Here is a 57,671-nt window from a genome sequence, read left to right as displayed (position 1 = left end):
CTGTAGGGTTCAAATAAACAATTTCCCCAATATTATTAATAACTAATATACAGTCAGCTAAGTTGCAAAATAAATTAAAAAATAGTTCATCATTATTATAATTAGTTATCAATTTCATTTGCGCCTCTTTCTTTTCCTCTATAACAATAAAACCTTAGAAGTAACAAATATTCACTTTTTATTTTCTACGAAAACCACCCTTTTGCATAGTACTAAAATAATAGGAATAATTCCCTATTAAAGGAGTTAATTACTAGTAGCTTTAATAAACAAAACGATTAAATTTTAATGGAGATGAATGTCGATAGGGGATTGATCATAGGGGTCTCAAATCTTTCTAAAACCAGAGTTTTTAATAGTTTTATTTGCTGCGCTTTTTTCATAACTATTAATAGGGTTATTAAAACGAATGGAGGGCAGCTGTGAAAAGAAAAGTAAATAGTAAAACGGAGTTAATGTTTTATACTGCATGTCTAATCATTGCATTTAGTTTCATTCTAATCTCTACCATACTATCATCTCCTATCCTTCAAAACTTAGATTTGAATAGGCCTTTAATTGAGCTTTTGTTTCATAGTGAAGCGGAATTTAGTTATGGATGGAGTTTGATTCTTCCAATGCTTTTACTTCTCACTGGGGTTTCTATATTAATTTTTTTGTTAGGGAAGATTGTACAATCTATTATTTATCAAAGTGACTCTAAATCGAACAAAATAATCATGTCTCTCCTAGCAGGTGTACTCGTTACGATTTTAGTAAAAGCCTTTCAGAGTAGCTGGGAATTAATAATTTTGAATTTAAAATACATTATCATCGCTATCTTTCTCATCGTTACCTTCTTTACGATTATTAACCAATTTGCACGTCAGAGGAATTATGAATAATTTTACCTCGGTTGAATGTAACTGAGTACTCTCCTATTTGGAATTATTGCTATTATAAATTTTTTAAAATGGCCCTCATGTATGTTATTCTTCGTAATTGATATATTAAAGAATATCTACATGCAATAGGAGGAGTAGTATTGAACGACTTTTGCGCATCATTATGGCCTGAGGAATCAACACCTGATAGCCTAAAAAACTGCAGCAATTGCGGTCTTTTTCAACACGGATCTCGAATGGTCTGGGGTGAAGGAAATCCAAAAGCGCCAATACTTATATTATTAGATAATCCTGGCTCTCGAGAAGACTCGAAAAACAAACCATTTATTTGTGGGACAAGGCAAACACTACAACAAGCTGCCTTTCACGTTGGATTAACACCTGATGATTTATATGTAACCTATGTTTTAAAAAGAAAACCAACAAGGGCTTATGATAAAGAACAAACTCGAAAGATCTGCATGAATCATTTAGAAGCTCAATTACAAACAAAACGTCCCCAGATGATTGTTTGTCTTGGAAACGTAGCCGTTCAATCTTTCTTTCAAAATCAAGAATTAGATGTTAAATCCTTAAGAGGTCAATTTCATCATGTAAACGGATATAAAGCTGCTGTAGCCTATCATCCGTTAGCAGTTAGGAGACGCCCTAATTTATGGTCTGCATTTCTTGAAGACTGGCAACTCATCGCAGCTCAATATTTTAAAGAAAATCAAGTTCAATAATTAATCCTATTACCCCTCTCTAATGGTTAATAGGATTTTTTATTTATGTATAATATTTCTATCACCTTTAATGGACACTTTTGTTATGTTCATTATTCTTGCCAGCCCCTCCTTACCTATAAAATTTCTTTTAACTTGGAATTTTAAAGTTACTATCTATAACAATTACCCACTTTATGGTATATTTCTAATAGATTGAAAGTTCAAAAAAAGGGGATTTGAATATGCATACATATAAAATAGCAGTAATTCCAGGTGACGGTATTGGGAAAGAGGTTGTTCCTGCAGCCATTGAGGTGTTGGATAAAATTGCGGAACTAGATGGAGGTTTTCAATTTGAATGGACATACTTCCCATGGGGCTGTGATTATTATTTAGAACATGGTGAAATGATGCCTGAAGATGGCATTGAAATTTTAAAGCAATATGATCAGATCTTTTTAGGTGCAGTTGGGATGCCTGACTTAGTCCCTGATCACATTTCACTTTGGGGATTACTGATTAAAATACGACGTGGAATGAAGCAATCCATTAACGTTCGCCCTGCAAAACTTCTTGCCGGACTAGAATCACCACTAAAAAATCCCCAAAACTTTGATATTACGGTTGTACGTGAGAATTCTGAAGGCGAATACTCGGATAGTGGTGGTCGAATTCATCAAGGAGTCGATGAAATTGCCATTCAGAATGCGGTTTTCACACGAAAAGGCACTGAGCGAGCAATGCGTTATGCCTTCGAACTAGCTAAAAACTCACGTAATCATGTGACAAGTGCTACGAAATCAAACGGCCTGACGTACTCCATGCCATTTTGGGATGAAGTATTTGAAAATGTGAAAAAGGATTTTCCTGAAATAAATACAGCAGTTAATCATATTGATGCACTAGCAGCCTTTTTTGTTATGAAGCCTCAAGCTTTTGACGTAATTGTTGCCTCAAATTTATTTGGTGATATCTTAACTGATTTAGGCGGTGCTATTATGGGAAGTATCGGAATAGCTCCTGCTGCAAACTTAAATATCGAGCGTGAATACCCATCGATGTTTGAGCCTGTACACGGCTCAGCACCTGATATCGCAGGTCAAGGCATTGCTAATCCAATCGGTCAAATTTGGACTGGTAAGATGATGCTAGACTTCTTAGGACATCACGAAGCAGGTGCTCGTGTGTTAAAAGCAATCGAAGAAACTTTATCCTCAGGAATCAAAACTGGCGATTTAGGTGGCACTTCCACTCTTTTAGATGTTAAAAATGCAATCTTAAGCCATTTATAAAAAGTAAGCGTTTCATACTTTTTATAGAAAAATAAGTCATTCTTTTTGTCCATCATTGCAAACTATGATGGACATCTTTATTTTTCCCCTTTTTATCCACCATAACTTTCCATATACTAAACATTCTGACACAACCTCCTCTTCCCTCTTTTTAAGAACTGATTTCCTATAACGAATGGCAAATAAATATTATATATGAAAAATTTCTTACATTTCTAACTTTCTTAGTAATTAGCTTGAGCTCCGTTAAAACAACAGTTAAAATGAAAAAGCTGAATTATAAAATATTTTAGAATATATGGAGGTCTTTCCATGAAATTAAATGCAATGGAAATGGAAATAGTTGAAATACTAGAAAAAGACGCGCGGATTGCGATAGAAGATCTTGCTAAGATGATTGGGATCAGCGTGGAAGAAACAGTACAGTCCATTAAAAAACTTGAAGAAAATAAAGTAATTGTTGAATATATTTCAATTGTTGACTGGACAAAAGTTGAAGAACATCCTGGAGTAACTGCTATGATTGATGTAAAAGTAACACCTAAACGAGGTGTAGGTTTTAATGAGATTGCAGAAAGAATTTATCGTTTTGACGAAGTTAGTTCAGTTTATTTAATGTCAGGAACTTATGACTTATCAGTAATCGTTGAAGGAAAGTCTATGAACGAAGTTGCACACTTTGTATCACAAAAGCTTTCTACTTTAGAGTCTGTCCTTTCAACAACAACACATTTTATTTTGAAAAAATATAAGCATGACGGTATCATTTTTGAAACAGAAAATAAAGACAAAAGAATAGTGGTGTCACCTTAATGGAATCAACAAAAAGTCCATATGTATCAAAATTAGCGAACGATTTAAAACCATCAGGCATTCGCCGTTTTTTTGATTTGGCAGCAGGAATGGAAGGCGTTATTTCTCTTGGTGTGGGCGAACCTGATTTTGTTACGCCTTGGCATGTAAGAGAAGCTGCCATTAGTTCCCTTGAACAAGGTTATACTTCTTATACGCCTAACGCAGGTTTATTAGAGTTACGTGAGGAAATCGCAAATTATATGCGAGATCGGTTTAATGTTGAATATTCACCAGCAACAGATATCATTGTAACTGTTGGGGCAAGTTCTGCAATTGATCTTGCCATGCGAACAATACTAGACCCAGGTGATGAAGTCATTATTGTAGAACCATGTTTTGTTTCTTATGTTCCTACTGTTGAATTAGCCGGTGGAGTAGCTATACAAGTACAAGCATTAAAAGAAAATGAATTTAAAATACTACCAAGTCAATTAGAAAAAGTTATTACGAAAAAAACAAAGGCCATTATGCTATGTTCCCCTAATAATCCGACTGGTACAATGTTAAGTAAAAGCGAATTAGAAGGAATAGCTGATTTAGCGAAAAAGAATGATTTATTAATTATTGCCGATGAAATCTATGCTGAGCTTTCGTACGATGAAGAGTATACAAGTATGGCTGCCATTGAAGGCATGCATGAAAGAACAATTTTAGTTAATGGTTTCTCAAAAGGTTTTGCTATGACAGGTTGGAGACTTGGCTTTGTTTGTGCGCCTCCTGAGATTTCAAGTGCCATGTTAAAAATCCATCAATATGCTTTGATGTGTGCCTCTACAATGTCTCAATATGCTGCCATTGAAGCGCTAAAAAATGGTCGTCCAGATGTAGATGAGATGGTTAAGAGCTATCGTCGACGTCGAAATTATATTGTTCAATCCTTTAATGAGATTGGTTTGGAATGTCATGTCCCTGGTGGTGCATTTTATGCCTTTCCTTCCATTACATCAACAGGATTAACTTCGCAACAGTTTGCTGAACAATTGTTGATGAAAGAAGGGGTAGCTGTTGTCCCTGGAGACGTATTTGGTGAAAGTGGTGAAGGCCATATCCGCTGTTCTTATGCTTCTTCATTAGAACAATTGTCAGAAGCCGTTAAAAGAATTAAACGTTTTATTGATCATTTAAACGAGGAACGTTAATTCATCTTAAGAGAATCTTTAGACTGCCTTTGGATACATCATAGGCGGTCTTTTTATTACTTAAAAACCTTATTGGATTATGATAGATGCAAAAGAACGGACCTCCTTAATAGAGATCCGTTCTTAATATGTTAACTAATTCAAGCAGCGCAATTTCTATTTCACTTTATTTAGCGATTTTCTTCTTCGTCTCCCCAGCACTCAACTTCCCCAATATTCGGAACGTTTTTCTTGTAGAACACAGGGTCCTTCCCCTTTTTACGTTGGTCTAAGTAATCATTGATCACTGGTTTTGCCACTTTCCAAAGCATTAATATAGCAAGTAAATTAATAATTGCCATAATTGCCATAAATAAGTCAGCTAAATCCCAGACAATCTGTACTTTTGCCACTGACCCAAACATTACGAAAGCTACTACTAAAATTCGGAATACTAGTAAGATAGATTTTGATTCTTTAATAAACTCAATATTCGTTTCGCCGTAGTAGTAGTTACCAATAACAGTACTATATGCAAATAAGAAGACTGCAATTGCTAAAAAGATACCTGCCCATTCACCTAAGTTACTTACTAATGATGCTTGAGTTAAATTAACTGAAGCGGCATCTGATTGAAGATATGCATCACTTAGTAATACGATAGCTGCAGTTGAAGTACAAACAAGTAAAGTATCAATAAATACACCTAATGTTTGAATTAACCCTTGTTTTACCGGATGAGATACCGCTGCAGTGGCTGCTGCATTCGGTGCTGAACCAATACCCGCTTCATTCGAGAATAGTCCACGTTTAATTCCATTCATAATGGCTGCACCTAACATACCAGCGAACGCTTCTTCAAATCCAAAGGCTGATTTTATAATTAAAATTAAAATATTAGGTATTTCGGAAATATTTAAGATTACTACCATTAATGCAATTGCAATATAGGCAATCGCCATAACCGGTACAATAATTTGAGTAACACTAACAATTCGTTTTAATCCACCAAATACTATAATTCCTGTTAATATCGATAAGATAATTCCAACAACAACTCGATCTGTACCAAAGCTTTCTTTAAAAGCAATTGTAATAGTGTTGGCTTGTACAGCGTTAAAAACGAAACCGTAAGTTAACGTAATTACAACCGCAAAAAGAATACCCATCCATCTTTTCTTTAATCCCTTTTCCATATAATAGGCCGGGCCACCACGATACAAACTACCATCTTTTACTTTATAAACTTGGGCCAGAGTACTTTCAATTAATGCTGATGCCCCTCCAATTAATGCAACCATCCACATCCAAAATACAGCACCTGGACCTCCTAGGGCAATAGCCGTTGCAACACCAGCAATGTTTCCTGTTCCGATACGAGAAGCAGCTGAAATCGTAAAGGCTTGGAAAGACGATACTCCTTTTTTTCCTGATTGATTGTTTGAGGATTTTTCCGTTAGAAGTTTAAACATATCCGGAATTAATCTAAATTGTATAAACTTTGTTTTAAACGTAAAGAACACACCTACTACAACTAATAAAACAATTAATAAATATGAGTACATAAAAGTATTTACACTTTGTAATGAACTTTCGAACCAATTCATCAAATTCCCCCTCATGATGTTCTGTATTTCTCTGCTAAGTATGGTATATATAAATTGATCATTATTTTATATATAATTTTTGAAGTTCAAAAAAAGTTACAACTCGAAAGTTTTAGAATTATCGTACAATTTCGAGAAATTAATTGCATTTTGGACAACAACATGAATTATATCAGCTTAACATTTGACAAGTAAACAACTTTTGTTACAAAAATTCGAATAGAATTTTCCACACAAAAAAAATACGGATTCCACAGCAGAATCCGTTCATAATTACAACTATCAAGTTATTAACACCTCAGGCACAATCAGTTTAGTAAAAACTAATAAACTACTGTTCTTATTTTTTTACTCACGGTATTTCAGTGTTAGTCCTTTTAAGAAGTTTCTCGTAAAGTTGTCACCACATTCTTTATAATTTCGATGGTCTGCTTTACGTAAAATAGCGCCTAATTCCCCTTTTGTAACAATTAAACCAGCGTCGTAGAAAATATCAATCATATCTTCAGAAGTTAAGCTTAATGCTACTTTCACTCTCTTTAAAAATAAATTATTAGGCGTATCTTTCTTTGTAGGTGTTTGTACTGGAGCTTGTCCTGGTTTAGGATCTTGCTTACCTCGTTTAAAAGTAACAAAACCATTTAAAAATGCCTCAAGCATTTCGTAATCACATGGAGTAAATTGATCAGTCGGTGTTAAATCGATTTCTCCATCTTCATTTTCTTTTGGTTTTGAAAGAACTTTCCGCACCTCTTCTTTTGCTAAATTCATACCGCCTAAGCGAAAAATCTCTACCATATCTGTATCTTTAATATCAAGCGCATATCTTAGTCGAATTAATAAATCATTATTTATCACAATATCTCTCCTTCTAAATCACTAGATCTCACACCATTTTCTAACATAAACCCATTTGATAGTATCACAAGTTGTAGTTAAATGTTTTCTTACATATCTCAAGTATTTCCCCTAAATTCTTTCTATACTACACTAAAAAGCTAAGTCCTTAATTTTATCCACATCTTAAAAACCCATTTTTATGCTCTATATATTTTAATAATGGCATCAAATTTGCCAATAGTAGTTTTGTTATAGGACTTATCTCAAATTAAGTGTAGGTTTGTAATTAAACAGACTGCTTATTGCACTAATCTATGATTAAGTAGTATCCCCAATTTCGATAAATCATATTTTATCTATTTTTCATTAATCAATTTAGATTAATCCAATTTCATCTATAACACAATAGCTACTCAAAATCCCCTTTTTGCTAAAAAAACTTTTCATTTCTGGACTCACAAAACTGCCCTAGAAAAATTGTATTCCTTTTACAACCGGTAACTTTGGTAGTCCCTATTTGTGGAAAATTAATTAAGTTCCAATAGACTTAAACTAATGATATTATATTTTATTTATAGTTTATTAAATTTTATTAAAAATCCATAAACTTTGTCGATAAATTGATAGTGAACAGGAATTGGACTTTATATTTAAAGGAGTATCATCAAAAATATGCAAAAGGAAAAACGATTATCCAGACAAATTCTTTCCATCATTGTTGCCTTACTCATTCTATTATTAGTAACGTTTGTTTTTTCAATGTTCTATAATTCAAGAGAATCTGTAAAACAAGCTATTGGTGAGAGAACGGTAGATATAGCAGAAAATATGTTAAATTATATAGACGTTGAACAATATAAAAAATTAGCGAAAAATCCAGTCGAAGATGATTTATATTGGGAACTGAGGAAACAATTAAATGAACTCCGTGAAATAAACGGTGTTTTGTATGCGTATACATATTTTGTTCCCGAAGAGGGTGAAGACGTGACATTTTTAGTGGATGGTATGCCAACAGATGATAAAGAAAATGCAGCAGCATTAGGTGAGACATCTGGTTCCACTACTTATGAGCATTTACAAAATGCTATTGAGCACGGTTCCTATTATTCTGATTTGTTAAGTAGTGACTTTGGTGAATATGTATCTGGTACCATCCCAATGAAGGATGCAGATGGTAATGTGGTTGCTTTTCTTGGGGTAGATATCGATGCTTCGTACACAGATGAGGTTAGCTCGAATGTGGCACAGGATATTGTACCAAAGATTGGAATTATTTTTTTAATCCTCGTCCTAATTGGCTTATTTATTACTTACCGTTATGTAAATAGCGCATTAAAACCATTAATTGTATTAAAAAATGCTTCCGTACAGTTGGCAAATGGCGATTTAAAAAATGTCGATGAAACCCTTTCTTCACTAAAATTAAGAAATAATAATGAGATTACTATTTTCGCAAGCACATTCTCTCAAGCACTTAGCAGCTTGTCCGAATCTTTATTGAACTTACTAACAAAATCGCAAAATTTAGAGCAAGTTGTAAATGATTTAGATCATACTGCTTCACTTGTTAGTGATTCGAATAATATTATTACCGCAAGTGTTGTTCAAATTGCTGCTAGCAGTGAACAGCAGGAGGCAAGTAATAGTGAAGTAAACTTAGCTATGAACGAAATGACGATTGGTATTCAACGTGTTGCAGACACAACTTTAGAAATGTCTGAATCATCGAATGACATGAAGCTTTTAGTAGAGACAAGCGTAGATTATACAAAACAAGTTGTATCACAAATACAAAATATGGAGGCATCTGTACTTCATACAGAAGTATACGTTCGTGAGATGGGTGAAAAGTTTAAATCCATTAAAGAAATGGTTTCTGTAATCACTAGTATTGCAGACCAAACTAATCTATTAGCTTTAAATGCAGCAATTGAAGCTGCTCGCGCCGGTGAAGCAGGCAAAGGCTTTGCGGTTGTTGCAGATGAAGTTCGTAAGTTAGCAGAGCTGTCTAAAAATTCAGCAGACGAAATTCAAACTCACCTAGAAAACTTCCTTCAAATTAGTAATAAGGCATTAGTGGAAATGGGACATAGCACCCATCAAGTTAAAGCAGGCAACGAAGCAGTTGAGCAAATTGGTGATAAGTTATATCAAATCTTAGATGTTGTCACTGAAGTGAATTCGAGGGTTCAAGATGACTCCGCTGTTATCGAACAAATGTCTGCAAGCTCTGAGGAAATATTAGCTTCCACAGAAGAAATTCAAAAGCTTGTTGCAAATACATCTAAACAAACAAGCGAAGTCGCAAGTTCGTCAAATATTCAAGTAGAAATCGTAGAGAAACTCGCCGAAGTTGTAAAACTACTTGATACAACCTCAAAAGAAATGATGCAAGAAATAAATAAATTTAAATTTTAATTAACCTAGTAGAGCTGTCCAGAAATCTATTTCTGAACAGCTTCTTTTAATTAATTCTACTCATCTTGTATTAGAAATCACTACTCTTGTAGCATTTATTTAGACCCTTATTGAGCCACGGAAACCTCTAGCAGCATAATAAGAATCTGCTCCATTATGGTACATAAAGACAGTGTTATAGCGTTTATCGCAAAAGATGGCCCCTCCTAGTTTCCGAATATCCTCAGGAGTTTTCACCCAGCTCGATGTTTTCAAATCAAAATTCCCAAGTTTCTGCAACTCTCGGTATTGTTCTTCCGTTAAAATCTCTATTCCCATTTCATTAGCCATATCCATAGCACTGTTTTCTGGTTTATTTTTCTTTCTAGATTCTAGGGCTTCACGGTCATAGCAAACACTTCTGCGGCCTTTAGGACTTTCCATTGAACAATCACAAAAAATATATTCGTCCAATTCTTGATCATATCCGATCACATCTGGTTCACCTTCAGATTTTTCCATTTGGTATAGCGACCATAGTTTTTCAGTATTTGTTACTAACTTTTCTTGCACTTTAGCCCACTCTAATCCTTCATGACGATTCATGTATTTCTCAAAACGCGCTTTTAATGTACTAAGTATTTCTTCACTTTGTTCTTGTGACAACTCTCTTTTTACATTACTCAATTAATTTTCCTCCCTAGTGTTAAAAGGTTCTATTTCCATTACTTCATCATTACTACTTTTAATCGCTTATCCTTTGTTTTACTCGATGGTTTCTTATAAGTATTTAAATAAGGAGTCTTATATCAACATATATATAGTATTACGATGCCAATTCCCAAGCAATTCTTATCCTCGGAGAAGCAAGATCAACATCACAACTTTCTACTCGTTAGCCTATATTCGCCCCCTAATCTTAGGGCAAACACAATGTTGGTTAAGGGAGCTTGACATGTCCCATTTACTAACTACTATACGCCCATCATAATTTTTCATTAGTCCCATCTCTTAACCATTTCCCTGTCAATGTGTTAGCCTTTAACAATTCTACTGGTGTGCCTTCAAATATAATATGTCCGCCTAGTTTTCCCCCTCCCGGACCTAATTCGATTATCCAATCGCTCGCTACAATAAAGTCTAGATTGTGTTCAATCATGATCACGGTGTTCCCTCTGTTTATAATATTTTGAAAAACTTTTAAAAGTGTTTCATTATCTTTTTTGTGTAGTCCTAAGGATGGCTCATCTAATAGATAGATTTCCCCTTCATTTTGTAAATGACTTGCTAGTTTTAACCGTTGAATTTCTCCTCCACTTAATGAACTTGTCGTTTGTCCTAAGGTTAAATACCCTAATCCCACGTCTTTTAGTGTGCTAACTCTTTTTATGATCTTTGATATATTAAAAAAATCTATAGCCTCGTCTATAGTTAAATCTAATATCTCTACTATATTTTTACCTTGATAGCTATACTTTAGCGCTTCATCTGAATATCTATTACCGCCACATGCTTCACAGGGAATAGTCACTGGATCAGCAAATGCGACCTCTGGTATGATTTCGCCTTTACCTTTGCAGATTCGACACGCTCCCAAGGAATTAAAGCTGAATAAGCCAACTGGTTGTTTTGTTTCTTTTGAAAATATTGAGCGAATATCATCCATTATTCCCATATATGTTGCTAAAGTAGAACGGTTGGAGACTCCTATGCTGCCATGCCCTACCACTATGGTTTCTGGATACAGTTCTGTAAAGGCTTCTAACATAAGAGTACTCTTACCCGATCCAGATACACCACATATAGAAACTAATACATTTCCAGGTATATTTACACTTATATTCTTTAAGTTATTATGACTTGCCCCTTTTATTGTGAAATAATTTTTTATTTCTCTTGGATTTTTATTTATTTTCAACTTATGGTTGATTGCTATTGCAGTTGGTGTGTTTTTCAATCCTTCCAGTTTTCCTTGATAAACAACCTCTCCCCCGTTTATACCTGCCCCCGGTCCCATCTCAATTATTTCATCTGCTACCTTAATTACTGATAGATCATGTTCAATTACAACGACAGTATTATATTGGTCTTTTATTGCTTTTAGCATCTGAATTAAAAGATCTACTTCTTCCGGATGTAGTCCTGCGCTTGGTTCATCAAAAATGTATGTAATGTTGTTTAGACTGCTCCCCAAATGTCGCGCGATTTTTACCCTTTGAGCTTCTCCACCAGACAGGGTACCCATATTTCTTGATAAACTTAAATATCCTAGACTCATGTCAATTAATTGTGTGATATGTGGGATAGCTTGTTGTGCTATTGATCTTCCTATAGGATTATTGATGTTCTTTAATTCTTCTAGTAAATCTGAAAGCTCTAAATGATTGTATTCTGCTATATTTAATCCATTTATTTTACATTCTAAAACTTGTGGATTTAGACCAGAACCTTGGCAGATTGGGCATAAAATTCGAGTTGATACTGCAAAAATGTCTTCTTGTGATACTTCTCTTAGCTTTGAGATATCTCGATTGATATATAGACGTGTAAATCTAGGCAATAATCCATCCCACTCGTGAGGTTGAGGTCCATTTTTTGTATGAAATGGTGCATAGACTTTTTCACCTTCTGGGGGGCCATATATCAACAGCTGAAGTTCTTCTTCTGAGTAGTCCTTAATGGATTTATCGGGATCAAATAATCCTCCAGTCATCATCCATCTACCTTGCCAACCTGAAGGCGATAAGGGTTTGAATTTTACTGCGTACTCTCGGAGCGATTTATTGTAATCAATCAACTTATTTAAATCTGGCGCTACTACCTCCCCAAATCCACTACATTTCGGACATCTACCAAAAGAACTTTGACTTGAAAAATCATTGGCCGAACCTATGGAGGGACTGCCTATTCTCGAGAATAATAGTCTTATTAATGGATTAATATCCATATAGGTTCCTACCGTTGAGCGGGAGTTGCCTTCTATGGATCTTTGTTCTATCACTACAACCGGGCTTAAGTTTTTCATAAGTTCGGCGTTGGGTCGTTCATATCTCGGCATTTGATTTCTTACATAGAGAGGATAATTCAACGTCATTTGCCGTCTACTTTCTGTTGCCAATGTATCAAAAACAACTGAGCTCTTTCCAGAACCTGAAAGACCAGTAAAAACAATAATTTTTCCTTTTGGAATGTTTAAATCTATATTTTTTAAATTATTTTCCTTAAGCCCTCTTAAAATAATCTCATCTTTAATCTTTGGCATCGAATCATCCTTTCTCATTCTATCAACTAAGAACTTGCCTCTAAACTTTAGACAACACTAATTGGTTATAGATTGCAATCTTTATTCTCAATATTTATAAAATTGAGCAAATTATATACAATCATATTTTATTGTTTTATCATTACTTGTAATGCGCGCTATTCCAATAATCGCTAAAATTTTAAAGGAGATTTGATTTGACATGAAGCATATTTATACAGGAAAAACAAAGGATGTTTATGAATTAGAGGATGGCAACTACCTCCTTCAGTTTAAAGATGATGTTACCGGAGTTGACGGTGTATTTGATCCAGGCGCAAATTCAGTTGGTTTGACAATCGAAGGTGCTGGACGTGCTGGACTAAAGCTAACAAAATACTTTTTTGAAGTATTAAAAGAAAAAGGAATCCCAACTCATTATGTTGATGCCGATATCGAAAATGCAACAATGACTGTAAAACCAGCTGAAGTTTTTGGAAGTGGGCTTGAAGTAATTTGCCGTTATCGAGCAGTAGGAAGCTTTTTACGTAGATACGGATTATACGCTGAAGAAGGGCAACCACTAGATGCTTTTGTCGAAGTGACAATTAAGGACGATGAGCGAGAAGATCCACCAATTAGTGAAGATGCATTAGATATGCTTGGTATCTTATCTAAAGATGAATATAAAGTATTAAAAGAATTGACTCAACAAATCGGAAACGTTGTTAAGGAAGAACTAGCGAAAAAAGATATTGAGTTATACGATATTAAATTTGAATTTGGTCGTACAGGAGAAGCTAAACAAATTGTTCTAATAGATGAAATCTCTGGTGGTAACATGCGTGCTTATAAAGACGGAGAATATATCGAACCATTAAAATTAGAAAAATTATTCTTATAATAAACAAAAAGAGGCCTCCATTTTTATGAGGCCATTGAAAACTTATAAATTATAAAAAGTCATAATAACATTCTCTTGTGTTATGTTTGAAGTGGAATTCACTTCAAAAGATCGATAAATCAAGTCATTACTATACTTTTTTATTGAAATCGACTTTTTCAGTGGCTTCATTTTTAATGAGGAGGCTTTTCCTTTTACTTACTATATAATTGGCTACGTCTAATTACGCATTAATGCGCCATTTGGCTTTGGTAATTCTTGAGGTACTATTTGATTCATTTTACAAAAGTGTTCAAAAAATTGTTGTGCCAGCTCTCTTTCTTTTGGGTCGCTTTTCAACGATATGATATCAAGTAAGATTTGAGCCATCCATATATTATCAAAATAACGATATTTGCCTGTATTCCATGTCATTTTTTGAGGCGACTTTTCATTTATATAGTATTTCCAGAAAAGCATCTGATCTGATTCCTGTTCTGTAAGTTGCAGTCTAAACTTTGAATGCGCAGGAACATTTCCATCATCACAAAGCTTACCAATAAACTCTTCATTCACCATATAGACGCCTAAGATTCGTCTGTCTTTTTCAGGCATGTCGGAATCAACTGCTGTTAACAAAACAGCGCTATTTTGGTGCAAGCGGATGGGCTTGTTTGGCTTCCCTTTGTTATTACCGCTTTTAATTTCACCTGAGAAAACACTCCACTCTGAAAAAACACTATTCTTTTCTTCTGTATCACACCAAAAAACCATTTGTGATTCAGGATGAAGCTTATGATTTTGCATAAGTTTTTCATGTTCCATTCGAAGTTCCTGTTTTTTTCGTTGTAGTTTTCTTTCCTCTTCCTTCTTCGATTCTTCTTCTTTTCGTGCCATTTCCTTTTCCTGTATAATCTTTTCCAGTGAATCAGCAACACTTGGATCATGTATTTTTAAGTGCTTCTCAAATACATCAGGGAAAACAAACTTTTTCTTTTCAGTTTCAAAATGTATTTCAATACTAGTTTCATTATGCTTAACTATGTTACCCATGCCAAAACGTTTGTGTGTAACTTTCTTATCAATTAAATTCATTAATATTAGTCCTCCGTGTGTTTAATTTTTCTTCGGTAAAAAAATTATTAAAAAAACGTATTCACAATTCTATCTGCAAAAAAACAGTTGAATTCAGAATACGATTGGAAAAACAATTGTAAGACTATTATAACATTTTTTCGATGAAATAACAAATTTCTTATTGACACAACATTTAAACGTGAGGTAAAATAAAAATTTTATAATTTCCATTTTATAGACTATACTATAAAATAAAGGCTTCCCAAAAGTCACGGAACTTTTGAAAAGCCCTATAAATAAGCATTTAGCTACCGTTGATCGGTGTATCATTGCTCGAGTCAAATACAGAGTCAACTGGAGTTATCTTAACTATCGTTTTACAAGGGAGATCCCTATTTTTTTGAGGGTTTACCTTAATCTACTGTCCCTGTCTCATCTACGCTCTTTTCAAATCGATCAAGTAATGCCCGCACCTCATCTGTTGATTTCGTACTCATTAATTGATTTCTTAGTTCACCTGCTCCACGGAAACCTTTAACATAAATTTTGAAAAAGCGATGAAGCCCCGTAATTGAACGTGGAAGAACTTCAGCATATTGATCTTGAAGATCAAGTTGCAGTCTTAAAAGATCAAGGTATTCCTTACTGCTGTGCTCTTTTGGCTCTTTTTCAAAAGCAAAAGGATTTTTAAAGATACCTCGCCCGATCATAACACCATCAATACCATACTTTTCAGCAAGTTGCTGACCAGTTTGACGATCAGGAATGTCTCCGTTGATGGTTAATAACGTATCTGGTGCAACACGATCACGTAATTTCTTAATTTCCGGAATGAGCTCCCAATGCGCATCTTCTTGGCTCATTTCCTTTCTTGTACGTAAATGAATCGAAAGGTTTGCAATATCCTGTTTTAAAATATGCGTTAGCCAATCCTGCCACTCTTCAATTTCTGTGAAACCAAGCCTTGTCTTCACACTGACAGGCAGTCCACCTGCTTTTGCTGCTTGAATAAGTTCTGCTGCAACGTCTGGACGCAGAATAAGTCCACTCCCTTTTCCTCTTGATGCCACATTCGGTACAGGGCAGCCCATATTAATATCGATTCCCTTAAATCCTAGCTCGGCCATACCTATGCTCATTTGGCGGAAATATTCAGGTTTATCCCCCCAAATATGTGCTACCATAGGCTGTTCATCTTCTGTAAAAATCAAGCGACCGCGCACACTTTTCATGCCCTCTGGATGACAATAGCTATCCGAGTTCGTAAACTCTGTGAAAAATACATCCGGTCGAGCGGCTGCACTTACTACGTGACGAAAAACAACATCTGTTACATCTTCCATAGGTGCAAGTACAAAAAATGGCCGGGGTAAATCTTGCCAAAAATTATCTATCATTTCAAATTCAAATCCTCTCATCATACATACAGCTTCAAAAGGGACGAGGGGACAGGCACCTCGTCCCAAAATTATAAACTTAAATGTTCTTACTTCTTTAACACTTATATCATGCTTTATCACTTATTATCAAACACAAATTCACTAGAGTAGCCTATATAATGCTAAAACAAGTTAAATTTACTCTTTCATTAAATACAATAAATTAAGAAGTTACTTCATGTAACAGCTCCATAGATACCTTGTTTACTACATTTCATTCTTCTAACAAAGCACAAATTTTAGATGAAGTTCGACTATTAGCATTTGTATTTTTCAAAGGAATATTAGTCTTTTATCAATTTACACAGAATCAACCTAGGGATATTATTCCAAATAAAACCACAAATCGAAGAGATTGAAGATACTCCCCTCACCTGTTAATTTGTTTTCAAGTTAGAGAGTGCTATACTCGAATAAATATACGTTAGAGGTGATGCCCAATGAAGCTTATCGTATTTGGTGCAACGGGCGGTGTTGGAAAATTATTTGTACAGCAGGCAGTTCAGAAAGGATATGAGGTAACTGCTTTTGTTCGTACACCTGAAAAAATGGACATTCAAGGAGTTCAAATTATTCAAGGGGATGCATTTGATCCTGCAAAAGTAGCAGAGGCAATTGTGGGTCATGATGTTGTAGTTTCTTGTATCGGTTCCACAAAAGGTCCTAATAAAGATACGTCTATTCAACGAATGGGTCACAATATCGCAGATGGGATGGAGGCTGCTAATGTTAAACGTATTATCTATTGTGCATCGGCTGGGGTATTTAATGAAATTCCAGGAATTTCAGGAAAAATGATGATGAAATTATTGGAAAAGCCATTAAAAGATCATCGTGCAGCGTTAGAGGCAATCATGTCAAAAGATGTCGTTTATACAATTGTTCGTCCAATGGGCTTGAAGGATACGGCACTAGAACTCGATTATATCGAAACATTCGAAGGCGTACCTACTACATCTCGCTCTATTCCACGTGCAAGCGTTGCCCATTTTATGGTAAAGGCAATTGAGGACAGAAAATATGAGAATACTTCAGTTGGCTTAGCAAGTGCTCGTTAAAAGTAAAATTAAATAGATCTAAGCGACAGTAGTATGGCCACATATGAAAAAACGTATAACAAAACTAATGCAAAGTCCGGCGATATTTATTTTTTTAGATTGTCTTAAATGTATTTTTATAAACAGAATAGCAGCTAATATAGATGCCCTCTATTTTAGCTGCTATTCTATTATACCTCTCCGACCATGCGACTGCTTCACGATGGATAAAATAAAAACGTCCTTTAATGCTGGCATTTAGGGCAAAAGTAAGTTTTCCGCGAAGAGATTTCTTTTATTATAATGGTAGTATTACAACGGGAACATTCTTTACCTTCTCTGTCATGCACATAAAATTGGTAGCCTCCTGTATTGTCATCTCCCTTAAATAACGGATTTTCCATATAACCGCCTTGTTTGATTCCTTTATTAAGGATGAATTGAATCGAATGATAAACCCTCGTTAATTGTTGATCGTCTAGTTCATTGATTTTTTTATCAGGGCTAATTTCTGCATGCCAAAGAATCTCATCAGAATATCCATTCCCTATTCCCGCTAACACTTCTTGATTGATTAATGTTGTTTTTATTGCGCCCTTTCTTTTTTGCATGATCTGGTGGAAGGCATCTAATGTAAAATCTGGATCAAGCACTTCAGGTCCCAAGTCTTCAAACTCTTTCTTAACTTCTTCAGGCGATAAAAAATGCAGGTAGCCTAATCGTAGTCCAATGAAAAATAAATGTTGTTCTCCAAAGGATAGTTTTACTTGAATTGTCCTGTTTGGTCTATCTTCCTCTTTGCCAAAGAACATCCACCCTCCAAGCATTAGATGTAACAGTAAACATGACCCATCCTGTAGTTGAAAAACCAAATATTTGGCTCTTCTAGTAATAGTTTTTATTGTTTGATTTGCAACATTCATAGTAAACTTGTCGACTGGTACGTTAATAGACTTTTCGCGCCCTATCTCAACAGCCGAGATTTTTTGCCCACCTATCAAAGACCCAAGTAGTGTTTTATATGTTTCCATCTCTGGCAATTCAGGCATAATCAATCTGTCCCCCATTATATAAACTGTCTATACAGTATTTCCTACTGGTGGGTTATTATGAATGGCTGGAATTGAAAAACAAACTCAATAACAACCATCACCTCTTGAGCTGCTAAAATTACCAGACTTACCATCGTAAACAACTCAAAATATCCAGAAAGTTTAGAAGGTCGTATTAAATACTTTTCACTTTTAATCTTTCTATAAAAAAATCCAAGAATCCTTTTTGGGACTCTCGGATGCAAATATTCTTTAGATATTTCTATACTTTGTATGTGCCTTATACAAGTTCCAACCATGCAACAGCGGATTAATCCTCTATTCCTTTTTGCGTGTCTTCAATCAATTGTTTCATTAATAATTCTGCTGTTTCGAAATCTTTATTGACAAGTGCTGTTTCAATCTTTTTAAAATGTCGCAACTGTGCTCGTAAAATAACTTTTAAAGAAGATTTCATGTTCTTCCAAAATGCTCTCCCTTTCTCTCATCTATTACAGATAAAAAGGACTCTATTAACTTTTATAATAACTCCAACCATGCAACCGCTTCACAGTGGCTCGAGAGGACAGAATGAATGTCATTTGAGCGTATCCGTTCTCGGAAACATATCCACTACGTTTTTGGCACTATCGGTAGGCGGGAACATATCGACCTTCAACTATCACACCATTAAATGTGTTTAGTTAATAATATCGCCTTTGTTTTTAGCTAAATTTTCATGCCATTCTCGTCGCTTAGTAGCTGTCGGTTTCGTCCACTCTGTTTCTTCACCAATAATTTTTAAAGGTTCTTGTGAGCGATAAGAACGCGTTAAGTTACCAGGGAACTTTTTGTCAGTAACATTTGGGTCGTTTTCAAATTCACCTGTAGGTTCTACTATATAAACGCGTTCTCTTCCTTTTCCTTTTGCTAATGCTGCTGCAAGACCTGCCCCATTGACATTAGCAGTGAAATAAATATGGTTCATTTTAAGCCCAGGTTTGTAATTTGAATTTCCACCCGCTATCAGAAAATCACCAACTTTCAAATCTGCCTTTGTCCCATGGTAAAATGGGCCTTTATCTGTTAGTGCACCATTATATGATTTGGCCAATTCATAATTTCTAGTTGCCTGTTCAGAATCACCCAACTCCTCATAACAGTTGGCAATGTTTATATACAACGTGGAGTAAGCACTCTTAACGTTATCATCATCTATATTTTGTGCACACTGTAAGGATGTTTCCATCCATTTTAATTTATCTGTAATATTTTCTTGTATACGAGCTAAATGATAAGCTGCGATAAATCTTTCATAGTCATCCGTTGCTTCGTGCCATGCTTTATGAAACATCGCAATCGCACCCTCACTGTTTCCACAGTCCTCCAATCCCATCCCACTCATGCAGATTTTAATAATAACGTTATTTGGATCAAATTTTTTATTCATCTAATCTTACCTCCAAATTAATTGAATGTTATGATGAGTATATCCAGAACTTCAACTGCTCAAGATCTTCTCCATTGGCTTGCCTTTTGCCAATTCGTCGATTAATGAAGCAGAGCAAAATAATCACTATCCCAAATCCCCCAACAAATCTCACTAATATACTATCGAAGTATAGCAGTTGAAATTCAGAACGAACAGTCTATATTTGCAATTTTGTATATGTTATAATTAAAGTGAGGAAGAGTATATTATCAGTGAAGTTAAGCTTTTATTGTTTCGGGGGTGCCTAGCACAACCCGAAATTAGCTACGCCAAACATTCACCAATCGTACCGTTTACGAAAAGGGCACTCTTAATAGGAGCGCCCTTTTCGTAAACATTGATGTAATTAATAGTCTTTTTTCTTTACTGGAATCCAAATTTCGCTTCTATACTTAGGATTCCCAGTGTCTGGACTCTCACTCCATAAAATTTCAGGACCTTCAACCGCCTCGTATCCTGATGATGGAAACCACTCTGAATATATCCTACCCCACACATTTTGAAGTGTTTCCGGGAATGGTCCAATCGATTCAAATACAGCCCAAGTACTAGCATCAATTTTTAATACATCAAATTCTGCTGTTTCATCACTTGAAGTTGCTACACCGATGTAATGATCTAGTTCTCCTCTTTCTTCCATTCTTCCTTCCGAGAAATTAGTGGAAGCACTAATAATACCTGTTGGTTCTACATTTGAAATTGCTTTTAATTGTTTAATAACATCCGTGGTTAAAAGTTCAGTCATTTTTGCAATCTCTGGATTGACACCTTTAAAAATAATTGGAACTCTCTTCTTAAATCCTACTAACTTAAAAGGTCCTTTCTCAACAATACGATAGTTCATTTCGCATCCTCCTTTAATTGATAATTGAAAGGTCATTCGAGGATAAGCTTTTAATTGTGTATTCTCACTCCTTGCCTCAGAAGGGAGAATGCCATGCAGGGAATGAAAAGCACGGGAAAATGAATCAGCCGAATTATAGCCATATTTGACGGCTACATCAATTATTCTCAAATCCCTATCTTTCAGATCAAGTGCAGCCAACGTCAGTCTTCTTCTCCGAATATATTCTGATAAACTTATGCCTGCTAAAAAAGAAAACATCCGCTTGAAATGATACTCTGAACAATAAGCGATTTTAGATACTTCACTATAATCAATTTCCTCTGTTAAGTGCTCTTCAATATATGCCAATGCATTATTCATACTTCTTAAAGAATCCATCAAACAACCTCCTTTCATCATCAATATTATCAGAGGATGCATTTACCCATCCGACAATCTGTGCACAATGTAGTCGACTCACCTTATTCGGGAAACCCTTTAGTTTACATTTGTTTATTCATTAATTGCTCTAACCCTGCTTCGGATGTTAACATTTCAAGATTATTAAATATTTCCTCTTCGCTCCAATTCCACCATTGAAGCTTTAGCAAGAATTCAATCTTTTCGTCACTAAAGCGTTTTTTGATAAACTTAGCTGGATTCCCACCATATATTGAATAGGGTTCAACACTTTTTACTACTGTTGAGTTAGCAGCAATAATCGCACCATCTCCAATTTTAACACCTGGCATTATGGTTACATTTTGACCTATCCACACATCATTGCCAATCACTGTGTCACCCTTAAAAGGAAGTTGTTCTATTGTAGGAGTCACTTTTTCCCATCCACAGCCAAAGATATTAAAGGGATAGGTTGTAATTCCATCCATTCTATGATTTGCACCATTCATGATAAACTTAACACCCGCTGCAATTGCACAGAACTTGCCTATAATGAGTTTATCTCCAAGAAATTCGTAGTGGTGCTCTATATTATCATAAAATTTCTCAGGAGATTTATTATTGTCGCTGTAATAAGTGTATTCACCAATCTCAACATTTGGTCTTTTAGGTAGATTACTTATATAGCAAACCGTCTTTATATTTTCATTCGGATAAAGCTTTTTCTTATCTGGCCCCGTCATTGAATATGGGCTCCTTTCAGGTATTCAACCTCATTTACTAGTCTTTGAAGAATCTCTATTCCTTTTCTTGTACAATCTACATTAGTTGATATTAAGGAAATAACCTTATCGACCCTTTCCTTGTAATCGCTTGGCTTGATCTTAAAATCCTCGATCATCTTAACAGCCTTTTTTTCATTTATACAGTATTCTTTATTTACTGCAAATAAGACTTGATTAAGGGAAGATATGCTTCGAAAGCAATGCCCGCAAACATAGGATACATCGTCTTTATCTATATTGTTCTCAGCAAACATTAAAGAGAAACCTGCCTCAAACATAAAAAATTCAGTTAATCCTTTCTGCAAAGCGGTTGGATAACGTTCTGCTTGCTTTTTAAACTCATAAAAGTTTTCATCATTAGCATATAGTATTTTGCTAATCGCTAATTCTCCTCGATACATAGCACTTATATATCCATGGGGATGCCCCGTCTGATAATTAGCAGTAGCAATTCCTTGCTCCGTATCTTTGATTATTTGTACCACCCGTTTAATATCACGTAAAATTAAGTCCACATGATATCCGTTTATGACTAACCATCCGCCGCCATTAATCCAATCACCCCATGCTCCGGGAGGTACAATAAGGTTGCTTCTATTCTCATCATCCAACTCTGTAGCAAGTTGATTAATTACTGTAATGTCAAATAACTCTGAATTGTAATAGATTCCGAAATCTATATCAGAATCCTCTGTATGGGTGCCTCTTGCACGAGAACCCCCTAATACGATGCCTTCTATATAAGGCAAAGAGGATAATTTTTCTGTCACTGATTGAATAATATTATCTATCATACTGAATCACTCCTTTCAATATCAAAAGCTATATCTCATGTTGAGAAACACCTTTTTTGCCATATGTTCCTTAAGCTTTACGTATATTTATATGGAAAGGGGGGCCTTCAGAATTCATCTTGAAGGCCTTATTTTCCCTGATTAGTGATCTAAACTACTTAGCGCTTAGATAAAATCCATAATCTTTTTCACTGCCCTACTTACGATCTGTCAAATAAGAAAAGTAAAATAATTATCGGACTAAGTTTAATTTCTTATCTTTGATTTCATAAATCACATTAGCCACATTATCAAGTAGCCGATTGTCATGGGTGATAAATACTATAGTTCCGGCATACTCCTTCATTAGTATTTCCAAAGCCTCTAAGCTTGGTATGTCAAGGAAGTTGCTCGGTTCATCCATTAGTAAGATGTTATATCTACCCATAAGCATTTTAGCTAGCAATAATTTAATAATTTCTCCGCCGCTTAAAACAGATAAGCTTTTTCCAATATCATTCTGTTTCACCCCCATGGATGCTAGCACTGAACGAATTTCCGATACATTGTAATCACAATCCTCCTGCATAAACTCTAGGACATTCTGATTACTGTTGTACTTGTAACCATTTTGTGCAAAGTAACCTATTTTTGCCTTAGGTGAAATAGAAATTCCATCTTCATGGTTTAAGATCATTTGGATTAAAGTTGTTTTTCCGGTTCCATTACTACCAGTTAATGCCACTTTTGCTCCAAGCGGAATTTGAAAAGATACATTTTCAAACAATACCTTATCTCCAAATATTTTATTAATTTCCGTACCAGCAATAGGATATGGATTGTGGAGCTCCAATGCTTTACTTTGCCTGAAACGAATCCTACGAATGTCTTCTGGGGCTTCTACTTTTCCTAAGGCCGCAATCCTATGTTCTAGGGACTTAGCGGCATTATGCATCTTTTTTTCCTTACTTCCCATTGATTTTTGATGAGCTAAACGCCCTCCGCCTTCAGTACTTTTTTTCTTTGAAGCACCTTTTGCCTTTTTTTCTATTTTACGGGCCTGCTTTCGCTTTTCCTCCGCAGCCCTTTCCAATCGGGCACGTTCCGCAATAAATTGTTCGTATTCTGCAGACTGGCTCTTGCGTTCTTCCTCTTTTTGGCGAAGATAATCAGAATAGTTTCCCCAATACTCAGTGATTTTGCCATCTTTCAGTTCCCATATTTTATCTACTACCTCATCAAGAAAATAGCGGTCATGGCTAATAACTAACAGTGCACCTATAAAATATTTTAGCTGTCCGATTAGAAAATCAATTCCTTCACGGTCTAAATGACTGGTAGGTTCATCCGCTAAAATACCATGAACCTGTGCCGATAAAGCTTGTGCTATTTTAAGCCTTGTTTCTTCACCGCCGCTCATGGTCTGAATATCTAATTGATTAACACCAAGCTTGCCTACAAGTCCAAAATCTTTTTCCTCTTGCAAGGTTACCTTGTCCAACTGAGGGATATAGGCAAGTTCACCTAGACGATTCATTTTACATCCTGGAGGAGTTAATTCTCCTAAAATCACCTTAAATAAAGTGCTTTTTCCTGCACCATTTGCTCCTACTAAACCAATACGGTCATAATCATATACTTCTAAATCGTCTATATCTAAAACATCGCGTCCTTTAAATTCCACACGAATGTCTTTTGCTTTTAATATCAATTCCATAACATTTTCCTCCTGTCTATAATCGCATGTTTTCATTTGCTTGTACGCAGGGAAAACCCTACGATTTAAGCAGGAAGAATTACATGAAAATTAAATACATAAATATGTCCCTCCTATGAATTTTGTTTTAAATCTAATTTTCTAATCTCGGTCATCATCGGGCAAACGATAGCAACGCCAATAATTAAAATACCTGATAGTAAAAACCAATGATTTACACCGATTCTATCAGCAAAAAACCCAGAAAGGATTAAGCCAAGCGGCATAGCGAATGACATAATACTTCCGGTCAAAGAAAATATACGTCCTAAATATTCAGGCTTAATTTTCTCCTGAAAAAGAGCTGTTTGCACACCGCTATAAAATGGCACCGAAAGCCCCATTATTGCACAGCAGACTACAAACATTACAAATCCATTTGAAGGAAGTAATCCTGCAATGGCTAAACTAGCTCCCATCATAAAAAATGAACCCGTTATTAATAGTACACGCTTTTCGTAACTTCCCAATCTTCCTAATATCAAGCCTCCTGCCAGCATACCAGAGGCAAACGCAATTTCGGTGATAGAAATATGCATCGGTGTCCCATTAAAATATTCCATACTGAATAAAGGGTATAGTGCATTAATTGGCATATAAACAAATGTATATAGTGTGCCTAAAAGTAATAAGGCAAATAATCCTTTGTTTTGTTTCAGTACGACAATTCCATCTTTCATTTCTTTTATGAAATTTGGTTTTAAACTTTGCACTTGATCGCCAAGCTTAGGAATACGTACAATTGCTACCGTAATAGACGCAATCACAGCACCCAATACATCGATGGCAATAATAGCATTTAATTCCCAAACAGAATATAACAATGCTGCAACCGCCGGACTAACAATATAGCTTATAGACTGCAAAGACTGACTATAGCCTGCACATTTCGTAAGCTGTTCTTCTGGTACTAAAAGTGGAGTAACCGCATTGAGAGCCGGGGTATGAAAAGCTGTTCCAATGCTACGGATAAACAATACTACCATAACCATCCAGATAGGTAACTCCATATACAATGCAACAATAGCTAGCACGGCCCCAGCTGCTGCGATAATTAAATCAGCACCAATCATTATCTTCTTCCTATCATGACGATCCACTAATACACCAATGGCTGGTCCAAAGACCGCATAGGGTAAAAAACCTACAAGTGAAGCCATAGACAAGACCATCGCAGATCCTGTTTTTTCTGTAAGGTAAAAAATAATCGCCATTTGCAGGATGGCACTAGTGATTAATGATACTGCCTGCCCTGCCCATATTGTATAAAACTTAAGTTTCCAATTGTTGTATTTTTCCATTTATATTATCTCCTGCATATTATTTTGCTTGAATTTCTATTTTGAATAGCATTCTAGGCAATAAAAAATGCAGGCCTAAATCCACAATGTGGCTTTTGGTCTGCATACATACAATATGGAAACATTCATAATAAAGACATAGTTAAATAAAGGTATAGTTAAATGACCTATATCCTCACCGTAACTAATGAATGCTCAATATCGTATAAATAAGCACAACAAAAAAGCCTATCATCGGGGATAGATTCTGCTTTTTTTATTGCCAGCTTATCTTAAACGCATTGAGGCTGTCATAGTTTCGGTTCCTCCTAAATTCTTATTTGTATCAGCGTATATTTTAACACAACAAGTCGTTTTAAGCAACTTTAAAATTAAAAAAATCCAATATTAACCGCCAAAGGGTGCTAGCCCCTAATTGGCGGTTAATATTCTATATCTCTTCGTCAATCTCAATCCCAGACTTGAATTCAACGGTGAGCTTATCTTCATATATCGTTACTTTCTCAATAAGTCGCCTTACTAACTGTTAATCATATTCCTCCAACTCACAGGATTGTTCATTCAAGAAATCAGTCATTTCAGCGATTCGTTGCCTTTTTCCTTCTCGCTCTGCATTTTCAACTAGTGCATTTTGCTTCAATTCACGAAGCCGATAAATTTCATCAGCCACATCTTCATAGTCATTCTTGGACTTTGCTTGGATTAGAAGCTGTTGTTGCAATTCTTCCAATTTGCCATCAATATCAACGGTGGCATTATCATTTTCTTCATTAAGTACGGTGGCTATATTTTTCTGTAACGTTGAGAGGAAGGGTTCTTTGTTAGCCAAAAGTTCGTTAATAGCCTTGACCACTGCTGTCTGTAATATTTCCTCGTTTATGGTAGAGGCCGTACATTCAGACCCTTTTTCCTCCAAACGGCTGACGCATCTCCAAACAATAGACTTGTAACCTCGGTTATTCCAGTGTACTCGTCGGTAAATATCGCCGCAATGACCGCAGTAAACAATACTCGATAAAGCATACTTGCTGCTATAGACTCTCTTTTTACCGCCTTTGCCGCCCCGAAGATTTGCTCTTCGAACCATCTCTTCTTGAACCTGCATAAAAAGGTCGCGTGGAATGATAGGCTCATGGCTGTTTTCTACATAATACTGGGGAACGATGCCGTTATTCTTGACTCGCTTTTTAGAAAGGAAATCAACCGTATATGTTTTTTGTAGAAGGGCATCACCGATGTACTTTTCATTTTGTAGTATTTTTTTCAGCGTTTCTGGCCTCCATTTTGATTTACCTGCCGCTGTTAGAATATCGTCTGCTTCTAGTCCTCTTGCTATCTGTAAAAGGCTCGCCCCCTCAAGGTACTCCCTATAAATCCGTTTAACCACCTCAGCTCCCTCTGGATCAATCACTAGCTGCTTGTTTTCATCCTTGGTGTATCCAAGGAAACGCTTGTGGTTGACCTGAACTTCACCTTGTTGATATCGATACTGAATACCTAGCTTTACGTTTTGGCTTAAGGATTGGCTTTCCTGTTGGGCAAGGGATGCCATAATGGTCAACAAGACTTCACCCTTGGAATCCATGGTGTTGATATTCTCTTTCTCGAAGAACACAGCAATGTTTTTATCCTTTAACTGACGGATGTATTTAAGGCAGTCTAACGTATTTCTGGCAAATCGGCTGATAGATTTTGTGATGATCATATCGATATTGCCTGCCATACACTCTTCAATCATGCGGTTGAATTCATCTCGCTTTTTGGTATTTGTACCTGTGATGCCATCATCCGCAAAAATCCCTGCCAATTCCCATTTCTTGTTTTTCTTAATATAATTTGTATAATGTTCAATCTGAATGTCATAACTTGAAGCTTGCTCCTCACTATCCGTTGAAACACGGCAGTAAGCAGCCACTCGTATTTTGGGTTTGCTTTCACCATTTTTATTATTTCCGATTCGTTGAATTGCCGGAATGACTGTTACATTCCTACTCACTGCCACTTTTTACACCTCGCTTTCTATCAAACTGTAGGCATATTCCGCCTGCTTGTATGGGTCGTCATATTTTTGCACTAGAGGTTTTGCTTTGAACTTTATAGGATAATCCGTTTCCGGTTCATCTTTAGGTTCCCATATCCTTCCTAGCTTTTCTGCTCGTTTTCGTTTTTCTACTCTTGCTTTTTCAAATGTCTCCTCATCAATAATTGGAGGGTAGAATTCATCGCCAAGGTAGTGCTTGTTTTGCAACATCTTACTTGCTGTGGCGTGGTAGCAGTCTATCCCAGCTTTTTTAGCAACATCCTTCAAAGAAAGTCCTGCCAAGTACCCTGAAAATAATTCCCTTACTTTTTCCGCTGCTATATCATCTACAACAGCCTTTCCATCTTCAATTCTATATCCATAGGGTGTGTGACCCATCTAATTCACCAACCTTTCCTTCAATGTGATGCCACATTTTAATTCAAATCCAACTTCCTCTCGTGAAAAAACAATAATCTTCTCTACATAACTTTCAAACAACTCATCCTCATAGGCTGTGAGCATTTTGGACTTAGTGGCAAACTTAAGCAAACACTCAACTTCTTCAACTTTTGCAAAATTGCCGTTGACGGAATAAGTAAGTTGCTCTTTTTCAGCAAGAAGATTTTCTCTTTCTGCTTCCAGTGAATTCTTTTCTTTATTAAATAAAGCAGGTTCCAGATACCCTTTGGCCATTAAACCCGTCAGCATCTGACTCTGCTCCATGTTGTTTTCAATCTTAGTTTCCAACTCTTCAATTCTGCGAAAACTTGCTACATTGTTCTGGTTACGTAACCCATTCAAAAGTGGTCTTAATATGAATTTCTGACCGAAAATGAGCTTATTCATCATCGTGACAAATGCAGTCTTTATATCTTCATCTCGAATGAACTGCATAGAACATTCCGTTATATTGCTTATATGCTTACTACAGCACCAAGCGATGTATTTTCTTCCAGATGAATGAATCCGTCTTTTAAAGGTACTGCCACATTCCGAGCAGATAATTTTGCTAGAGAAAGCATATCGGTTTAGATATTTGCAGTTGCGCTTTTCGATGCCTTTTTCCTTTGCTCTTTGATTGAGAACGGCATCCACAGCTTCAAAATCTTCATGGCTGATAATTGCCTCATGATGGTTTTCTACTAGGTACATATTTTTCTCACCGTAATTGGTGTGCCTGTTAAAATGGCTGTCAGTATAAGTCTTTTGCAAAATAACATCGCCAGTATATTTTTCATTGGTCAGAATTCCTCGAATTGTAGTAGCTGTCCAACGACCACCTCTTTTTGAAGGGATACCCTTTTGATTAAGATCATTTGCAACTTTCTGTGTGCCTTTGCCCAATAATACCTCTGCAAAAATATACTTCACAACTTCAGCCTGCTTGAGGTTTACTATCATCTGACCGTCAATGTTTTGATACCCATATGGTGGGTAGGAAATTTTAAAGGTCCCGTTTTGAAATCGTCTTTGAATTGCCCATTTAGTATTTTCAGAAATGGAAATTGACTCACTTTCTGCAAGCCCACTTAAAATGGAGAGCATCAATTCACTTTCCATTGAACCTGTATTGATGTTTTCCTTCTCAAAATAGATATGAACCCCAAGGTCGATCAGTTTTCGAACCATCTCCAAGCAGTCTGTAGTATTTCTCGCAAATCGGCTGATGGACTTTGTAATGATTAAGTCAATTCTCCCAGTTTCACAGTCTGATAACATCCTAAGCAGGTCAGAGCGGTTTTCCTTTTTCGTACCGCTGATTCCCTCATCATAATATAGGCCTGCATATACCCATTCTGGATTCGCCTTTATGTAGGTCTCATAATGGGCCTTTTGTGCTTGCAAGCTGACTAGCTGTTCATTACTATCTGTTGAAACTCGGCAGTAGGCAACTACTCGTGTTTTTGGCTTAATAAAAGAGTTGGCTAGATTTCCTTCTATTTTCGTTATCTTTTTCATCCTCTCACCTCCTTCTTGGTAGGTCTCATATTACCTCTGAAACCCTTATATATCAACGATTTCAGGGCATTATCTCTGCTAAAAAAGGGGAGAAAGTTTGGCGATTTAGTGCGTCTATCTTGTGGAATTCTATTTCAGTTATTAAGCCTTTTCCGAGCATCTTTCTCAGCATCTTTTCTGCCTGGATATAATCAAACTCACGCTGTAGCTGTTCCTGTGATACTTTCTTTAATTCAACGCTTTTGTCTATAATCTCATCTGAAATCTTTGTAATTTTTTTATCCTCGTGCTGATTCACTAGGAATCACCTCCTACCTAATAGCCGTGGGAACAGGTCGAAGTTGAGGATTTGTAAGAATTAATTTGAATCAGAGCATAAAAAAAGAGCCTGCAAGGGAAGAACCCCCACAGGCTAGATAAATTAATTGTTTAATAATTTATTTGAGAGACTTTGTGAAAATCAAGAAACACCGTTTTAAACTCGCCCTTTTGATTAATCATACTTAATAAATGCATCCGTAAAGCCTGCCTTTTTAGCTTTGGCAAGCTCTGCCTCAGCATTTGCTTTGACAGTGTATGCACCTATTTGTACACGGTAATATTTCTTTTTCACTGGTTCTGCTGATTTTTCTTCTTCGCTTAGAAGTTTCTTAACATCCGCTCTAAAGGTATCCATGGTCTTGCCATGCTTAGGAAACCAGTGCATCACATCCGCATGGTTACTGGCTATACCTTGCTTATAGCCTTCACTATGACAGATGATATCCTTCTCACTAAGTCCATAGAGTTTGCAAAGATGTACACAAAGCTCCACTGCTTCCTTATAAACAGCAGAAAAATACGAGGTATCGGTTAGACCGTCCTCGCAAATCTCAAATCCTATATGCGTGTTATTCGCATCTCCTCCAGCATGCCAACCCCGGTGATTCCAAGGCAAGGTTTGATAGGTAGCAATGGAACCATCTGCTAATTTACCAATGAAGGCATGGACACAAACTTGACGCCCTCCAGGTTTGTTTTGATTCCAATGGTTGTTATACTGGTTCTTTCCTAGCAAGCCATCGTCTGGGCCAACGTAGCGCTTCAACCATGGGTTGTTTGCACCAGTCGAGTGAACCATAATACCTTTTGGCGTTATGGTTTTACCCGCTTTATAGCAGGCATTGTTCGTAAGTAATAGTTTGCGTAACTTCATTAAAATCACCTCTAATCAAATATTAAGTCAATCATCTTCCACCACCAGGCTTAGACGGTTCCCCATCACGTCCATGTAGTTGCTGTAAAACCGATTTTAGGTTTTCTGGAATAGGCAGTCCAATATGTCCAGCGTTCTCTAAAATGGATACTCCTTCATTACTTAGGTAGAAAAAGATTACTGCTGTTCGTAAAATGCCACTATTTTCTCCAATACTAACCAAAATTTGTGTATCGATAATATGAGCGATGCCTACCATTATAAAGATGAGTACCTTTTTGAAAATCCCCTTAGCACCGATTTCGCTACACAGTTTTTTGTTTGCAATTGCACAAAAGACACCTGTCAGGTAGTCAATGATCACAAAAGCTACCAGTGCATAGAGAAATCCGTCATAACCGCCGAGAAACCACCCAAGAAATCCACCGACTGCGGCAATAGCCAGCTGTATCCAATTCCAAATTTCTTTCATTAAAGACACCTCCGTTTCGTGTATTTCCATATAGAAAAGCGCCCCTGCAAATGACAAGAGCGCTGAATTTTATTTTTACATTATTTTTATTAGGTCATGAATTTGTTGCATCACATCTGCCCTAGGTCTTCCTGTACCAATAGGTAGCCATGTGACAGATGGTGTATCGAATGCATGGGAAGAATCGAAACTATTAATCATCATAATAATCGCATCAATAGCTTTACGCATTTCAACGATATGGAATGGCCAATTCTTAACAGTGGTCTTTCTTGCGATGATCTCCTCTTTCCAAGTTGCAGGGGACATATTGTAATAGCTACGTACCCTGTTTATAGCAGTTCGAAACGTCTTAATATGCGCTGCCTTTACATGTGTCACATTAGCGGTGATGATTTCAAAAGGTAATGCTAAAATCGTGAAGGTACGAACAACTTCTGTGCTTGCTGACTCGATATCACTGTCAAGGCAACGAAAAGTAACGGTATGATTTCCTACAGAAAGAGGTTCTGCTTGGTAAATCGTCTTGACACCATTACCAAGATAGCCGCTTACAGAAAACCGCTCAGGATTGTCCACGCTATTTTGCCATGGACCAGAGTCAATCCTTACCTCCACTATTTGTGTTTGTCCATCTGGTTCAATCCCTGTTGTAATCATAAAACGTGGTGTAGAGTTATAAGTAAAATTGCCAGACATTGGACAGTCCACTACTGGTGATGCAGGTGGGCTGTTTTTCTTTACCATGTTGCTAACTACAAAGGCAGAAACTGCATCAAGTGCATCTGTAACACTGATTCGATAACGGGTATACCGACCAGCTATTTGTGAAGCATTTACCTGAAGGCTACCTGAGGTATTGCTTGAAATAATAGTCGTCAGTGCTACGTATGCCGACCAATTCACACCATCTGTCGATGTAGACTGTTGTATGACATACTGCTTAATCGCACTGGTTCCAGGTACCGTCCCACTCCATGAAAGATTTATTGTATTAGCTTCATATATAGGAGGGTTTGCGGCAAAAATAGTCGGTGGTATGGGCAGTATGTTTTTACGAACAGTATTGCTGGAAATAGTCCAGTCTGAGTAATAATCCTCACCAGCCGTACCACGAGTTCTTATTCGAAACCGACGATAATGGCCACGTGTAGCAGGTGGACTGACATTTAAAATACTGCTTGTTGCAGAAGTATTGACTATAGCCAATGCCAGCCAGGCACCCCAATTGATGTTATCATGTGAATCACTGTACTGTATTTCATAGGAAGTGATAGGGTTACCTGCACCGCCAGATGCTCCGCTCCAAGAAAGAGTGACATTTCCTTCAGATAATGTTGCACTTACCGTGCAAAGGGTCGGTGCTGCACAAGCTGTGACATTACAATAGATACTATTGCTGACTTTTTCTATTGAATAAACATCCAATGTATCAATTGTCCAAATACCAAATTGAGTATATGTTCCTGGAGTCCTTGAAACTATTGGGTTATAGCTCCCTCCGCTTGCCGCCAGTGTCAACGTGGTCAACACATTCCACGCACTCCAAGTACTATTATCCGTAGATGTGCGACTGGCAATTTGATATCCCTTAATTGGACTGGTACCGTTAGATGCTCCGCTCCAATTAAGCGTGATAGTCTCATCGCTATATGCTGCCGGGGAGGCAACAGCAGTCGTCGCTGGCTTTGGCACCGTATTTCTGCGGATGCTGTTTGTGGATACTTTCCAGCTAGAGTAATAACTAGCACCTGCTGTACCACGGGTTCGTACCTGAAATCTACGATAATTACCTCGGGTAGGAGGCGGTGCAACGGATACACTACCACTTGTCGCTGTGGTGGTCACCGTTGTCAGAGCAGTCCATGCTCCCCATGTGACATTATCGGCGGAATCACTATATTGAATCTCATAACTGGAAATCGTATTATTGATGCCTCCAGAAGCACCGCTCCAAGAAAGAGTCACATTCCCTTCCGCAAGTGTTGGAGAAACAGTACAAGATGTTGGGGCTCCACAAGCTGTAGTAAGCAATGGAGCACTTAGTACCGTATAGCTTGAATTGGTAATTACACCAGAGGATAATGGCAATCGTCCATCAGATACCACTTTGAATGTGACTGGCTGGGTTGCATTACCTGTAGTAGAAGCGCAGGTTACCGAAACATATCTGAGCCTTGGTGTGGTCCCTTCCCAGTTATCTCCATCCGCCGCTTTAATACGTACCTGTGAAGAAGATCCATTTACAGTCATAGTGCAAAGCAATGCATAACCACTACGGATAAAGGAACCTGATGAACCCAACGCAGCGGATATGGTGAAATTGTATCTCATCTGACTATTATTTAGACGGCTTTTGGTATAAGTAATTGTGTAATGGACGGTCGGGCTAGAACCCGCCTGCAGAGTGATGCCATTAATATCCGCCACTTACATTCACCTCCTCCTATTCATAAACAGCCGAAACTAGCGAGTTTACCAGCCCACAAAGGCTAGTATTCAATCGGGTATCTATAATGTTATTTGCTGAAATCGATGTGGCAGCCGAAGGTACTAAAACATCAGCGATGCCAAGTTCATAGACATCGCTTGTTCTTGTCAACTCTGGAGCTATGGGTGTTGCTGCGGGAGTACCCGTGACAATGGCAAGCTGAATGCTCCTCGTAATTTGACTTAAGCGAACCACAACCCGGTCTATGCGAGGATTGCTTCCGTCTGCTGTAGAAAGTGGTTTGTTTAAAACATCCGTATTTTCATATCGATAACCATTAATCCACGCACTGCCCGCTGCTATGCTCACTACCAACCCAATCCCTGGAGACACCAGAAGGTTTGTTGGTGTAGAATAAAATACACCATTCGAGACAAGGCTTCCAAAATATGCAGCGAAATCTGTCGCGTCATAGATTCTATCTCCATCAGATGAGTTGAAAAATCCACTTTTCTCCATAAACTATTCCCTCCTTACTAAACGGTTTTTGTGTACTCTATAACTACATAGCCTGTATATGCAGTTCTATCATTGCCTGGTTCGACTACAATGTCGGTCATATTCACGAAGAGTCCGATTTGAGATGCAAAGTTGTTGTAACGAGCAAGGGGCAGTGGCAAGAAAACACTCCCATTCGTGACAAAACCGGTTAAACTGACAACAGTGCTGAGGTTTGCTATACCATGAGGTACATGTTTTGGTGTTGTATCCGTAAGCGAACCGAGATTTATCTCTTTACGATAAATCGTCTTGCCATCTATCCATAGCCGCCCTGTGTTTTGTTCTGTAGTTGAGTAGTCGCTAAAGGAAGAAGCCAGTTTAGTGGCTGTAATTGTACGGTCTGTAATTTTCAAGCCAGTGACTGCTCCATTGGCAATCCTTGCAGTAGTTACAGGTTCGTTATTGATATTAAGCCAGTTTGCTTGACCAGAAGGGTTGTTAAATACGAAAACAGAAATCACATAAAATGTCATGGTATTACGAGAAATAAAGAAACCCATTGCCCGCTGATAGCCATTCCCCGTGTTATCCCCGTTATGCTTTACCAAAAAGACATGACCGTCATCACTTGGCTGGTCACTAAACTTATTGCCACTCCATGAGGTGAAATAAAAGGCATCCCCAGAGTTCATATGGTACAACGCATATTGTCCAATGGATATAGTACCTCCGCCCACATTGATTTCGAGTGCTGGTAGTTTACCATACAGATTATTGATAGTAGATGCTACGCTGTCTCCTTGAATCTCTGAATCTACCTCAGTCAAGTCACCTAAGGTTTCCTCCACAATTCCCAACGTTTCCTCCACGGTCCCTATAGCCTGTGCAATTTCGGATATGCCCGTTGGAGCAAATATCGCTGTTTTAACCTCGCTTAAGTCAGAGCGGATTTTTTGTGCTATCGTTAACTCCGCTTTTCCAAACACTACACTGATGCTCTGGCCGTCTGCGTCATAGGTTTCCTCGACTTCGGTGATACGTGTCGTCATGGATACACCCCATGCTTTGGAAATAACTTTGACGGTCTGCCCAAGATCGAAGTCTATCTTATATGTTAAATTGCCGTGTGGATTGATAGATGTATCAAATGAATATCGTATGGCCTGCTCACTAAGCTTACTTTGACCTCGAAAGATTAGTGTATCAATGTAATCCGAACCAAAGTCTTCCGCCCGCAAATCCTTAGCATCCACAAAAATTTCATGTCTTGTCTCACCTGAGCCACCTGTAATCGAAATAAAGGTTCGCTCTGTGCCTTCTCCTTCACCAGCAACAAGGGCAGTGTTGGCATAATCTCCTGCACTTATCGTATAAATCTGTTCAGTAAGATTTTCATATTCCTTAGAAAATACTGCTTGTGATTCCTTTCCTCTATACAACGATATGGTAAATCCCCCTGTCGCAGGAGAGAACACGGTCTTAATGCCAATATCTGAAGCAACACATAGTCCTGTCACCGCATCCATCAAATTTCTATACGATATTTGTGTGCTGATGGGAACATTTAAGTTTGGAGCAGAAAAGGTTATGTTTGAAATCTTCCTTGCTGTATCAGAAGGATTGATAAGATTATTATTTATCAACTGCTCCACACAGACAGATATGTCACCAGACAGTTTCTCCGTTTGCCAAACAATGCGGCGGGAGAGGAAGGAAGTTGCAAAACGACCACTTGCAGTAATAATTTCATGCTCGGTTTGAGAAAGTTCCAGATGCTCAATGATCCCGGCTTCCTCATCATCATTTTTCCAGATGATATTCCCTTCCTTTAAGAGTTCTGTATTCTCTGGAGTTGCTATCGCCTTTAACTCAAATGAGCCACACTGGGAATAGCGTCTCGTCCAGCGTAAGTACTCAAAGGATTCAACAATGCCTGCAAGCTCCCGGTTTGAATTGTAGATATACAGTTCCATTTTCACACCCCCAGAAACTGCGGACGAAAGTAAATACTAACCTCTAACAATTCCATATTGACAGAAGCATCGTATCTCAGTGTATTAAGGCCTGCCGCCAGTTGAAAGAACACCGAATTGGTATCCAACAGTGAAAAAGCATTTGTAACCGTTGAACCATCAACTTGGATCACACGCTTACCAGCGAAATGGGTATATACACGAAGTTCATCCCCAGCGCTCATTGTAGTGAGAAGTCGGATATATTCTCCCGTGTCTATGTTTAATAGTTCAGGGTTCGACACAGTACCTAAGGCCCTAAACACTATCTCGCATCCACAAGATACATCCCCTATATTTTCCACCGTAATGATTTGGCTAGGTTGACGCATTCCGAACTCCATCCCAGTCATTGGAATTTCCAATTCAAACTCAAATAGCGGTATCCATGATGCCAGTTCCTCTCGCACCTCATTTAATGTCTCAAAGAAAGGGGATGGGCAGAGCAGACTGACAAAGAAGTTTGGTATTCGTTGCCGATTAGAAACACTAAAACCTGCTTCCTCTACCACACAGGAAATCTGTCTCTCACGGTATTGAAGGGTTCCTAGTAGCTTTGGGCTGAATATTTGAAGGAAGTGTTGTCTCCTTTTATAAGCTTCATCGGGAGTATCAGCAACAACCGTACCTTCAATCGTTATGTTTCGCATATCTAGTGTGGAGGAAATATAAAAAGCGCCATCTTGGTCTGGCGCCTTGAAAGTGTTAACAGTTTGACGGATGTTGCCAGTACCATCTATCTTCGTAAGAAAGTACGGTCGGCTTTGCTTTAGCGTAATACTCTCTCCATCTCTATTGGTATATGTTAGTTCCATTGCCGTACCTCCTTTACAATTCAAGTGCCAGTTTACGGGATAGGTTCTTAAACTCCCGTGCTAGTTCTTTTTCTGATAGAGCCTTAGGTGTCACTACAGAAATGTTTTGAGTGATACTTGCACCAGTGGCATTGCCTTGCCCAGATACACCTCTGTAATTAAAGTCAAAGCTGGTTGGCACTGCATTTTGCATATCCCTTGAAACTGCTGTCATTGCATCCTCAAAACCTACACCGATACCTTCACCCATGTTGCGGCCAATTCCAGCAAATAGGGTTGAAGGAGAGCGGATACCGAAGAAGTCTTTAATCCTTGAAACAACATTTCCGAAAAATCCAGATATTTTACTCCATAGCCATGCCCCTGCGTCTGAAATACCTTGCCATAGACCTTTAATCAGATTGCCACCCACTTGAGCCATTTGACCGATATAGCCAGTAAAGGCTTTGATCAGTCCAGAGATAATCTGCGGTACTGCTTTAACAATCTCCACGATTATCCTTGGTAGGTTTGCAATCAATGCCACAAACAGTTGTACACCCGCTAAGATAATCTTATCGATGTTACCAATAACGGCATTGACCAGCGAGCTAACAATCTTGGGAATAGCACCTACAACAGTAGTAATAATCTGCGGCAATGCCTGAATGAGTGAAACTAGAAGCCGGATACCTGCATCAATAATCAAAGGAATCGAGCCAATAACAGCATTGATGATACTGTCGATAATTTGCGGAATTGCTTCCACAACTGCTGTAATAATGGTAGGCAAAGCTGTAACCAGTGAGGACAATAATTGAATACTCGCTTCAATAATCTGCGGAATAGATTTAATGATAAAATCCACTATTGCTTTGATGATGACAGGCAATGCAGAAGTAAGCTGGGGTATGGCATCTACCAATCCCTGTGCTAATCCTAAAATCAACTGCAAAGCGGCATCCAAAATGAGTGGTAGGTTATCCATCAATCCTTGGACAATCTGCATAACTGCAGAAACTGCCGCAGGGATGAGTTGTGGTAACGCTATGCCGATTCCCTCCACAAGTGCTGTTACTAATTCAATTGCTGCATTTATTAGCAGTGGAAGGTTATCAATTAATGCACCGACAATCGTCATTAGAGCACTTACTGCAGCTGGGATAAGTTCCGGTAAAAGATTTAACATTGTTTCCAGTACTTGCGTGAATATATTTGTAACTAATTCAAGAAGCATTGGTAGCAATTCTGCAACCGCCGCTAATATTGCGCCTGTCGCTGTTGGCAAGGCGGCTACGATATTTTCTAAAACCGGTACAATATTAGTGACAACCGCCTCGAAAGCATCAACAAGATTCTCAGTCAGATTCGTCATATCAGCATTGGCATTACCGAGTCCAGCTGTAAATGAACCAAGTGCGGCCTGTAGTAACCCAATAGAACCGGAGATTGTCTCGGTTGATTCTTTTGCAAAGTTACCTGCATACTGCTCTGTGTTCTCAAAGAACATTTGCATTGCTACTTCGGCTTTTTCCGCTTGTGTTGCAGTATTCCAAGTGAAATCCAGACCCTTTGCGAGAGCATAGGCTTCGATGTTTGTAGCGTTCATCGCAACACCTAAGTTATCCATCATATCAAAGTTACCCTTTGCCGCCCCAGTGACTGCCTCCAATGCCGAGGACATATCAATACCCATAACAGATGCCATGTCTGCCGCACGTTGCATAGCCTTTTCAGTTAGCTCAAGACTTCTCTGTTGCTGTATACCAGAACCTTGGAACAACGCACCCATTTTGTTGGCGGTCGCAAGATACTCACTTTGGGAAACCCCAAGATTTTTATAAGCTTCCTCACCCGTTTTCTGAATCGATGCAGCGTATGCACCAAAAACCGCCTCCGATCCACCTAGGTTTTGTTCTAATTCTCCGAACTGAGTAACTACCTCTTTACCTAACTTAATAGCCGCGGCTCCAGCGGCAACGGCAACCGCACCCATCGCCACACTAATTCCCTTAAGTACACCCCCAAGCTTTTCAAACCTGCCACCAGCATCCTCTGCACTTTTACCAGAATCCTCTAACTCTTCACCGAGATTATCCGCTTCAATTGTGGACTCTTCTAGTTCACGCTCCATTAGATTCAGTTCTGCCTGAGCCCTATTTAATTGGATCTGCCAGTTTTGGGTGCGGCGGTCATTTTCACCGAAAGAGGAGGAGGCATTGTCAAGGGCAGCCTTAAGGGTTGAAATCTTTTCTTTCTGTGCGTCAATTTCTTTATTTAAAACGGCATTTCGTGCCGTGATCGATTGAATGGATTTATCATTCTTATCAAATTGACTGGTTACAAGGGCCATTTCACTACCTAGTACCTTAAATGATTGATTAATTTCCGAGAGTGCCTTCTTAAATTCTCGCTCACCCTCGACACCTATTTTTAATCCAAAATTGTCCGCCATCCCTTCACCTCCTCCTATATGCCTAGTGGGATAATATCGTCAATGGTCCGAGTTTTCTTTGGTTTTTCAATACCATGCCATTGCTTGTGGCAAGTCCATAAATCAAAAAACAGCCCAATTGGCATAAGCCAGAATTCCTCTGCTTCCATGCCCATCTGAACCGTTCCATAATAAAGAAGCCGGGTAAAGACCTCAGCGTCCGTTACCCGACTTCCACGTTTTTTGGAGTTTCCTCCTCACTTTCTACATTTCTCTTTGTACCTTTGAACATCGCCTCGGTAATTGCAGTTTTATATGCCGCTAAGTCAAGCGGTGAGGTAAGAAGCTCCACTTCTTCCTCTGTCAACAATTCTTCTGGTGCGTTCTTATTCTTAAGATTGCGAATCAAAATGGACTGGTTTGCAAGCAGCGTGATTAGCCAAACAATCTCGTCCAGTGCCATCTCGAAGTTTTCTGATTTCATCAGTTTTTCTCCAAGGTTTTCAAGACCACCGTAACGACCGGCAATGGCCTTTGTTGCACGTGTAGTTAAAACCAGTTCATACTCTTTGTCACCTATGTTGATTGAGGCACTTCTTTCATTATCCATTATTTCTCCTCCTATGGTTCAGGTGTATATACAGGTTCATAGACCTCAGTGAACCAGCCTGTTATGGTGGTCGATGAAACACCCGGATCACCTTCTGTAACTTCCGCTTTCCATGGGTGCTTGCCCAATCCATCCAGCTTATTCCTACGCATAACAGTTCCTTCAATGGTGGGTGTTGAAAAGGTAATGGAATCAGCCTTTGTCTGTAAGTTGGTAGCTGGTAGTCCAAACTTAACGCGATACAGCCAAAAATAGCGGTATGTTCCGTTAGCCCTTTGCGCACGAAACCCTACTGCAACTGGTGTACCCACGTTTTCACTGGCTGAGATTAATACCCCGTTGTCATCAGTAGAAGCTCCAGTTAAATCCGCTGCGACTGTCGGGCCAATGTCGTCTACACCGAGAGTGAGAGTACCGCTATTAAAGTCTTTCACAACCTCAGCTGCGCCATCGTCAGCATACAGAATTGCTTCCACCAGTTCTACCGAGAGTTCAGCAGTGATGGCTTTTGCAAGTACAGAAGGTTGGGCATAAGTTTCCTCACCGTTAGCGTCCTCGGTTATTTTTGAATAGTACAGTCTATCAAGACCGATCGTTGCCATGTGTTATTCCTCCAATCTATAGTTTTTAGCCACATCGATGGCGTAATGATGATATCCAGTATCATCCTCGTGACCGATATATCTTCGTTCTGTCACAGTAAACTCTGCATTTATTAAAGAAGTTGTGAGCTGTCTTTTCCGCCTTAGATAGTTATTTTTAGAGAACAGTGATATCCTCGCTTCCTGCACATCAAAGCCTGGACGGTTATCAGCATGAACTTCAAAAATATCCGAAAGAGGGAGAATCACGACATACTCATCTGGTGCCAAACCTGAAAAAACCCCGGTTTCCACGGGAAGCGGTATAGTGGAAACAAGGGTATTCAATTCCTCTAAAATATTCATATTTTCTCGATCTCCTCCTCCAGCTTGGCGACCATTGCGTTGATGCAAGGTTTCCTGGATGTATTCCTCGCAGGCTTTAGGAAGGGTTTTGCAGGCTGACCATGTTTGCCATATTCGATGATGCTGGCAAGTTTAGCATTGCTCTCACCGTCAGATCGCGGCTCAGCAAAGCCAACTTTTACATTGAAGTTACCGTTTCTATCCTGCTTTGCACTCGAGAGTCCTAATGAAGATAGCAGCTCGCCCGTACTTTCAGATGGATATTTCGTGCCCTTGCCAACCACCTTACTTAGATTTCCTTTAACTTTATCCAGCACCACTTCACCGCCAACTTCCAAAACCTTAGGAAGAATCACATCGGTCTGGTCAGCTAATCGAGATACCTTTAAAAGGAATTCTTCTGGCATCTTTATATTCGCTTTTGCCATATCCATCACCTCACAGTTGGTTCTAGCTTTTCAGCTAAAACCTCGACATACATTCCTCGATTTCTTACATCCTCAACACTTAAAATCTGATATCTTCCATCATCACAGACGATGACCATTTCATTCGTCACCTTAAGTCCGAAGATTTTCCTGAACCTGAATAGGGAAGTTGCAGATGAAAATGATGCCATATTCGTCCACCGTTCACTGCCATGCCGATCTTCCTTATAAGCAAGTACACTAGCGAGTATGTTGTCACCTTTTGTGGCGAAGCCTTCCTCATCCTTTATTGGTACCGTACAGATGATATCGATGAAGGTGTTCATCTTTCCAAAACTCATACTAAACACCCCACTCTCGGTCAAGTCGTAAAAGTAAGTTCACTGTGTTCCATACTTGTTGCCCCGCCTGTACACTATCTGCAAAGAAACCTGCCGTCGAGCCATCCCTGCTTTCATAGAAATGACTCGACAACATAATCACTGCCTGTTCTGTTGTTGGAGGCATGGCATGGGTTTCATAATAGTTTTCAGGAACATGCTGATAGCTCTGTGCATATGAAACTGCAGCAGTGATAAATCCAATAAGGAGGGAATCATCCTGATCATGCGTTAAAATTAAGTTCGCTTTAACTTTAGGCAAGAGATTATCTGCCACTGCCATACTACCAACCTCCTTTACATTCCACCTTAGTCAGTCTCCATAAGCCCCGCTGCCTTTAGTTTGGCGAGCAGAGAATTGAAGTCCGTAACTAATCCAGCAACATCGGTAGCTATGCTGTCTGCCTGATTTTCAAGAACAGGAAGCCCCGTAACCGAGGCCCCCTCTTTAATTTCTAAAACGCCACCGATAACAGTTTTTTCTCCGCCTTGTTCGGTATAGTTCTTCGTGTTATAACTCATAAAGCACCTCCGTTAGGCTTTCTGTTGGAGTACCTTAACGGCCTCCGGTAAGATAAGCTTTCCGTCAACTCGTTGAGTCGCAATAAATCCTACTTGACCTGTGACAGCATAGAGTTCATTTAAGCGTTTGAATACTCGTCCTTGACGGTCTGCCACCCAGTAATAACTAAAATCACCGAATACCACAGTCTTTGCACCTGCTTCAATAGTAGGTACATATGCTGAGGTGTACAGCGGACGGTTAAGGATCATATCAGGTGTTCCTGCCTGGATGGAAGGTTGCCATAGGTATTGCCCATTACCGTCTTTCAATTTACGAATAGCCTTTATTGTGGCATCGTTCATTACGAATACTGCCTTATTACGATAAGGTGCTTTCAAGCTGTAGAATAAATCTAAAACCTCATCCAAAGTGATGGCAGTGGCACTTGCCGCAGTAACACCAACTTGACCGCCGCCAGTAGCATTCAGAAGTCCTGTTGGCTTCCCTGTACCGTCACCTACAAAGAAGGCTTCCTCCTCCTTGTTACCAATGCGACGTGCGAATTCTCTTGTGATGTAGCTTTCGAGATTAAACACGGAATCATTTAGCAGTTCCTCAGAGACTTTGATCATCGTTGCTAGTTTATAAGCACCGATAGATACTTGACCGAAGCTGTCATCACTTTCAGGAATAGCTCCTTCCTCATCAATCCAGCTCGCAGTGCCTTTGCTTGCAACAACAGGAATCTTACGGTCACCAGAAGATGTAGTGATTACATTAGCCAATCTACGGAAAATATTTTCTTCCTCAAGAGCTTCTACTAGAGTACGTTCAAACTCATCTGGTACAAGGAATCCGCCTTCAGAATCAGTGCCAATCTTTAGAGCGTTTCTTACTTCATAGCTAACATTGTCACGCATCGCATTCCAGAAAGCTTTTTTGTATTCAGCACTTGCACGACCGGTCTTTTCCTCTCCAGTTCTAGTAGGTTCGTTGGTAATTGGGTTACTGGTTGCTTTCGACAGTTCCAAGTCGATAGATGCTTGGCGTTCTAAACGTTCAATTTCCTTACCAAGAGCCACCACATCGGCTTCCATTTTTTCATAGGTTGTCGTGTCCTCAGCGGATAACAGTCCATCACCGCCACGTTTTGAATCAAGGAATGCCTTTGCTGCGTCCCAAGCTTTAGCGCGTTTCTCACGCAATTCAAGAATTTTACTCATTGTTATTTCCTCCTTAAAATTAGTGCGAAATTAAAGAAAGCCGCTTATCCAGCGACTCAATGGGTGTACCTGTTTTCTGTTTTGGTTGTTTTGGCAGTTTGCTGATAAGCGAGTTAGTAACCGCCATCCTGCTAAAGATAAGACTATCCGTCAAATCCGGTGTTTCACTTTCCATGAACATGATCTTGTCTGCAAAACCAAGTTCAATGGCTTTATTTGCATTCATCCATGATTCTGCATCCATCAGATGAGAGAGTTTTGTTCGAGAAAGGCCCGTCTTTAACTCATAGGCATTAATAATACTTTCCTTGACCTCATCTAATAGAGCCTTTGCTCGCAGCATTTCCTCACTGTCACCGATAGCAATCGTTGATGGGTTATGGATCATCAGCATGGAAACAGGGGACATATATACATCTCCACCAGCCATTGCAATAACGGATGCCGCACTTGCCGCAAGCCCATCAATCTTTACATTGACTTTTCCGGTATACTCCATCAGCATGTTATAAATCTGGGCTGCTGCGAACACATCACCACCAGGGGAATTAATCCACACCGTAATATCGCCGGTGCCTGCCAGCAATTCATCTTTAAAAATCTTAGGTGTGACCTCATCGCCCCACCACGTTTCTTCGGATATCACTCCATTTAAATAGAGGGTACGTTCTTCATCAGAATCTCGCACCCAGTTCCAAAACTTCCTCATTTACTGACCTCCTTCGGTTTTGGCAAACGCACCTGCGTCAGCCAGTTTTGTCATATTTCCGTTAACCAGATATAAATCGCCGCCTTCCTCAGCCGGTATTCTGTTCATGTCCTCCAGTTCACGGATATCGTTGGCTGACATCCAGCCATTTTGACGACCTGTAGCGTAGCCATTCATACGACTTTGGTAATCACCACGAAGCAGACCGTCCAAATTGAACTTGATAAACAGTGAAGTTTTCTCAGAAGGCAAAATAAGCGATTGCTGGAGACTTTGTTCCCATCGCACCACCCAAGGATCGAGGGTGTATTTTACAAACTCCAAAGACTGCTGCTCAATATTGGAGAAACTGGATTTCTCTAAATCTCCCACCATATGGGGCGGTACTCGGAAAATCCTCGCAATCTCATTAATTTGGAATTTCCGTGTTTCTAGGAATTGTGCCTGTTCAGGCGGGATACCAATGGCTTGGAACTTCATGCCCTCTTCCAACACAGCAATTTTGTGAGCATTGCCTGTGCCTTGGTAGGCACTATTCCAACTATCCTTGACCCTCTGTATATCTTTGATTACTCCTGGGTGTTCCAGCACACCTCCGGGATTAGCACCATTGGCAAAGAATGCCGCACCGTACTCTTCAGTAGCAAGTGACATACCGATTGCATTTTTCGCCATAGCGATTGGGCTATAGCCAATGAGTCCATCAAAACCTAAGCCAGGTATGTGTAGAACTTCATCTTTACGGAGTGTGACATAGCCACCTTTTGGGTTTAGGCCACTTTCATCAGTATCACGATAGTAGGTATAGACCAGCTCTCCGTTTGTTGCTCGACTAACTTCCATCTTGTTAGGAAGTAGGGGATAAAGTGCAACTGCCTGCCCACGACCGTTTCTGACCACCTGTGCATAGGCATTTCCCCAAAGTAAAAGATGACTCATCAGTGTTTCTCGAAACACGAATGAAGTCATCTCTGGATTTGGTTCATCATGAAGAAGGTAATACAGCGGATGGAAAGGAATCCTTTCTTTACCTCCATCAGAACGATATCTATATACATGAAGTGGCAGTCCGGCAATCGCTTCAGCTAATATCCTTACGCAGGCATACACTGCTGTTGCCTGCATTGCAGTACGTTCATTAACCATTTTGCCAGATGACGTACCGCCAAACAGGAAGGAGAACGCACTACCCACACGATTTTGCGGTTTGTCTCTTGAACGAAACAGTCCTTTTATTAGATTCATAGGCATCACCTCCGAATATAAACATTGTGCTAACCATTAAGGTTTAAAAGACAATCAAACCTCGCTCGTCATACACCGAATCTCCACTATTACCTGAGCCACAACGAATAGCACGATCAAGTGCCATGATAGTTGCCACCGCGCCATCTATTTTTTCTGTACTTTTTTCTTTATCCGGCTTCACGTTGCCCGCCGGATCAGTTTTTATAAAGATGTTGTCCATCATCCAACGAAGTACTGGATGCCCACCGTGCGCTATTCTTTCTTCTAATGTCAATTTCATCAGTTCTTTGGTTGGTGGTGACATATCTTTAAAGCCTTGACCGAAAGGAACGACAGTAAAGCCTAATCCTTCAAGGTTCTGAACCATTTGAACAGCTCCCCAACGGTCAAAAGCAATTTCTCGAATGTTATACTTTTCTCCAAGTTCCTCAATAAACCGCTCAATGTAGCCGTAATGTACTACATTGCCTTCTGTAGTTAGAATATACCCTTGCTTCTCCCAAAGATCGTATTGCACATGGTCTCTTCGGACTCGGAGGTCAATGTTGTCCTCTGGCATCCAAAAATACGGAAGAACAACGTATTTATCTGTTTCATCCTCCGGTGGAAACACCAACACAAAGGCTGTAATGTCTGTTGTAGAAGATAGGTCAAGACCTCCATAACATACCCGCCCTTCAAGACTTTCTGGAATAACTGGAAATGCACAGGCATCCCATTTTGCCATTGGCATCCAACGGACAGACTGTTTAACCCATTGATTCAAGCGCAATTGCCGGAAGCTATTTTCCTCAGCTGGGTTCTGCTTTGCACTTTCACAAGCAGCCCTTACCTTGTCAATCCCCACCGTAATTCCCAAGCTTGGATTTGCTTTCTTCCACACTTTTGGATCTGTCCAATCATCCTCTTCTTTGGCACCATAGATTACGGGATAAAAGGTAGGATCGTATTTTCTGCCCTCAATAATATCAACCGCTTTTTGGTGTGTTTCGTAGCAGATACTCTGAGTATCCGTCCCCGCAGTGGTGATAAGAAAATACAGCGGTTGGGTCCTTGCATCCCCAGATCCTTTCGTCATAACATCAAATAGTTTCCGATTTGGCTGAGTATGAAGTTCATCAAAAACAACACCATGTATATTGAAGCCGTGTTTGGAGTAGGCTTCAGCCGACAATACCTGATAGAAGCTGTTGGTCGGCAGGTACACCAATCGCTTAGTTGAAGCAAGCAACTTTACTCGTTTATTCAGCGCTGGACACATCCGCACCATATCGGCTGCTACTTCAAATACAATTGATGCCTGCTGGCGGTCAGCGGCACAACCGTACACCTCTGCCCGTTCTTCACCATCACCGCAAGTGAGGAGAAGCGCAATTGCTGCGGCAAGCTCGCTTTTTCCCATCTTTTTAGGTATCTCTACATAAGCAGTGTTAAACTGCCGATATCCATCTGGCTTTAAAATTCCGAATAAATCACGGATTATTTGCTCCTGCCAATCGATAAGTTCAAAAGGCTTACCTGCCCATAAACCTTTCGTATGGGAGAGTGCTTCGATAAAAGCTACAGCGTAATCAGCAGCATCCTCATCGTAATATGAACCATCAGCTATAAAGGCGGTCGGCTTATATTTCTTCAGTTTCCGCATAAACACCGCCCCTTTATGAAAAAGGACAAAAGAAAAGAGCCTCAATCCTATAGATGAAGCCCTTCTTCTTATCCTAGTTTAATTTTATTTACTTATTTTCATCCACTTCCCCCGTCAGTATGAAATGAGCATATTCCGCTTTATGGTCTATTATATAAACTACCAATTCATAAAACCCTCGTTCATTTGCTTCATACTGGACTCGGTTCACATCAAACATATTTGTGACTCCACTTTCTCGGATGGAAAGGATTTGTTCCTTGATTATTTCATTCATTAGTTGACTCCTTCGAAAACAATACTACAATATAAATCTACATATTTACTGCCACAATTGGCTTAAATTGTGTATGTTTTACTCTTCGATTTTCTTGCATAAATCCTCACCAAAGGCCACTCCAAGAGAGCCACCGGAATCCCAACTGACATGAATCGTTCCTATGTCGTCAACACTAGTAACCGTACCTTTAGATCCAGTTTGAAGTTTGGTATAAGGGTCGTTCATTTTAAGTAGCATGACACGAGTTCCTGGAGTGTAATAGCTTCTTAGTTGCTTTAACATTTCAGGGTGAATGATATTCATTGTTCACTCACCTCCTGCTTGAACGTTCCGCTTTTGAAAGCGGAGCTACCTGAAAGCCTCGAGAGGAGAATCTTTCGTCCCATCTTATATTCTGGTCCTATAAAACCAAGCCTTAGCAGGAAGCAACGGAAAGCGTACTTTTCATTCTCTACTGATTTCTCGGTGGAATTGACACGGGTCTGTTTTTTCGCCATTTCGCAAAGTGCCGTGACAAAATGGGTGTATGCCTTAACCTCCTCTGAGGCGCACTTACCTTGAAACCAAGGGAAGGTGACATATTCCTCATCTTCAATGATGGGAATGGAGTCCGTATCAAGTGCTTTCTTTATAAGAGTAGCTTTACTTTCTACTAATCCTTTTAGGTTCTCGATTGCCGTGTCGGTAAAATCCGCCCGTGGCATTTGAATTATCAGATTGATAGATTCTTCCCTTTCATTTACTTCTGCTTTCGGAAGTGGTGTGTCAAATTCTTCTGAAATTGCTTTGAGATCGTGAAATCTCAATAGATCATCGACCAGTTCCTTATTGTCTGGTCCACTTAGAACTCCGTTTTTGTTAACATTGTAGTCTGCCACCTCATATGCAAATGTAGGTGCTCCGAGATATTTTACAGGGGCATTTAGTTCTTGGCTGATTGCGTTAACCAGTGCTTTTCTTTTTGGTCCTGTAACATTATAGTTAATCTGCATTTTCATACCGCCTTTCTACTTTCGGTACGTACATATATCACTCTAAAAGCTGTTATTATCAAGTCATTTAGAGCATCTTTCTGTAGAAAATACGTTTCCATTAATCGGCGGTATTTTGTGTAGATAACACAATGCCAGTCAGCACAAAACAAACGCATGGAAGTGCTACACCATTACCCCACATTTTGTATTCAGCTGAATCAGAATGAGGATTGTTAAGCCATTTTATAATCTGATTTCTTGTTTTTGGCTTTTTACTTTTACCTATAATTTTGCGGTGGGTTTCCCAAACCTCCGTCCAGAATGAAATTTCATCTTCTGTAGGATTTTCCGTACCAAGGTCATCACACCAATCATCGGGGAAGCCTTGCAATCTTGCACATTCCGTTGGTGTAAGCCTTCGAACAATATAGTCCAGTTCAACCAATCCATTTTGATAGCCTGGATTGGTGCCATTGATAATCGTATTTGATGTACCGTCCTGTCTGTAGCATTGACTTTCAGCTTTCATCTGAGGATAAAATGATGCTGGTTGTGCCACTGCTCCAGGACCTTTTGCTGTAAGCGTAGGTTGCTGTTCTTCATCTATAGTCGGTTTATAAAGAGCGTTCTGTCCTTGATTAAAAGCCGCCCGATCAATACCGTAAGAAGGCTGAGTCACAACAGGAGCATCCTTATAATCTCTCGACAATAGAGTAGGTGCTTTATCTTCTTCAACCTGTGCATAGGCTCCGGTAGTCATGGCATAGGCAACAGCATGACGATCAGCGGTATTAAGTGTAAAAGAAACCTCTTCATCTATACCGCTTCCTTGGGGACCGTTTTTATCCTCTCTTCCAATCATCGAGCCTTGAAGAGCAACCACTGCAATACCACCTTGATTACATCCTGGATTTCCTCCATTGGCATCAATGGTTCGAGAAGTATCCGCTTCATATATACCGCTATGCGGATTGCTAGACTGCATGGAATTGCTTTTATCAGAGCAGATGCCATATGCGGTAGGCACAAAAACGGTTTGATCATTATTGCATCCAAGAGTTGCAGACTTATCATCTTGTATCAATGCACCCTTACCACCGCCTTCACAGCCGGAGCGGATTTTTAACGTTTTAGGAGTGTTCATAACAAGGGGGACATTCCCTCCACCAGTTCCCATCCGAGAGGTCAGCGTCTGTACTTTATTATCCTCGGAAAGTTTCACACGGCTATCAGTTGGATGATTTTCTATTACAACTGCCGTTTGATTATCTCCCATGTTTGCACGAAGTGATCCACTTAAGTTTTCGTCAGTATGACCACCAACTCGAGAAGCAGCGCCCGGTTCAAAGGACATGACTGTACCTGGAACAACACCTGCTCTAAGGGTAGGTGAGCGTTCTTCCTCATAACCAACACTTCTACTCTTGGCGCTGTGTTCGGTACAAAATCCACTTGACTGCATTATGCAAGGCTGATGTCCATGTTCCTCTGCACGAAGCGTTGCAGTAATATCTTTAGAAACAGACATCACTCTTCCGCCTTGGTCATTTAGGCAAGTTATGCTATCGCCTGTTTTTCCAGTGCAGTTTTTAGCATTGTCGGCAGTTCTTTGCCACGGGCTGCCGCCAGGCGTAAAATTCCTTGGCATGCCTTCGGACTCAAATAGTATTTCTCCGGCACATTTGTCTGCAAAATCTGCGACAAGGTAGATTCTACGACGACGTTGGGGGACTCCGAAATATTGCGCATCGATAGTTCGGTAAGCCACACTCCATCTGTCTCCCATATAGATGTCTGCGTAAGGCCATCGTCTTTTTTCAGGAAAAGGCACCGAGGTGTTCGGCTCTTTGACGCTGATGACCGTTTCGAGGACTGCCTTGAAGTCTTCTCCTTTATTTGACGAGAATGCGCCGGGGACATTTTCCCATACTGCATACCTTGGATATTGTCCATTGGTCTTACACCTCATTTCCTTGATAATTCGGATTGCTTCATAAAAAAGGACGGATTGCTCTCCATCCAGACCAGCTCTTTTACCCGCCACACTCATATCCGTGCAGGGAGAGCCAAAGGTTATAATATCTACAGGCGGAAGCTCCGCACCATTCAATTTGTTGATATCCCCATTATGCTTCATCTGAGGGATGCGTTTGGTCGTAACCCGTATAGGAAACGGCTCAATTTCAGATGCCCATAAAGGCTCAATGCCACAAAGCAAACCACCTAAAGGAAAACCACCACTGCCATCAAATAGGGAGCCAAGTGTCAATTTACTCATCTTCACTCACCACTGGCAAATCACAATATCGGAATTTCGAACCATCTCTTAAAAGAAACACACCATCAGAATTTCCGACTTGCTCAATATACCTTTTCACGATGACATCGCAGTACTTTTCATCCAGTTCAATGGTGTAACAGATTCTATCTGTCTGCTCACAGGCAATCAGTGTGCTTCCTGAACCACCAAAAGGATCAAGCACGATACAATTAGAAAGGCTTGAATTCAAAATAGGGTAGGCCACAAGTGCAACTGACTTCATCGTAGGATGATCACTGTTTTTCTTCGGTTTCTCAAATTCCCAGATGGTGGTCTGCTTTCTATCGGAATACCAGTTATGCTTACCTTTCTTTTTCCACCCAAAGAGAATAGGCTCATGCTGCCACTGATAAGGGGAGCGACCGAGAACAAGGGACTGCTTTTTCCATATACAAGTACCGGAAAGATAAAACCCCGCATCAGAGAATGCTCTTCTAAAATTGAGTCCTTCGGTATCCGCATGGAATACATAAATAGAAGCGTCCTTTGCCATCGCTGCTTCGGTGTTCTGAAATGCTGCAAGCAGGAAATCGTAGAACGCTTCGTTAGCCATATTGTCATTTTTGATTTTTCCAGCGGTGCCTTCATAGTTAACGTTATATGGAGGGTCCGTAACTACCAAATTAGCAGTTTTCCCATCCATCAAGACATCAAAGGTGTCTTTCTTTGTACTGTCTCCGCAGACTAATCGATGCTGCCCAAGTAGCCAAACATCCCCTAAATGCGAAACAGCGGGCTTTTTCAGCTCGCTGTCTACATCGAAATCATCTTCTTTTATATTATCCTTAAGGGAATCCTTGAAAAGATCGTCCAACTCTCCTGGGTCAAAACCTGTCAAAGACACATCAAAGTCTGAAGCATTTAAGTCCGTGATGAGAAGTGCTAATTTGTCTTTATCCCAATCACCACTTATTTTATTTAGTGCAATGTTCAGCGCCTTCTCCTTTTGCTCATCCATTTCAACAACTACGCATTCTATCTCATCCATGCCCATACTCAGCAGGATTTTCAAACGCTGATGACCTCCGATGACTCTGCCTGTGGTCTTATTCCATATTACGGGTTCTACATATCCAAACTCCTCAAGGGAGCGTTTTAGTTTCTCATATTCCGGATCACCCGGTTTTAAATCCTTCCTTGGGTTATAATCAGCGGGGATGAGTTGTTTAGTTTTTATCTTCTCTATCAACATACTTTTCCACCGCCCTTCTAAATTCACTGTACTTATTTACATCCTCCCACGGGAATAGACAACTATTAAAGTGACCATAAACAGCTGTATCAGAGTAAATCACATTCCTTAGACGCAACTTCTCTATGATTGCCGCAGGTCTTAAGTTGAAAATCTCCTGTGCAGCAAGAGTTAATATTTCGTCAGAAACAATACCTGTGCCAAGGGTATTTACATAAAAGGCTACAGGATTTGCCTTACCAATGGCATAGGATATACTAACTTCACATCTCTTTGCATATCCACACCAGACGATATGCTTTGCAATGTACCGAGCCATATAGGCACCGCTTCGGTCAACTTTGGTGGGGTCTTTACCACTAAGTGCGCCACCTCCATGGGATGCAAGTCCTCCATAGGTATCAACCATAATTTTTCTACCAGTTAAGCCTGTATCGGCAGCGGGACCACCAAGAACAAACTGACCAGATGGATTGACGAGAAGTTCTGTTTCATCATCAAAAGGGAAATCCTCAAAGCATTGCCATAAGACATTGTTAAGAAGATCTGCCTTAAGTTCTTCCTGTGTTTTATTCTTATCATGCTGCACAGAAATCACAATCGTCTTTATTCTCACTGGAGTGTCCCCTTCATATTCCACCGTCACCTGCGCTTTACCATCTGGGTGGATACCTTTTATCAGTTTCCCTTTTCGGCAATCATCCAGTCTCTTTACAATCCTGTGAGATAGTACAAGGGGTAGGGGAAGCATTTCTCCTGTTTCCTTTGTAGCATAGCCATACACAGTTCCTTGGTCTCCAGCACCTATCGAACCATACTGTTCGTTTATCCCATTTCTTACTTCCAGTGCAGTATCCACACCAGTTGCAATATCTACACTTTGTTTGTGTACAAATACATAAATCAAGAATTTAAGAGGGTTGTATCCAACCTCTTTAAGGACATTCCTAACAATGTATCGGATGTCTATTTTCTCGCTGCAGGAGATTTCGCCCGCCACGATAATTTTCCCTTTGGTTGCCATTACCTCACAAGCGACACGTGATGCTTTGTCTTTACGTAAACATGCTTCTAAAATGCTATCTGCTATGATGTCGCATAGTTTATCAGGATGTCCAGCACATACACTTTCAGCTGTTAAATATCTTTTACTCATTATATATCTCCTCATCTTTATTTTCCTCTGCGGGCAGATAGCAGTCGCTCCATCACATCGTCCTGTGGGTTTAAACCAGAATACTCTGTAGCACAATTCTCTTTAACGATTTGATAAATCTCCATCCACAATCTGTTTGTCTGACTCATAAAGTTCTGACTCATAGCTACATATGGACTTTGAATAGCATTGCCGGTAGTTGGATGCTTGGCAAGAAAGCCAAACTCAGTTACCGCCTCCTCACACTGTATCCATCTGGCCGCACTCATGGCATATCGTTCTAGAAGCTGTGGGAGCACCAAATGGGCACAGCCTCGCTCCTCAAGCCATTTCCAAGTAATTTCATAAATCTCGCTGGCTACTAGGGTTTTCCCGTCCTTTTGCACCGCTGAGAGCATGGCCCTTGGCTTTGGCATTTCCTGCCCCTTCAGGTCAGCGGTATTTTGGAACTCAACGACTTCAAGCTTTCTCTTACCTGGATTTCCCTGTGCAATTTTATCAGCAAGTGGTTTCTTTTTTTGACCAGAGCCTATACGGGCACCGCCACGATTTGTTCCATCTTTGGCCATTCACTCACCTCTTTTCGTTGATGGGTCTATTACCCTGTTTGAAACCGCGAATTTTCACGCGTTGCCCCACGCCCGTTACACAAAGAAAAAGCTGTGGAGATTTGACTCCCCCTACCGGGTTCCCCAACGGTCTCCATCTCTTGCCGTGATTGCAGAGTGGCAAGGAGTACAAAGAGCCATCAGATTACTTCTATCGTGAGTCCCTCCTCTTGCAAGAGGAAGAATGTGATGGACTTCATTTGCAGGGGTCAGCTTTCCTTGTCGTTTACATTTCTCACAAAGAGGATGAGCTGCAATGTAACGGTCACGTATTCTTTTCCAAGCACGACCATAACGCTTACGGGTTGCTGGGTCACGGTCATACTTTTCATACCGTGCGGCTTCCTTCTTGCCATGCTCTTCACAAAAGCGCTTGTCGGTTAGCTCTGGGCAACCAGGGTAAGAGCACGGTCGCTTAGGTTTCTTTGGCATACTTGCACCTCCTTTTGCCCATAGAAAAAGCCCTCGCAGGAGAAATGCTCCCGTGAAGGCTTCTGTTTATTAATATTCCATACTACCATTATATAACTTTCACTACGGACAAACAGTGTCATTGTGTGCCAAACTGTGCCAAAGTGTGCCAACCTTTTACGAGCATTCAGATTACTGCGTACAAAAACCACTAATAGATACATTGAAATGTCCAAATTTATTGACATATTTATTGAAATTGTTATAATAAAAAATGTCCAATATCTTTGACATAGGTGATACTGTTGAAAAATAAAATTAAAGCAATACGGAACAAATTGGGGATAACACAAGAGCAACTTGCTAAGAAGTGTGGAGTTGTTAGACAAACAATAAATTGTATAGAGAATGATAAATATGATCCCACACTAGAACTGGCATTTAAATTATCAAAAACGTTAAAAGTAAAGGTAGATGAATTGTTTATTTATGAATAAATTTCATTCAAATTATATGATAACAATGGAAGATATTGTGGGTGAAGGTAATGATATCTTACATCGACCAACACTAGAAGTGATGGTACCTCCCTCTGAGGAAGATAAGGAAACATTAACTAGTATGATGAATTTCTTAAAAAATAGTCAAGACCCCATTCTATCCAAAAAATATAAATTGCGTGGAGGAGTTGGATTATCCGCGAATCAGATTGGCTTGAATAAGCGAATGTTTGTAGCGTATTTCACTGACGAGAGGGAGAAAGAACATGAATATACTCTTATTAATCCAAAAATAATAAGTCATTCAGTTTCTATGATTTACTTACCACCAAGTGAAGGTTGCCTTTCTGTTGATCGAGATATAAATGGATTCGTCCCAAGATATGAAAGAATTAAAGTGAAAGGGTTTAATTTAGAAGGAGAAGAAATAATATTAAAACTCAATGGCTATTCCTCTATTGTTATTCAACATGAAATAGATCATCTAAATGGAATTATGTTTTATGACCGTATCAATAAAGATAATCCTTTCAAACTACCTGAAAACTGTAAAAGTTTATACTGAAATCACGCATTAGGCAGATACTCAAAGCAGGTAAGAAATGAGCTGTTGTTTTGACAGCTCATTTTAATTTAATTAATCATTAAAAGTGAAATACTAATTATTTGAATCACTGCTATTTTCCCACATTGACTAAAGGTAGTGGAGAAGATGGCCTTTTGACCCTCTTCCCTCACTCTTTTCAGGTTACTCCTTTTTATTTAGGCACCTTTAAATGCTGCAATGCAGATGAATGGAGTCTATGCACGGTTCTCATAGAAACATTAAGGTTAACACAGACTTCTTCCCAGTTAAGAAAGTTAATGTATCGGTAGCGAAGAATCAGCTTCTCATCTACGTTTTCCATCTGGTTAATTGCTTCACGGATATCTGATTTAAGCTTTACTAGCCGTTCAACCTCTTGTTGTATCTGTTGCTCCAAATCTACTATTCTAATCACATACTTTTCAAAGGGTGGGTCAGTACACTTGGTTCGACTGACTTTTTCCTCAAGAACGGGGGATGAAACACTTCTTGATAGTTCCCTTAAGTTTTGTAACTCTTCAAGGTCGGAATTAATCAATTCATTCAGACGATAGGCCTGTTTTAAGAATTCCTTAGCTGTCATCATCGCACCACCTCCTCTTGTAGCTGTTGGATTAACATGTCAGGGTTTAGAGAGGTGAGGACATTGAACAATTCAGAATGAAAGAAGCACTCCACCTCACGTTTCGTATATAAAGCAGAATCATTGCGAGGGTGTTTTGCTAGTCTTTTTAATGCAAAACGATAATCCTTAACTGCCTGAAGAATAATGGCATTTGCCAGTTTTTCAAATGCATCCATCATACGGCATCCCTCGCTTTCCCAAGATTTGCTTTGACCGCATTAATAAGCTCGGATTGTGTCTTGTCCTTTCGTTTCAAGGCTCCCATCACATCTTCATCGATTGTGCCTTTAGTAATGATGTGATGGATTACTACTGTCTCTTTTTGTCCTTGTCTCCAAAGTCTCGCATTGGTTTGCTGATAGAGTTCCAGACTCCAAGTAAGTCCAAACCAGATAAGCGTTGAACCTCCACTTTGTAAGTTGAGACCGTGCCCCGCTGATGCAGGATGGATAACTGCCACAGAAATATCACCGTTGTTCCAATCCTTAATATCCTTGGAAGTTTTAATTTCTCTGACATTGAATTTTACCTTAATACGCTCTAAATCGTGATTATACCAATAGGCAATAAGCACAGGTTTGCCGTTAGCACCTTCAATTAAATCCTCAAGAGCATCTAGCTTGCGGTCGTGGATAATATGGGGGTTTTTATCATCATCATAGATAGCACCGTTTGCCATTTGCAGAAGTTTGCCTGAAAGGACAGCTGCATTCATGGCATCTATTTCTTCATCGCCAAATTCAAGGACCATCTCTTCACGAAAGTGATCATATACTGATTGTTCTTTTTCATTTAGATAGACAGGTACTTCATTGATCACGCATTCTGGCATTTTGAGAAAATCTACCGACTTCATGGAAATGGTAATATCTGAAATGAGCCGATATATGGCATCTTCAGCACCTGGCAATGGTTTATATGAAAACACAATCTGCTGATTTCGTTTATCCGGTGTAAAGTAGGAATTGCGGTAGTGTGTTATGTACCTGCCGAGTCTTTTACCCATGTCGAGAATACGAAACTCTGCCCACAAATCCATTAACCCATTACTGGAGGGTGTACCCGTAAGACCCACAATCCGTTTTGCCCTCGGTCTTACTTTTAGTAAACTTTTAAACCTTTTTGCGCCATAGGACTTAAAAGATGATAGTTCATCAATGACCACCATATCGAAATTAAAAGGAATACCGCTTTTGTTTACCAACCAGTCAACATTTTCTCTGTTTATAAGATAGACACTTGCAGGCTTCCTTAGAGCCGCCAATCGCTCCTGCTCTGTACCGATTGCTACCGAAAACTTGAGTCCTTTTAAATGCTCCCACTTATTTATCTCAGCTGGCCAAGTATCCCTAGCTACTCGAAGTGGAGCAATAACCAGAACCTTTCCAACTTCAAAACGATCAAGACATAGGTCAAATATAGCAGTTAGAGTAATGACGCTTTTGCCAAGACCCATTTCTAAAAACACCGCAGCAATGGGATGCTCTAGAATGAAGTTCGTTGCATAGGTCTGATATTTATGAGGATTGTATTTCACCCAGTATCCCTCCAATCTGCTTAACATCATCAATAACATAGCAGGCAAAGCCTAACTTCTGTAATTGCTTTATTCTTCTAATCTGTAACAGGCGAGGTTTCTTTCCGGGAGCCTTTAATTCCACAAATGCTATCTTCCCAAGTGGTAAAAGCACTAGGCGGTCTGGCATCCCATCTAAACCTAGACTAACAAACTTCGCAGCAATGCCTCCCATCTTTTT

General features: G+C 39.2%; 59 protein-coding genes (2 of these 59 cut by a window edge). 10 read left to right on the top strand and 49 right to left on the bottom strand.

Annotated elements, in window-relative coordinates:
* Positions 1 to 118 carry the 5' portion of an EAL domain-containing protein gene (locus JOD29_RS06795; RefSeq protein WP_124763857.1) on the bottom strand. Its footprint begins 2,648 nt before the window's first position, so the window shows 118 of its 2,766 coding nt (coding positions 1–118); the start codon lies at positions 116 to 118; the stop codon falls past the left edge of the window.
* A 304-nt stretch (positions 119 to 422) separates the two neighbouring features.
* On the opposite strand from JOD29_RS06795, the gene JOD29_RS06790 reads away from it, so the two are divergent.
* The 5 genes from JOD29_RS06790 to JOD29_RS06770 all read left to right on the top strand — a co-directional run bounded on the left by JOD29_RS06790 (position 423) and on the right by JOD29_RS06770 (position 4,877).
* Positions 423 to 884, top strand: a complete 462-nt coding sequence (locus JOD29_RS06790) for a hypothetical protein (RefSeq protein ID WP_124763856.1) — start codon at positions 423 to 425, stop codon at positions 882 to 884.
* Positions 885 to 1,024: 140 nt separating this feature from the next.
* Positions 1,025 to 1,609: a uracil-DNA glycosylase gene (locus JOD29_RS06785; protein ID WP_124763855.1), complete on the top strand. Its 585-nt coding sequence runs from the start codon at positions 1,025 to 1,027 to the stop codon at positions 1,607 to 1,609.
* Positions 1,610 to 1,833: 224 nt separating this feature from the next.
* Positions 1,834 to 2,883 carry a tartrate dehydrogenase gene (locus JOD29_RS06780; protein WP_124763854.1) on the top strand — a complete coding sequence of 350 codons (1,050 nt, stop codon included), beginning with the start codon at positions 1,834 to 1,836 and terminating at the stop codon, positions 2,881 to 2,883.
* A gap of 312 nt (positions 2,884 to 3,195) precedes the next feature.
* Positions 3,196 to 3,696, top strand: coding sequence for an Lrp/AsnC family transcriptional regulator (locus JOD29_RS06775; RefSeq protein ID WP_124763853.1), 501 nt, complete (start codon positions 3,196 to 3,198; stop codon positions 3,694 to 3,696).
* Positions 3,696 to 4,877 carry an aminotransferase gene (locus JOD29_RS06770; protein WP_124763852.1) on the top strand — a complete coding sequence of 394 codons (1,182 nt, stop codon included), beginning with the start codon at positions 3,696 to 3,698 and terminating at the stop codon, positions 4,875 to 4,877. The genes JOD29_RS06775 and JOD29_RS06770 overlap by 1 nt, the downstream gene beginning before the upstream one ends.
* Positions 4,878 to 5,047: 170 nt before the next feature.
* On the opposite strand, the gene JOD29_RS06765 is transcribed toward JOD29_RS06770, so the two are convergent.
* Together JOD29_RS06765 and JOD29_RS06760 are read right to left on the bottom strand one after the other, a co-directional pair.
* A complete protein-coding gene (locus tag JOD29_RS06765; RefSeq protein ID WP_124763851.1) occupies positions 5,048 to 6,463 on the bottom strand; it encodes an alanine/glycine:cation symporter family protein in 1,416 nt (471 codons plus the stop codon).
* Between the two features lie 348 nt (positions 6,464 to 6,811).
* A complete protein-coding gene (locus tag JOD29_RS06760) occupies positions 6,812 to 7,261 on the bottom strand; it encodes a YehS family protein (RefSeq protein WP_239585612.1) in 450 nt (149 codons plus the stop codon).
* Between the two features lie 714 nt (positions 7,262 to 7,975).
* Between JOD29_RS06760 and JOD29_RS06755 the strand changes: the two genes are divergently transcribed.
* Positions 7,976 to 9,724, top strand: coding sequence for a methyl-accepting chemotaxis protein (locus tag JOD29_RS06755; RefSeq protein WP_124763849.1), 1,749 nt, complete (start codon positions 7,976 to 7,978; stop codon positions 9,722 to 9,724).
* Positions 9,725 to 9,823: 99 nt separating this feature from the next.
* Here the strand turns inward: JOD29_RS06755 and JOD29_RS06750 are convergent, their stop codons facing one another.
* Complete coding sequence (locus JOD29_RS06750) at positions 9,824 to 10,390, bottom strand: DUF4256 domain-containing protein (RefSeq protein WP_124763848.1); 567 nt, start codon at positions 10,388 to 10,390, stop codon at positions 9,824 to 9,826.
* Positions 10,391 to 10,688: 298 nt separating this feature from the next.
* On the bottom strand, positions 10,689 to 12,965 hold the full coding sequence (locus tag JOD29_RS06745; protein WP_124763847.1) for an ATP-binding cassette domain-containing protein: 2,277 nt from the start codon (positions 12,963 to 12,965) through the stop codon (positions 10,689 to 10,691).
* A gap of 202 nt (positions 12,966 to 13,167) precedes the next feature.
* On the opposite strand from JOD29_RS06745, the gene JOD29_RS06740 reads away from it, so the two are divergent.
* Positions 13,168 to 13,848: a phosphoribosylaminoimidazolesuccinocarboxamide synthase gene (locus JOD29_RS06740; protein ID WP_124763846.1), complete on the top strand. Its 681-nt coding sequence runs from the start codon at positions 13,168 to 13,170 to the stop codon at positions 13,846 to 13,848.
* A gap of 219 nt (positions 13,849 to 14,067) precedes the next feature.
* On the opposite strand, the gene JOD29_RS06735 is transcribed toward JOD29_RS06740, so the two are convergent.
* Both JOD29_RS06735 and JOD29_RS06730 read right to left on the bottom strand, forming a co-directional pair.
* Positions 14,068 to 14,922: a malate synthase gene (locus JOD29_RS06735; RefSeq protein WP_124763845.1), complete on the bottom strand. Its 855-nt coding sequence runs from the start codon at positions 14,920 to 14,922 to the stop codon at positions 14,068 to 14,070.
* Between the two features lie 395 nt (positions 14,923 to 15,317).
* Positions 15,318 to 16,301 (bottom strand): tRNA dihydrouridine synthase, encoded by a 984-nt coding sequence (locus JOD29_RS06730; RefSeq protein WP_124763844.1) that lies wholly within the window; start codon positions 16,299 to 16,301, stop codon positions 15,318 to 15,320.
* 482 nt (positions 16,302 to 16,783) lie between these two features.
* Between JOD29_RS06730 and JOD29_RS06725 the strand changes: the two genes are divergently transcribed.
* Positions 16,784 to 17,401, top strand: a complete 618-nt coding sequence (locus tag JOD29_RS06725; protein ID WP_124763843.1) for an NAD(P)-dependent oxidoreductase — start codon at positions 16,784 to 16,786, stop codon at positions 17,399 to 17,401.
* 224 nt (positions 17,402 to 17,625) lie between these two features.
* Here JOD29_RS06725 and JOD29_RS06720 read toward each other — a convergent pair whose 3' ends face one another.
* From JOD29_RS06720 to JOD29_RS06535, 38 genes are all read right to left on the bottom strand, one after another.
* Positions 17,626 to 18,429: an Fpg/Nei family DNA glycosylase gene (locus tag JOD29_RS06720; RefSeq protein WP_124763842.1), complete on the bottom strand. Its 804-nt coding sequence runs from the start codon at positions 18,427 to 18,429 to the stop codon at positions 17,626 to 17,628.
* 313 nt (positions 18,430 to 18,742) lie between these two features.
* Positions 18,743 to 18,889 (bottom strand): hypothetical protein, encoded by a 147-nt coding sequence (locus tag JOD29_RS06715; protein WP_158610532.1) that lies wholly within the window; start codon positions 18,887 to 18,889, stop codon positions 18,743 to 18,745.
* 222 nt (positions 18,890 to 19,111) lie between these two features.
* Positions 19,112 to 19,525, bottom strand: a complete 414-nt coding sequence (gene arr, locus JOD29_RS20725) for an NAD(+)--rifampin ADP-ribosyltransferase (protein ID WP_069955805.1) — start codon at positions 19,523 to 19,525, stop codon at positions 19,112 to 19,114.
* 724 nt (positions 19,526 to 20,249) lie between these two features.
* On the bottom strand, positions 20,250 to 21,128 hold the full coding sequence (locus tag JOD29_RS06705) for an AraC family transcriptional regulator (protein WP_039236463.1): 879 nt from the start codon (positions 21,126 to 21,128) through the stop codon (positions 20,250 to 20,252).
* Between the two features lie 104 nt (positions 21,129 to 21,232).
* Complete coding sequence (locus JOD29_RS06700; protein WP_018664418.1) at positions 21,233 to 21,874, bottom strand: Vat family streptogramin A O-acetyltransferase; 642 nt, start codon at positions 21,872 to 21,874, stop codon at positions 21,233 to 21,235.
* Complete coding sequence (locus JOD29_RS06695) at positions 21,871 to 22,710, bottom strand: nucleotidyltransferase domain-containing protein (RefSeq protein ID WP_007750460.1); 840 nt, start codon at positions 22,708 to 22,710, stop codon at positions 21,871 to 21,873. Before JOD29_RS06695 ends, JOD29_RS06700 begins: the two co-directional genes overlap by 4 nt.
* Positions 22,711 to 22,942: 232 nt before the next feature.
* Entirely contained in the window at positions 22,943 to 24,406 is a 1,464-nt protein-coding gene (gene msr(D) / locus JOD29_RS06690) for an ABC-F type ribosomal protection protein Msr(D) (RefSeq protein WP_042357455.1), read from the bottom strand.
* Between the two features lie 113 nt (positions 24,407 to 24,519).
* Positions 24,520 to 25,746, bottom strand: coding sequence for a macrolide efflux MFS transporter Mef(A) (mef(A), locus tag JOD29_RS06685; RefSeq protein WP_042357457.1), 1,227 nt, complete (start codon positions 25,744 to 25,746; stop codon positions 24,520 to 24,522).
* Between the two features lie 526 nt (positions 25,747 to 26,272).
* Entirely contained in the window at positions 26,273 to 27,748 is a 1,476-nt protein-coding gene (locus JOD29_RS06680; RefSeq protein ID WP_437439941.1) for a recombinase family protein, read from the bottom strand.
* Between the two features lie 3 nt (positions 27,749 to 27,751).
* A complete protein-coding gene (locus JOD29_RS06675; protein ID WP_124763841.1) occupies positions 27,752 to 28,165 on the bottom strand; it encodes a recombinase family protein in 414 nt (137 codons plus the stop codon).
* Positions 28,166 to 29,728, bottom strand: coding sequence for a recombinase family protein (locus tag JOD29_RS06670; RefSeq protein WP_124763840.1), 1,563 nt, complete (start codon positions 29,726 to 29,728; stop codon positions 28,166 to 28,168).
* A gap of 61 nt (positions 29,729 to 29,789) precedes the next feature.
* Positions 29,790 to 30,026, bottom strand: a complete 237-nt coding sequence (locus JOD29_RS06665) for an SHOCT domain-containing protein (protein ID WP_124763839.1) — start codon at positions 30,024 to 30,026, stop codon at positions 29,790 to 29,792.
* 195 nt (positions 30,027 to 30,221) lie between these two features.
* Entirely contained in the window at positions 30,222 to 30,923 is a 702-nt protein-coding gene (locus JOD29_RS06660; RefSeq protein ID WP_124763838.1) for an N-acetylmuramoyl-L-alanine amidase, read from the bottom strand.
* 31 nt (positions 30,924 to 30,954) lie between these two features.
* Positions 30,955 to 31,395, bottom strand: a complete 441-nt coding sequence (locus JOD29_RS06655) for a phage holin family protein (RefSeq protein ID WP_124763943.1) — start codon at positions 31,393 to 31,395, stop codon at positions 30,955 to 30,957.
* A gap of 75 nt (positions 31,396 to 31,470) precedes the next feature.
* Entirely contained in the window at positions 31,471 to 33,825 is a 2,355-nt protein-coding gene (locus JOD29_RS06650; protein ID WP_124763837.1) for a fibronectin type III domain-containing protein, read from the bottom strand.
* A gap of 16 nt (positions 33,826 to 33,841) precedes the next feature.
* Complete coding sequence (locus tag JOD29_RS06645) at positions 33,842 to 34,345, bottom strand: hypothetical protein (protein WP_018664403.1); 504 nt, start codon at positions 34,343 to 34,345, stop codon at positions 33,842 to 33,844.
* Between the two features lie 17 nt (positions 34,346 to 34,362).
* On the bottom strand, positions 34,363 to 36,300 hold the full coding sequence (locus JOD29_RS06640) for a siphovirus ReqiPepy6 Gp37-like family protein (RefSeq protein ID WP_040036568.1): 1,938 nt from the start codon (positions 36,298 to 36,300) through the stop codon (positions 34,363 to 34,365).
* A 2-nt stretch (positions 36,301 to 36,302) separates the two neighbouring features.
* On the bottom strand, positions 36,303 to 37,154 hold the full coding sequence (locus JOD29_RS06635; protein ID WP_040036569.1) for a phage tail family protein: 852 nt from the start codon (positions 37,152 to 37,154) through the stop codon (positions 36,303 to 36,305).
* Between the two features lie 13 nt (positions 37,155 to 37,167).
* The gene (locus tag JOD29_RS06630; protein WP_124763836.1) at positions 37,168 to 39,588 is read right to left on the bottom strand and encodes a phage tail protein; all 2,421 of its coding nucleotides are present in this window, start codon (positions 39,586 to 39,588) and stop codon (positions 37,168 to 37,170) included.
* Between the two features lie 202 nt (positions 39,589 to 39,790).
* Positions 39,791 to 40,177: a hypothetical protein gene (locus tag JOD29_RS06625; protein ID WP_053995425.1), complete on the bottom strand. Its 387-nt coding sequence runs from the start codon at positions 40,175 to 40,177 to the stop codon at positions 39,791 to 39,793.
* A gap of 11 nt (positions 40,178 to 40,188) precedes the next feature.
* Entirely contained in the window at positions 40,189 to 40,779 is a 591-nt protein-coding gene (locus JOD29_RS06620; RefSeq protein WP_018664396.1) for a major tail protein, read from the bottom strand.
* A 3-nt stretch (positions 40,780 to 40,782) separates the two neighbouring features.
* Positions 40,783 to 41,124, bottom strand: coding sequence for a hypothetical protein (locus JOD29_RS06615; RefSeq protein ID WP_039236509.1), 342 nt, complete (start codon positions 41,122 to 41,124; stop codon positions 40,783 to 40,785).
* On the bottom strand, positions 41,121 to 41,552 hold the full coding sequence (locus tag JOD29_RS06610; protein WP_039236512.1) for an HK97-gp10 family putative phage morphogenesis protein: 432 nt from the start codon (positions 41,550 to 41,552) through the stop codon (positions 41,121 to 41,123). The genes JOD29_RS06615 and JOD29_RS06610 overlap by 4 nt, the downstream gene beginning before the upstream one ends.
* A 5-nt stretch (positions 41,553 to 41,557) precedes the next feature.
* Positions 41,558 to 41,893, bottom strand: a complete 336-nt coding sequence (locus JOD29_RS06605; protein ID WP_039236515.1) for a head-tail adaptor protein — start codon at positions 41,891 to 41,893, stop codon at positions 41,558 to 41,560.
* A gap of 1 nt (position 41,894) precedes the next feature.
* On the bottom strand, positions 41,895 to 42,194 hold the full coding sequence (locus JOD29_RS06600) for a head-tail connector protein (protein ID WP_437439940.1): 300 nt from the start codon (positions 42,192 to 42,194) through the stop codon (positions 41,895 to 41,897).
* 47 nt (positions 42,195 to 42,241) lie between these two features.
* The gene (locus tag JOD29_RS06595) at positions 42,242 to 42,454 is read right to left on the bottom strand and encodes a head fiber protein (protein ID WP_039236521.1); all 213 of its coding nucleotides are present in this window, start codon (positions 42,452 to 42,454) and stop codon (positions 42,242 to 42,244) included.
* 12 nt (positions 42,455 to 42,466) lie between these two features.
* Positions 42,467 to 43,660: a phage major capsid protein gene (locus JOD29_RS06590; RefSeq protein WP_124763835.1), complete on the bottom strand. Its 1,194-nt coding sequence runs from the start codon at positions 43,658 to 43,660 to the stop codon at positions 42,467 to 42,469.
* Between the two features lie 19 nt (positions 43,661 to 43,679).
* Positions 43,680 to 44,369: a head maturation protease, ClpP-related gene (locus tag JOD29_RS06585; RefSeq protein WP_124763834.1), complete on the bottom strand. Its 690-nt coding sequence runs from the start codon at positions 44,367 to 44,369 to the stop codon at positions 43,680 to 43,682.
* Entirely contained in the window at positions 44,370 to 45,614 is a 1,245-nt protein-coding gene (locus JOD29_RS06580; protein WP_001048933.1) for a phage portal protein, read from the bottom strand.
* Between the two features lie 43 nt (positions 45,615 to 45,657).
* Positions 45,658 to 47,262, bottom strand: a complete 1,605-nt coding sequence (locus tag JOD29_RS06575; protein WP_039236532.1) for a terminase large subunit — start codon at positions 47,260 to 47,262, stop codon at positions 45,658 to 45,660.
* A gap of 88 nt (positions 47,263 to 47,350) precedes the next feature.
* The gene (locus tag JOD29_RS06570) at positions 47,351 to 47,539 is read right to left on the bottom strand and encodes a DUF5049 domain-containing protein (protein WP_001002418.1); all 189 of its coding nucleotides are present in this window, start codon (positions 47,537 to 47,539) and stop codon (positions 47,351 to 47,353) included.
* Positions 47,540 to 47,617: 78 nt separating this feature from the next.
* Positions 47,618 to 47,845 carry a DUF4314 domain-containing protein gene (locus tag JOD29_RS06565; protein WP_028988120.1) on the bottom strand — a complete coding sequence of 76 codons (228 nt, stop codon included), beginning with the start codon at positions 47,843 to 47,845 and terminating at the stop codon, positions 47,618 to 47,620.
* Positions 47,842 to 48,534 (bottom strand): hypothetical protein, encoded by a 693-nt coding sequence (locus JOD29_RS06560; protein ID WP_001166740.1) that lies wholly within the window; start codon positions 48,532 to 48,534, stop codon positions 47,842 to 47,844. The genes JOD29_RS06565 and JOD29_RS06560 overlap by 4 nt, the downstream gene beginning before the upstream one ends.
* 100 nt (positions 48,535 to 48,634) lie before the next feature.
* Entirely contained in the window at positions 48,635 to 50,794 is a 2,160-nt protein-coding gene (locus JOD29_RS06555; protein ID WP_039236539.1) for a DNA cytosine methyltransferase, read from the bottom strand.
* Complete coding sequence (locus JOD29_RS06550; RefSeq protein WP_124763833.1) at positions 50,787 to 52,028, bottom strand: site-specific DNA-methyltransferase; 1,242 nt, start codon at positions 52,026 to 52,028, stop codon at positions 50,787 to 50,789. Before JOD29_RS06550 ends, JOD29_RS06555 begins: the two co-directional genes overlap by 8 nt.
* On the bottom strand, positions 52,003 to 53,184 hold the full coding sequence (gene metK / locus JOD29_RS06545) for a methionine adenosyltransferase (RefSeq protein WP_148090322.1): 1,182 nt from the start codon (positions 53,182 to 53,184) through the stop codon (positions 52,003 to 52,005). Before metK ends, JOD29_RS06550 begins: the two co-directional genes overlap by 26 nt.
* A gap of 17 nt (positions 53,185 to 53,201) precedes the next feature.
* The gene (locus JOD29_RS06540) at positions 53,202 to 53,753 is read right to left on the bottom strand and encodes a P27 family phage terminase small subunit (protein ID WP_039236549.1); all 552 of its coding nucleotides are present in this window, start codon (positions 53,751 to 53,753) and stop codon (positions 53,202 to 53,204) included.
* 111 nt (positions 53,754 to 53,864) lie between these two features.
* Positions 53,865 to 54,224 carry an HNH endonuclease gene (locus JOD29_RS06535; protein ID WP_124763832.1) on the bottom strand — a complete coding sequence of 120 codons (360 nt, stop codon included), beginning with the start codon at positions 54,222 to 54,224 and terminating at the stop codon, positions 53,865 to 53,867.
* A 284-nt stretch (positions 54,225 to 54,508) separates the two neighbouring features.
* Here JOD29_RS06535 and JOD29_RS06530 point away from each other — a divergent pair, with 284 nt between their 5' ends.
* Entirely contained in the window at positions 54,509 to 54,700 is a 192-nt protein-coding gene (locus JOD29_RS06530; RefSeq protein WP_027625332.1) for a helix-turn-helix transcriptional regulator, read from the top strand.
* Positions 54,693 to 55,268, top strand: coding sequence for a peptide deformylase (gene def / locus JOD29_RS06525; protein ID WP_090411893.1), 576 nt, complete (start codon positions 54,693 to 54,695; stop codon positions 55,266 to 55,268). Before JOD29_RS06530 ends, def begins: the two co-directional genes overlap by 8 nt.
* Before the next feature lie 193 nt (positions 55,269 to 55,461).
* On the opposite strand, the gene JOD29_RS06520 is transcribed toward def, so the two are convergent.
* The 4 genes in view from JOD29_RS06520 to JOD29_RS06505 are tightly spaced (each overlapping or abutting the next) and all read right to left on the bottom strand, a layout consistent with a single transcriptional unit that may run on beyond the window.
* Positions 55,462 to 55,875: a DUF1492 domain-containing protein gene (locus JOD29_RS06520; RefSeq protein ID WP_090411895.1), complete on the bottom strand. Its 414-nt coding sequence runs from the start codon at positions 55,873 to 55,875 to the stop codon at positions 55,462 to 55,464.
* Positions 55,872 to 56,090: a hypothetical protein gene (locus tag JOD29_RS06515; RefSeq protein ID WP_000338537.1), complete on the bottom strand. Its 219-nt coding sequence runs from the start codon at positions 56,088 to 56,090 to the stop codon at positions 55,872 to 55,874. Before JOD29_RS06515 ends, JOD29_RS06520 begins: the two co-directional genes overlap by 4 nt.
* Positions 56,090 to 57,451, bottom strand: a complete 1,362-nt coding sequence (locus JOD29_RS06510) for a DEAD/DEAH box helicase (RefSeq protein WP_240033595.1) — start codon at positions 57,449 to 57,451, stop codon at positions 56,090 to 56,092. Before JOD29_RS06510 ends, JOD29_RS06515 begins: the two co-directional genes overlap by 1 nt.
* A protein-coding gene (locus tag JOD29_RS06505) for a VRR-NUC domain-containing protein (protein ID WP_124763831.1) crosses the window boundary here: on the bottom strand, positions 57,432 to 57,671 show its 3' portion. The gene runs 42 nt beyond the window's last position; the window shows 240 of its 282 coding nt (coding positions 43–282); the start codon falls outside the window, past its right edge — the gene reads right to left on this strand; the stop codon is at positions 57,432 to 57,434. The genes JOD29_RS06510 and JOD29_RS06505 overlap by 20 nt, the downstream gene beginning before the upstream one ends.

This window comes from Lysinibacillus composti (assembly GCF_016908465.1).
In the GTDB taxonomy this organism is placed as follows: domain Bacteria; phylum Bacillota; class Bacilli; order Bacillales_A; family Planococcaceae; genus Ureibacillus; species Ureibacillus composti_A.
Note: the sequence above shows the minus strand (reverse complement) of the source record. Positions and strands in the feature narration are given on the sequence as shown.

What these genes read in the sequence shown, in the direction of transcription:
- JOD29_RS06735 (WP_124763845.1), bottom strand. Translation starts at nt 14,922, where the DNA reads ATGAATTTAATTGATAAGAAAGTTACACACAAACGTTTTGGCATGGGT.
- JOD29_RS06515 (WP_000338537.1), bottom strand. Translation starts at nt 56,090, where the DNA reads ATGGATGCATTTGAAAAACTGGCAAATGCCATTATTCTTCAGGCAGTT.
- JOD29_RS06695 (WP_007750460.1), bottom strand. Translation starts at nt 22,710, where the DNA reads ATGATAGATAATATTATTCAATCAGTGACAGAAAAATTATCCTCTTTG.
- JOD29_RS06585 (WP_124763834.1), bottom strand. Translation starts at nt 44,369, where the DNA reads ATGAGGAAGTTTTGGAACTGGGTGCGAGATTCTGATGAAGAACGTACC.
- JOD29_RS06560 (WP_001166740.1), bottom strand. Translation starts at nt 48,534, where the DNA reads ATGCAGATTAACTATAATGTTACAGGACCAAAAAGAAAAGCACTGGTT.
- JOD29_RS06540 (WP_039236549.1), bottom strand. Translation starts at nt 53,753, where the DNA reads ATGGCCAAAGATGGAACAAATCGTGGCGGTGCCCGTATAGGCTCTGGT.
- JOD29_RS06570 (WP_001002418.1), bottom strand. Translation starts at nt 47,539, where the DNA reads ATGAATGAAATAATCAAGGAACAAATCCTTTCCATCCGAGAAAGTGGA.
- JOD29_RS06775 (WP_124763853.1), top strand. Translation starts at nt 3,196, where the DNA reads ATGAAATTAAATGCAATGGAAATGGAAATAGTTGAAATACTAGAAAAA.
- JOD29_RS06630 (WP_124763836.1), bottom strand. Translation starts at nt 39,588, where the DNA reads ATGGCGGACAATTTTGGATTAAAAATAGGTGTCGAGGGTGAGCGAGAA.
- JOD29_RS06720 (WP_124763842.1), bottom strand. Translation starts at nt 18,429, where the DNA reads ATGCCTGAATTGCCAGAGATGGAAACATATAAAACACTACTTGGGTCT.
- JOD29_RS06660 (WP_124763838.1), bottom strand. Translation starts at nt 30,923, where the DNA reads ATGAAGTTACGCAAACTATTACTTACGAACAATGCCTGCTATAAAGCG.
- JOD29_RS06730 (WP_124763844.1), bottom strand. Translation starts at nt 16,301, where the DNA reads ATGATAGATAATTTTTGGCAAGATTTACCCCGGCCATTTTTTGTACTT.
- JOD29_RS06670 (WP_124763840.1), bottom strand. Translation starts at nt 29,728, where the DNA reads ATGAAAAAGATAACGAAAATAGAAGGAAATCTAGCCAACTCTTTTATT.
- JOD29_RS06705 (WP_039236463.1), bottom strand. Translation starts at nt 21,128, where the DNA reads ATGGATTCTTTAAGAAGTATGAATAATGCATTGGCATATATTGAAGAG.
- JOD29_RS06520 (WP_090411895.1), bottom strand. Translation starts at nt 55,875, where the DNA reads ATGATGACAGCTAAGGAATTCTTAAAACAGGCCTATCGTCTGAATGAA.
- JOD29_RS06675 (WP_124763841.1), bottom strand. Translation starts at nt 28,165, where the DNA reads ATGGGTCACACACCCTATGGATATAGAATTGAAGATGGAAAGGCTGTT.
- JOD29_RS06625 (WP_053995425.1), bottom strand. Translation starts at nt 40,177, where the DNA reads ATGGATAATGAAAGAAGTGCCTCAATCAACATAGGTGACAAAGAGTAT.
- JOD29_RS06755 (WP_124763849.1), top strand. Translation starts at nt 7,976, where the DNA reads ATGCAAAAGGAAAAACGATTATCCAGACAAATTCTTTCCATCATTGTT.
- JOD29_RS06550 (WP_124763833.1), bottom strand. Translation starts at nt 52,028, where the DNA reads ATGTTGATAGAGAAGATAAAAACTAAACAACTCATCCCCGCTGATTAT.
- JOD29_RS06580 (WP_001048933.1), bottom strand. Translation starts at nt 45,614, where the DNA reads ATGAATCTAATAAAAGGACTGTTTCGTTCAAGAGACAAACCGCAAAAT.
- JOD29_RS06590 (WP_124763835.1), bottom strand. Translation starts at nt 43,660, where the DNA reads ATGAGTAAAATTCTTGAATTGCGTGAGAAACGCGCTAAAGCTTGGGAC.
- JOD29_RS06715 (WP_158610532.1), bottom strand. Translation starts at nt 18,889, where the DNA reads ATGAAATCTTCTTTAAAAGTTATTTTACGAGCACAGTTGCGACATTTT.
- JOD29_RS06780 (WP_124763854.1), top strand. Translation starts at nt 1,834, where the DNA reads ATGCATACATATAAAATAGCAGTAATTCCAGGTGACGGTATTGGGAAA.
- JOD29_RS06770 (WP_124763852.1), top strand. Translation starts at nt 3,696, where the DNA reads ATGGAATCAACAAAAAGTCCATATGTATCAAAATTAGCGAACGATTTA.
- JOD29_RS06700 (WP_018664418.1), bottom strand. Translation starts at nt 21,874, where the DNA reads ATGACGGGGCCAGATAAGAAAAAGCTTTATCCGAATGAAAATATAAAG.
- metK (WP_148090322.1), bottom strand. Translation starts at nt 53,184, where the DNA reads ATGAGTAAAAGATATTTAACAGCTGAAAGTGTATGTGCTGGACATCCT.
- JOD29_RS06535 (WP_124763832.1), bottom strand. Translation starts at nt 54,224, where the DNA reads ATGCCAAAGAAACCTAAGCGACCGTGCTCTTACCCTGGTTGCCCAGAG.
- JOD29_RS06640 (WP_040036568.1), bottom strand. Translation starts at nt 36,300, where the DNA reads ATGGAACTGTATATCTACAATTCAAACCGGGAGCTTGCAGGCATTGTT.
- JOD29_RS06635 (WP_040036569.1), bottom strand. Translation starts at nt 37,154, where the DNA reads ATGGAACTAACATATACCAATAGAGATGGAGAGAGTATTACGCTAAAG.
- JOD29_RS06740 (WP_124763846.1), top strand. Translation starts at nt 13,168, where the DNA reads ATGAAGCATATTTATACAGGAAAAACAAAGGATGTTTATGAATTAGAG.
- def (WP_090411893.1), top strand. Translation starts at nt 54,693, where the DNA reads ATGAATAAATTTCATTCAAATTATATGATAACAATGGAAGATATTGTG.
- JOD29_RS06765 (WP_124763851.1), bottom strand. Translation starts at nt 6,463, where the DNA reads ATGAATTGGTTCGAAAGTTCATTACAAAGTGTAAATACTTTTATGTAC.
- JOD29_RS06565 (WP_028988120.1), bottom strand. Translation starts at nt 47,845, where the DNA reads ATGAATATCATTCACCCTGAAATGTTAAAGCAACTAAGAAGCTATTAC.
- JOD29_RS06595 (WP_039236521.1), bottom strand. Translation starts at nt 42,454, where the DNA reads ATGAGTTATAACACGAAGAACTATACCGAACAAGGCGGAGAAAAAACT.
- JOD29_RS06745 (WP_124763847.1), bottom strand. Translation starts at nt 12,965, where the DNA reads ATGCCAAAGATTAAAGATGAGATTATTTTAAGAGGGCTTAAGGAAAAT.
- JOD29_RS06610 (WP_039236512.1), bottom strand. Translation starts at nt 41,552, where the DNA reads ATGGCAAAAGCGAATATAAAGATGCCAGAAGAATTCCTTTTAAAGGTA.
- JOD29_RS06655 (WP_124763943.1), bottom strand. Translation starts at nt 31,395, where the DNA reads ATGAAAGAAATTTGGAATTGGATACAGCTGGCTATTGCCGCAGTCGGT.
- JOD29_RS06615 (WP_039236509.1), bottom strand. Translation starts at nt 41,124, where the DNA reads ATGAATATTTTAGAGGAATTGAATACCCTTGTTTCCACTATACCGCTT.
- JOD29_RS06620 (WP_018664396.1), bottom strand. Translation starts at nt 40,779, where the DNA reads ATGGCAACGATCGGTCTTGATAGACTGTACTATTCAAAAATAACCGAG.
- JOD29_RS06555 (WP_039236539.1), bottom strand. Translation starts at nt 50,794, where the DNA reads ATGAGTAAATTGACACTTGGCTCCCTATTTGATGGCAGTGGTGGTTTT.
- JOD29_RS06760 (WP_239585612.1), bottom strand. Translation starts at nt 7,261, where the DNA reads ATGGTAGAGATTTTTCGCTTAGGCGGTATGAATTTAGCAAAAGAAGAG.
- JOD29_RS06725 (WP_124763843.1), top strand. Translation starts at nt 16,784, where the DNA reads ATGAAGCTTATCGTATTTGGTGCAACGGGCGGTGTTGGAAAATTATTT.
- JOD29_RS06645 (WP_018664403.1), bottom strand. Translation starts at nt 34,345, where the DNA reads ATGGAGAAAAGTGGATTTTTCAACTCATCTGATGGAGATAGAATCTAT.
- JOD29_RS06575 (WP_039236532.1), bottom strand. Translation starts at nt 47,262, where the DNA reads ATGCGGAAACTGAAGAAATATAAGCCGACCGCCTTTATAGCTGATGGT.
- JOD29_RS06605 (WP_039236515.1), bottom strand. Translation starts at nt 41,893, where the DNA reads ATGAGTTTTGGAAAGATGAACACCTTCATCGATATCATCTGTACGGTA.